General features: G+C 71.0%; 53 protein-coding genes, 4 tRNA genes and 3 pseudogenes. 31 read left to right on the forward strand and 29 right to left on the reverse strand.

The window, feature by feature from the left end:
- From HTZ82_RS31830 to HTZ82_RS15205, 10 genes and pseudogenes are all read left to right on the forward strand, one after another.
- A pseudogene (locus HTZ82_RS31830) lies at positions 1-222 on the forward strand (NADH-quinone oxidoreductase subunit C); the annotation flags it as partial.
- Positions 219-1,187, forward strand: a complete 969-nt coding sequence (locus HTZ82_RS15165) for a complex I subunit 1 family protein (protein ID WP_175409910.1) — start codon at positions 219-221, stop codon at positions 1,185-1,187. The pseudogene HTZ82_RS31830 and the gene HTZ82_RS15165, both read left to right, overlap by 4 nt.
- Positions 1,187-1,948 carry an NADH-quinone oxidoreductase subunit I gene (locus tag HTZ82_RS15170; protein ID WP_175409911.1) on the forward strand — a complete coding sequence of 254 codons (762 nt, stop codon included), beginning with the start codon at positions 1,187-1,189 and terminating at the stop codon, positions 1,946-1,948. Before HTZ82_RS15165 ends, HTZ82_RS15170 begins: the two co-directional genes overlap by 1 nt.
- Positions 1,945-2,532: an NADH-quinone oxidoreductase subunit J gene (locus HTZ82_RS15175; protein ID WP_309235489.1), complete on the forward strand. Its 588-nt coding sequence runs from the start codon at positions 1,945-1,947 to the stop codon at positions 2,530-2,532. Before HTZ82_RS15170 ends, HTZ82_RS15175 begins: the two co-directional genes overlap by 4 nt.
- Positions 2,532-2,915, forward strand: a complete 384-nt coding sequence (gene nuoK / locus HTZ82_RS15180) for an NADH-quinone oxidoreductase subunit NuoK (RefSeq protein WP_175409912.1) — start codon at positions 2,532-2,534, stop codon at positions 2,913-2,915. Before HTZ82_RS15175 ends, nuoK begins: the two co-directional genes overlap by 1 nt.
- A complete protein-coding gene (locus HTZ82_RS15185) occupies positions 2,912-4,903 on the forward strand; it encodes an NADH-quinone oxidoreductase subunit L (RefSeq protein WP_175409913.1) in 1,992 nt (663 codons plus the stop codon). Before nuoK ends, HTZ82_RS15185 begins: the two co-directional genes overlap by 4 nt.
- Positions 4,904-4,930: 27 nt before the next feature.
- Positions 4,931-6,484 carry a NuoM family protein gene (locus HTZ82_RS15190; RefSeq protein WP_175409955.1) on the forward strand — a complete coding sequence of 518 codons (1,554 nt, stop codon included), beginning with the start codon at positions 4,931-4,933 and terminating at the stop codon, positions 6,482-6,484.
- Between the two features lie 56 nt (positions 6,485-6,540).
- A complete protein-coding gene (locus HTZ82_RS15195) occupies positions 6,541-8,100 on the forward strand; it encodes an NADH-quinone oxidoreductase subunit N (RefSeq protein ID WP_175409956.1) in 1,560 nt (519 codons plus the stop codon).
- A gap of 181 nt (positions 8,101-8,281) precedes the next feature.
- Entirely contained in the window at positions 8,282-9,145 is an 864-nt protein-coding gene (htpX, locus tag HTZ82_RS15200; protein WP_175409914.1) for a zinc metalloprotease HtpX, read from the forward strand.
- Positions 9,142-9,537, forward strand: a complete 396-nt coding sequence (locus HTZ82_RS15205) for a YccF domain-containing protein (protein WP_175409915.1) — start codon at positions 9,142-9,144, stop codon at positions 9,535-9,537. The genes htpX and HTZ82_RS15205 overlap by 4 nt, the downstream gene beginning before the upstream one ends.
- Before the next feature lie 119 nt (positions 9,538-9,656).
- On the opposite strand, the pseudogene HTZ82_RS32265 reads toward HTZ82_RS15205, so the two are convergent.
- The 4 genes and pseudogenes from HTZ82_RS32265 to HTZ82_RS15220 form a co-directional block, all read right to left on the reverse strand.
- Positions 9,657-9,823 (reverse strand): annotated as a pseudogene (locus HTZ82_RS32265) (amino acid permease); the annotation flags it as partial.
- 78 nt (positions 9,824-9,901) lie between these two features.
- Positions 9,902-10,567, reverse strand: a complete 666-nt coding sequence (locus HTZ82_RS15210; RefSeq protein ID WP_309235490.1) for an alpha-ketoglutarate-dependent dioxygenase AlkB — start codon at positions 10,565-10,567, stop codon at positions 9,902-9,904.
- Entirely contained in the window at positions 10,564-11,067 is a 504-nt protein-coding gene (locus HTZ82_RS15215) for a methylated-DNA--[protein]-cysteine S-methyltransferase (RefSeq protein ID WP_175409916.1), read from the reverse strand. The genes HTZ82_RS15210 and HTZ82_RS15215 overlap by 4 nt, the downstream gene beginning before the upstream one ends.
- Positions 11,068-11,307: 240 nt before the next feature.
- Positions 11,308-11,796: a YajQ family cyclic di-GMP-binding protein gene (locus HTZ82_RS15220; RefSeq protein WP_175409917.1), complete on the reverse strand. Its 489-nt coding sequence runs from the start codon at positions 11,794-11,796 to the stop codon at positions 11,308-11,310.
- A gap of 197 nt (positions 11,797-11,993) precedes the next feature.
- Here HTZ82_RS15220 and HTZ82_RS15225 point away from each other — a divergent pair.
- Positions 11,994-12,075: transfer RNA gene (locus HTZ82_RS15225), tRNA-Tyr, on the forward strand.
- Between the two features lie 101 nt (positions 12,076-12,176).
- On the opposite strand, the gene HTZ82_RS15230 is transcribed toward HTZ82_RS15225, so the two are convergent.
- Positions 12,177-12,833 (reverse strand): SDR family oxidoreductase, encoded by a 657-nt coding sequence (locus HTZ82_RS15230; RefSeq protein ID WP_175409918.1) that lies wholly within the window; start codon positions 12,831-12,833, stop codon positions 12,177-12,179.
- A 34-nt stretch (positions 12,834-12,867) separates the two neighbouring features.
- Complete coding sequence (locus HTZ82_RS15235; protein ID WP_175409919.1) at positions 12,868-14,100, reverse strand: amidohydrolase family protein; 1,233 nt, start codon at positions 14,098-14,100, stop codon at positions 12,868-12,870.
- A gap of 286 nt (positions 14,101-14,386) precedes the next feature.
- Between HTZ82_RS15235 and HTZ82_RS15240 the strand changes: the two genes are divergently transcribed.
- From HTZ82_RS15240 to HTZ82_RS15265, 6 genes are all read left to right on the forward strand, one after another.
- Positions 14,387-14,459 (forward strand) — tRNA-Thr (locus HTZ82_RS15240).
- A 48-nt stretch (positions 14,460-14,507) separates the two neighbouring features.
- A tRNA-Met gene (locus HTZ82_RS15245) sits at positions 14,508-14,580 on the forward strand.
- 89 nt (positions 14,581-14,669) lie between these two features.
- Positions 14,670-14,834 carry a 50S ribosomal protein L33 gene (gene rpmG, locus HTZ82_RS15250; RefSeq protein WP_003948671.1) on the forward strand — a complete coding sequence of 55 codons (165 nt, stop codon included), beginning with the start codon at positions 14,670-14,672 and terminating at the stop codon, positions 14,832-14,834.
- A 107-nt stretch (positions 14,835-14,941) separates the two neighbouring features.
- The gene (locus tag HTZ82_RS15255) at positions 14,942-15,394 is read left to right on the forward strand and encodes a MaoC family dehydratase N-terminal domain-containing protein (RefSeq protein ID WP_175409920.1); all 453 of its coding nucleotides are present in this window, start codon (positions 14,942-14,944) and stop codon (positions 15,392-15,394) included.
- 8 nt (positions 15,395-15,402) lie between these two features.
- On the forward strand, positions 15,403-15,831 hold the full coding sequence (locus HTZ82_RS15260; RefSeq protein WP_175409921.1) for a MaoC family dehydratase: 429 nt from the start codon (positions 15,403-15,405) through the stop codon (positions 15,829-15,831).
- A 247-nt stretch (positions 15,832-16,078) separates the two neighbouring features.
- Complete coding sequence (locus HTZ82_RS15265; protein WP_309235493.1) at positions 16,079-17,155, forward strand: UDP-N-acetylmuramate dehydrogenase; 1,077 nt, start codon at positions 16,079-16,081, stop codon at positions 17,153-17,155.
- Here the strand turns inward: HTZ82_RS15265 and HTZ82_RS15270 are convergent.
- Both HTZ82_RS15270 and HTZ82_RS15275 read right to left on the reverse strand, forming a co-directional pair.
- Positions 17,145-18,206, reverse strand: a complete 1,062-nt coding sequence (locus HTZ82_RS15270) for an adenosine deaminase (protein WP_175409923.1) — start codon at positions 18,204-18,206, stop codon at positions 17,145-17,147. The two genes, HTZ82_RS15265 and HTZ82_RS15270, sit on opposite strands and share 11 nt — an antisense overlap.
- Before the next feature lie 143 nt (positions 18,207-18,349).
- The gene (locus HTZ82_RS15275) at positions 18,350-19,582 is read right to left on the reverse strand and encodes a pyridoxal phosphate-dependent aminotransferase (RefSeq protein ID WP_175409924.1); all 1,233 of its coding nucleotides are present in this window, start codon (positions 19,580-19,582) and stop codon (positions 18,350-18,352) included.
- A gap of 238 nt (positions 19,583-19,820) precedes the next feature.
- Here HTZ82_RS15275 and HTZ82_RS15280 point away from each other — a divergent pair.
- From HTZ82_RS15280 to HTZ82_RS15325, 10 genes are all read left to right on the forward strand, one after another.
- Positions 19,821-19,893, forward strand: a tRNA-Trp gene (locus tag HTZ82_RS15280).
- Positions 19,894-19,995: 102 nt separating this feature from the next.
- On the forward strand, positions 19,996-20,283 hold the full coding sequence (gene secE, locus HTZ82_RS15285) for a preprotein translocase subunit SecE (protein WP_175409925.1): 288 nt from the start codon (positions 19,996-19,998) through the stop codon (positions 20,281-20,283).
- Between the two features lie 78 nt (positions 20,284-20,361).
- Complete coding sequence (gene nusG, locus HTZ82_RS15290) at positions 20,362-21,252, forward strand: transcription termination/antitermination protein NusG (RefSeq protein ID WP_375540823.1); 891 nt, start codon at positions 20,362-20,364, stop codon at positions 21,250-21,252.
- A gap of 170 nt (positions 21,253-21,422) precedes the next feature.
- Complete coding sequence (rplK, locus tag HTZ82_RS15295; protein ID WP_023587070.1) at positions 21,423-21,857, forward strand: 50S ribosomal protein L11; 435 nt, start codon at positions 21,423-21,425, stop codon at positions 21,855-21,857.
- 81 nt (positions 21,858-21,938) lie between these two features.
- A complete protein-coding gene (rplA, locus tag HTZ82_RS15300) occupies positions 21,939-22,661 on the forward strand; it encodes a 50S ribosomal protein L1 (protein ID WP_175409927.1) in 723 nt (240 codons plus the stop codon).
- A gap of 139 nt (positions 22,662-22,800) precedes the next feature.
- Positions 22,801-23,772 (forward strand): hypothetical protein, encoded by a 972-nt coding sequence (locus HTZ82_RS15305; RefSeq protein WP_175409928.1) that lies wholly within the window; start codon positions 22,801-22,803, stop codon positions 23,770-23,772.
- A gap of 270 nt (positions 23,773-24,042) precedes the next feature.
- A complete protein-coding gene (gene rplJ / locus HTZ82_RS15310) occupies positions 24,043-24,573 on the forward strand; it encodes a 50S ribosomal protein L10 (RefSeq protein ID WP_175409929.1) in 531 nt (176 codons plus the stop codon).
- 115 nt (positions 24,574-24,688) lie between these two features.
- The gene (rplL, locus tag HTZ82_RS15315) at positions 24,689-25,075 is read left to right on the forward strand and encodes a 50S ribosomal protein L7/L12 (RefSeq protein ID WP_175409930.1); all 387 of its coding nucleotides are present in this window, start codon (positions 24,689-24,691) and stop codon (positions 25,073-25,075) included.
- A gap of 531 nt (positions 25,076-25,606) precedes the next feature.
- Positions 25,607-29,092, forward strand: a complete 3,486-nt coding sequence (gene rpoB, locus HTZ82_RS15320; protein ID WP_175409931.1) for a DNA-directed RNA polymerase subunit beta — start codon at positions 25,607-25,609, stop codon at positions 29,090-29,092.
- 97 nt (positions 29,093-29,189) lie between these two features.
- On the forward strand, positions 29,190-33,089 hold the full coding sequence (locus HTZ82_RS15325) for a DNA-directed RNA polymerase subunit beta' (protein ID WP_175409932.1): 3,900 nt from the start codon (positions 29,190-29,192) through the stop codon (positions 33,087-33,089).
- Positions 33,090-33,151: 62 nt separating this feature from the next.
- Here the strand turns inward: HTZ82_RS15325 and HTZ82_RS15330 are convergent, their stop codons facing one another.
- From HTZ82_RS15330 to HTZ82_RS15395, 14 genes are all read right to left on the reverse strand, one after another.
- Positions 33,152-33,412, reverse strand: a complete 261-nt coding sequence (locus tag HTZ82_RS15330; protein WP_175409933.1) for a hypothetical protein — start codon at positions 33,410-33,412, stop codon at positions 33,152-33,154.
- Positions 33,413-33,592: 180 nt separating this feature from the next.
- A complete protein-coding gene (locus HTZ82_RS15335) occupies positions 33,593-33,856 on the reverse strand; it encodes a hypothetical protein (RefSeq protein ID WP_175409934.1) in 264 nt (87 codons plus the stop codon).
- Positions 33,853-34,086, reverse strand: a complete 234-nt coding sequence (locus HTZ82_RS15340; RefSeq protein WP_175409958.1) for a hypothetical protein — start codon at positions 34,084-34,086, stop codon at positions 33,853-33,855. Before HTZ82_RS15340 ends, HTZ82_RS15335 begins: the two co-directional genes overlap by 4 nt.
- 37 nt (positions 34,087-34,123) lie before the next feature.
- Positions 34,124-35,062 carry a peptidoglycan-binding protein gene (locus HTZ82_RS15345; RefSeq protein ID WP_175409935.1) on the reverse strand — a complete coding sequence of 313 codons (939 nt, stop codon included), beginning with the start codon at positions 35,060-35,062 and terminating at the stop codon, positions 34,124-34,126.
- 564 nt (positions 35,063-35,626) lie between these two features.
- On the reverse strand, positions 35,627-36,340 hold the full coding sequence (locus HTZ82_RS15350) for a hypothetical protein (RefSeq protein ID WP_175409936.1): 714 nt from the start codon (positions 36,338-36,340) through the stop codon (positions 35,627-35,629).
- Positions 36,340-37,473, reverse strand: a complete 1,134-nt coding sequence (locus HTZ82_RS15355) for a hypothetical protein (protein WP_175409937.1) — start codon at positions 37,471-37,473, stop codon at positions 36,340-36,342. The genes HTZ82_RS15350 and HTZ82_RS15355 overlap by 1 nt, the downstream gene beginning before the upstream one ends.
- Complete coding sequence (locus HTZ82_RS15360) at positions 37,470-38,528, reverse strand: hypothetical protein (protein WP_175409938.1); 1,059 nt, start codon at positions 38,526-38,528, stop codon at positions 37,470-37,472. The genes HTZ82_RS15355 and HTZ82_RS15360 overlap by 4 nt, the downstream gene beginning before the upstream one ends.
- Positions 38,529-38,568: 40 nt before the next feature.
- Positions 38,569-39,735: an H-type lectin domain-containing protein gene (locus tag HTZ82_RS31835; RefSeq protein WP_217624191.1), complete on the reverse strand. Its 1,167-nt coding sequence runs from the start codon at positions 39,733-39,735 to the stop codon at positions 38,569-38,571.
- Between the two features lie 43 nt (positions 39,736-39,778).
- Complete coding sequence (locus HTZ82_RS15370; RefSeq protein WP_175409939.1) at positions 39,779-40,693, reverse strand: phage tail domain-containing protein; 915 nt, start codon at positions 40,691-40,693, stop codon at positions 39,779-39,781.
- A 25-nt stretch (positions 40,694-40,718) separates the two neighbouring features.
- Positions 40,719-41,903, reverse strand: a complete 1,185-nt coding sequence (locus HTZ82_RS15375) for a hypothetical protein (RefSeq protein ID WP_175409940.1) — start codon at positions 41,901-41,903, stop codon at positions 40,719-40,721.
- Positions 41,904-41,984: 81 nt separating this feature from the next.
- Positions 41,985-42,920, reverse strand: coding sequence for a phage tail domain-containing protein (locus tag HTZ82_RS15380; protein ID WP_175409941.1), 936 nt, complete (start codon positions 42,918-42,920; stop codon positions 41,985-41,987).
- A gap of 40 nt (positions 42,921-42,960) precedes the next feature.
- Positions 42,961-44,235: a tape-measure protein gene (locus HTZ82_RS15385; RefSeq protein WP_175409942.1), complete on the reverse strand. Its 1,275-nt coding sequence runs from the start codon at positions 44,233-44,235 to the stop codon at positions 42,961-42,963.
- On the reverse strand, positions 44,232-45,437 hold the full coding sequence (locus tag HTZ82_RS15390; RefSeq protein ID WP_175409943.1) for a phage tail protein: 1,206 nt from the start codon (positions 45,435-45,437) through the stop codon (positions 44,232-44,234). The genes HTZ82_RS15385 and HTZ82_RS15390 overlap by 4 nt, the downstream gene beginning before the upstream one ends.
- Positions 45,438-45,461: 24 nt before the next feature.
- Positions 45,462-46,151 (reverse strand): hypothetical protein, encoded by a 690-nt coding sequence (locus HTZ82_RS15395; RefSeq protein ID WP_175409944.1) that lies wholly within the window; start codon positions 46,149-46,151, stop codon positions 45,462-45,464.
- 40 nt (positions 46,152-46,191) lie between these two features.
- Between HTZ82_RS15395 and HTZ82_RS15400 the strand changes: the two genes are divergently transcribed.
- Positions 46,192-46,845, forward strand: a complete 654-nt coding sequence (locus HTZ82_RS15400) for a hypothetical protein (protein ID WP_175409945.1) — start codon at positions 46,192-46,194, stop codon at positions 46,843-46,845.
- Here HTZ82_RS15400 and HTZ82_RS15405 read toward each other — a convergent pair.
- From HTZ82_RS15405 to HTZ82_RS15420, 4 genes are all read right to left on the reverse strand, one after another.
- A complete protein-coding gene (locus HTZ82_RS15405) occupies positions 46,838-47,188 on the reverse strand; it encodes a hypothetical protein (protein ID WP_175409946.1) in 351 nt (116 codons plus the stop codon). The two genes, HTZ82_RS15400 and HTZ82_RS15405, sit on opposite strands and share 8 nt — an antisense overlap.
- A 65-nt stretch (positions 47,189-47,253) precedes the next feature.
- A complete protein-coding gene (locus HTZ82_RS15410) occupies positions 47,254-47,544 on the reverse strand; it encodes a hypothetical protein (RefSeq protein ID WP_175409947.1) in 291 nt (96 codons plus the stop codon).
- A 95-nt stretch (positions 47,545-47,639) separates the two neighbouring features.
- Positions 47,640-48,239 carry a phage tail protein gene (locus tag HTZ82_RS15415; protein ID WP_175409948.1) on the reverse strand — a complete coding sequence of 200 codons (600 nt, stop codon included), beginning with the start codon at positions 48,237-48,239 and terminating at the stop codon, positions 47,640-47,642.
- A gap of 143 nt (positions 48,240-48,382) precedes the next feature.
- Entirely contained in the window at positions 48,383-48,790 is a 408-nt protein-coding gene (locus HTZ82_RS15420) for a hypothetical protein (RefSeq protein ID WP_175409949.1), read from the reverse strand.
- Positions 48,791-49,039: 249 nt separating this feature from the next.
- Between HTZ82_RS15420 and HTZ82_RS15425 the strand changes: the two genes are divergently transcribed.
- On the forward strand, positions 49,040-49,357 hold the full coding sequence (locus HTZ82_RS15425) for a hypothetical protein (protein WP_175409950.1): 318 nt from the start codon (positions 49,040-49,042) through the stop codon (positions 49,355-49,357).
- 62 nt (positions 49,358-49,419) lie between these two features.
- Here the strand turns inward: HTZ82_RS15425 and HTZ82_RS15430 are convergent, their stop codons facing one another.
- Genes HTZ82_RS15430 through HTZ82_RS15440 form a run of 3 tightly spaced genes read right to left on the reverse strand, consistent with a single transcriptional unit; the run spans position 49,420 to position 50,563 of the window.
- Positions 49,420-49,605, reverse strand: a complete 186-nt coding sequence (locus HTZ82_RS15430) for a helix-turn-helix domain-containing protein (protein ID WP_175409951.1) — start codon at positions 49,603-49,605, stop codon at positions 49,420-49,422.
- Positions 49,602-50,234, reverse strand: a complete 633-nt coding sequence (locus HTZ82_RS15435; protein WP_375540824.1) for a hypothetical protein — start codon at positions 50,232-50,234, stop codon at positions 49,602-49,604. The genes HTZ82_RS15430 and HTZ82_RS15435 overlap by 4 nt, the downstream gene beginning before the upstream one ends.
- Positions 50,235-50,266: 32 nt before the next feature.
- Entirely contained in the window at positions 50,267-50,563 is a 297-nt protein-coding gene (locus HTZ82_RS15440; protein ID WP_175409952.1) for a WhiB family transcriptional regulator, read from the reverse strand.
- A gap of 206 nt (positions 50,564-50,769) precedes the next feature.
- Here HTZ82_RS15440 and HTZ82_RS15445 point away from each other — a divergent pair, with 206 nt between their 5' ends.
- Together HTZ82_RS15445 and HTZ82_RS15450 are read left to right on the forward strand one after the other, a co-directional pair.
- On the forward strand, positions 50,770-51,216 hold the full coding sequence (locus HTZ82_RS15445; RefSeq protein WP_175409953.1) for a helix-turn-helix domain-containing protein: 447 nt from the start codon (positions 50,770-50,772) through the stop codon (positions 51,214-51,216).
- 183 nt (positions 51,217-51,399) lie between these two features.
- Positions 51,400-51,765: pseudogene (locus tag HTZ82_RS15450) on the forward strand (hypothetical protein); the annotation flags it as partial.

A 51,765-nucleotide genomic window follows, 5' to 3' on the forward strand; every position in this document is an offset into this window, starting at 1 on the left:
ACGCCGTCCGCCCCGGCGGCCCCGGGCGAGGCCGACGACACCGCGCCCAAGACTCCGGAAGCGCCGCGCCCCGCGCGCACCCGCAGCACGGACGCCCCCTGGAACAACCCCCGCCCAGCCTTCGACGCACCCGAACCCGAAACCGAACCCGCACCGGCACCCGAAGCCGAGCCTGCCGCCGAGCCCGACCGACGACACCCCGAAGGAGAAGGAGACGCGTGAACGACGCACTCGACGTCGCCCTCCGCCTGGTCGTCGTCTTCGCCCTCTTCCTGACCCTGCCCCTGGTGATCGGTCAGACCGAGCACAAGGTCATGGCCCATATGCAGGGCCGCCTCGGACCCATGTACGCGGGCGGCTTCCACGGCTGGGCCCAGCTCGTGGCCGACGGCGTGAAGTTCGCGCAGAAGGAGGACGTGGTCCCGGCCGAGGCCGACCGCCGCATCTTCCAGCTCGCACCCGCCATAGCTCTCCTCCCGTACCTCCTCGTCCTGGTCGCCATCCCTGTCGGCCCCGGTGAGGGCGCGGTCGGCGTGGTCGTCGACGCGGGCATCTTCTTCGTGCTCGCCGTCATGGGCGTCGGCGTGCTCGGCTCCCTCATGGCGGGCTGGGCGTCGGCCAACAAGTTCTCCCTCCTCGGCGGTCTGCGCACCGCCGCCCAGCTCCTCGCCTACGAGCTGCCGATGCTGCTCGCCGCCGCCTCGGTCGCCATGGCCGCCGGTACGGTCTCGCTGATCGGCATCCTCGACGCGTTCCAGTGGTGGTGGCTGCCCTGGCAGATCGTCGGCGCGCTGGTGTTCTTCGTGGCGGGCCTGGCCGAGCTCCAGCGCCCGCCCTTCGACATGCCGATCGCCGACTCGGAGATCATCTTCGGCGCGTACACCGAGTACACGGGGCTGCGCTTCGCACTGTTCCTGCTCGCCGAGTACGCGGGCATCGTCATCCTGTGCGGTCTGACCACCGTCCTCTTCCTCGGCGGCTGGCACGGCCCGTTCGGCGCCGACGGTCTCGGCTGGGTCTGGACCCTCCTCAAGACGGCCGTGCTCGCCTTCATCGTGATCTGGCTGCGCGTGAGCTACCCGCGGCTCCGCGAGGACCAGCTGCAGAAGCTCGCCTGGACCACCCTCGTCCCTCTCGCGCTGGCCCAGATCGCCCTCACCGGCATCGTCAAGGTGGTGATCGCATAATGTCCCCCGTCCCAGGATCCGGCCTCGCCAAGGGCCTCGCCGTCACCCTCCGCACGATGACGAGGAAGAGCCACACCGCGCAGTACCCCGACGTGCAGCCCGAACTGCCGCCCCGCACCCGTGGCGTCATCGGCCTGTTCGAGGAGAACTGCACGGTCTGCATGCTCTGCGCCCGTGAGTGCCCCGACTGGTGCATCTACATCGACTCCCACAAGGAGACGGTCCCGCCCGCCGCCCCGGGCGGCCGCGAGCGCAGTCGTAACGTTCTCGACCGGTTCGCGATCGACTTCGCGCTGTGCATGTACTGCGGTATCTGCATCGAGGTGTGTCCTTTCGACGCGCTGTTCTGGTCGCCCGAGTTCGAGTACGCGGAGACGGACATCCGCGACCTCACCCACGAGCGGGACAAGCTCCGCGAGTGGATGTGGACCGTCCCGGAGCCCCCGGCACTGGACCCGGGCGCCGAGGAGCCGAAGGAGCTCGCCGCCGCCCGCAAGACGGCCGACAAACTCGCCGCCCAGCAGGCCGCCGCCCAGCAGGCCGCCGCGCAGGAAGCCGCCGCGCAGGAAGCCGCCGCGCAGGAAGCCGCCGCCCAGGAAGCCGCCGCCCAGCCGACCGCGGACGGCACCCCCGAACGCCCCACCGACGGCCCGCCCACCGACGGCACACCCGCCGACGGCCCGCCCGGCCCGGGCGCACCCGGCACGGGGACGTCCGGCACGGGCACGCCCGGCACCGCCCCCGAGGGAGGCCCCGCGTGACGCTGCTCGCCACGGCGCCCTCCCTCACCACGGCCACCAACGGGTTCCTGTCGCCCACCGGCGTCGAGATCGCCTTCCTCCTCGTCGGCGTCGTCACGCTCGGCGCGGCCGTCGTCACGGTCACCACCCGCCAGCTCGTCCACGCCGCCCTCTGGCTGGTCGTGGCGCTCGGCGGACTCGCCGTCGAGTACCTGCTGCTCACGGCCGAGTTCATCGCCTGGGTCCAGGTCCTCATCTACGTCGGTTCCGTCGTCGTCCTCCTCCTCTTCGGTCTCATGCTCACCAGGGCACCCATCGGCCGCTCACCGGACGCCGACTCGGGCAACCGCCCCGCCGCACTCGTCGTGGCCGTCGCCGCCGCGGCCGCCCTGGTCTGGGTGGTCGTCGACGCCTTCCGCACCACCTGGATCGACCTCGAAGGACCCGCCCAGGGCTCCACCCGCGTATCCGGCGAGATGCTCTTCCAGAACTGGGTCCTCCCCTTCGAGGCGCTCTCCGTCCTCCTCCTGGCCGCGCTCGTCGGCGCGATCGTCCTGTCGCGCCGCGGCGGCACGGACGGCACCGACCGGGAGGGGAAGCGCTGATGCACCTCGCCTACCCCGCCGTCCTCGCCGCGCTGCTGTTCTGCACCGGCCTCTACGGCGTCCTCGCCCGCCGCAACGCGATCCTGGTCCTGATGTCCGTCGAGCTCATGCTCAACGCCGTCAACCTCAACCTGGTCGCCTTCGACGTCTGGCTCCGAGACACCCTCCACGCGGGCCAGGCCCTGACCCTCTTCACCATCGCCATCGCCGCCGCCGAGATCGGCATCGGCCTGGCGATCGTCCTGATGGTCTACCGGAGCCGCGGCACCGCCGACATCGACAAACTCCGCGACAACGCCGAGCCCGCCGGCCCCGACGGGGCCCCCGGCGAGCACTCCGGCACCCCGGCGCAGACCGGCAAGAAGGCTGAGGCCACCGCGTGACCACCACGACTCTCGCCGTCCTCGTCCCCCTCCTTCCGTTCCTCGGCGCCGCCGCCGGTCTCCTCCTGGGACGCACCGCCCCCGGCTTCGTCCGCCCCCTGGCCGTCCTGCCGACGCTCGCCGCCCTCGTCCTGGCCGTCCTCGTCGCCGCCCGCCAAGGCGGCGGCAAGGCCGTCGACGCCGCCACCCAGCTCACCCCGACCGGCTCCGTCCCCGTCGAGCTGGCCCTGCACCTCGACGGGTTCGCCGTCCTCACGGCCGTCCTCGTCGCCGTCGTCGCGTCCTGCGTGCAGATTTACTCCACCGGCTATCTGCGCGACGACCCCCGCTACCCGTCCTACGCGGCGCTCGTCTCCCTCTTCACCTCCGCCATGCTGCTCGTCGTCTACTCAGGCGACCTGATGGTGCTGCTGGTCGGCTGGGAGATCATGGGCATCTGCTCGTACTTCCTCGTCGGCCACTACTGGGAGACCCCCGAGGCTCGGGCCGCCTCGCTGAAGGCGTTCCTCGTCACCAAGCTCGGCGACGTCCCGTTCCTCATCGGCCTGTTCGCCCTGGCCGCCGACGCCGGCACGTTCCGGATCACCGGCGTCCTCGGCGCCGTCGCCTCCGGAGCCATCGACCACCCCACCCTGGTGGCGCTGCTGCTCCTCGCCGGCGTCGCGGGCAAGTCCGCCCAGTTCCCGCTGCACACCTGGCTCCCCGACGCCATGGCCGGCCCCACACCGGTGTCCGCGCTCATCCACGCCGCGACCATGGTCGCCGCCGGTGTCTACTTCATCGCGCGTCTCCTCCCCCTCTTCGCGGCCTCCGCGGCCGCGATGACCGTCCTCGCCGTGATGGCCGCCGTGACCATGGTCGGCTCGGCCCTCGCCGCGCTCGCCCAGGACGACATCAAGCGCGTCCTCGCCTACTCGACGATCGGGCAGCTCGGCTACATGACGGGCGCCCTCGCCGTCGGCGACCGCGGCGCCGCCGTCTTCCACCTCCTTTCGCACGGCGCGTTCAAGGCCTTGCTGTTCCTCGCCGCCGGCGTGATCATCCACGCCGCCGGCACCAACTCGCTCGCCGCCATGTCCCGTATGAGCGGACTGGCCCGGCGCATCCCGGACGCGTACTGGACGATGACCGTCGCCCTCCTCGCGCTCGCCGCGATCCCGCCGTTCGCCGGCTTCTTCTCCAAGGAAGCCGTCCTCGTCGCCGCCGAGCACACCGCACTCGGCGACCGTGACATCGCCCCCGCCGGGGCCGGCTGGACCGTCCTCGTAGCCGGCCTGCTCACCGCCCTCCTCACCGCCGCCTACGCGACCCGCCTGTGGCTGCTCGCCTTCCGCGGCAGGGGAGCGGAGGCCCCCGACCACGGCAGGCAGCCCATCGCCATGACCACCGTCCTGTGGGTGCTCGCCGTCCCCTCACTCGCCTTCGGCCTGACCGTCACCTCCCTCGACGACTGGTTCGACGGCAACGCCCTCACCCCGACCACCGCCACCGCGGTCCTGAGCACCGGCATCGCCCTCACCGGCGGCCTGCTCACCTACGCCGCCTGGCGCCACACCTCCACCCGCGCCGCCCGCGTCCCCCTCGGCGCGGTGGCCGCCCACCCCGAGGCCGAGCCCGCCGTGTCCGAAGCCGAGGCCATCGCCACGCACACCCCCGCGTACGGCTCCATCGCCTCGGCACCCGACCCCGCGGACCCCGGACGCCTGCTCCTCGGCCCCCTGCACCGCCACGCCGCGGCCGGCTTCCACCTCGACGCCGTCTACAGCGCCCTGTTCGTACGGCCCGTGCAGGCGGCGGCCTCCCTGGTCCGCTTCCTCGACCGCGAGGTCGTCGAGACCTACGTCCGCGGGGCCGGGGCCACGACCGGCCTGCTCGGCGCCGCCGTCCGCCGCGCCCAGACCGGCAACGTGCAGACCTACCTCAGCGTGCTGCTCGCCGGCTCCGTCGTCCTGGCGATCGCCGCCGTCCTCGTCGCCGCGGGAGCGTGAGCCGTGTTCGATATCAGCGAGTCCGTGATGCAGTTCCTTCTCGCGTTCATCGTCGTCGCCCCCCTCCTCGGCGCCGGCGCGGCCCTCCTCCCGGCACCGCCCGGGCTGAAGGGCACGTCACCCGACCAGGCCGTACTCCGCCACGGTGTGACCGTCACCGGCGCGGTCCTCCTCGCGGCCGTCGTCCTCACGCTCGGCTTCGACCACGACCAGCCGTCGAGAATGCAGGCCACGACGGACATCAGCTGGATCAAGGCACTCGACGTGCGGATCCACCTCGGTGTCGACGGCATCTCCCTCCCCCTCCTGGTCATGACCGCGCTGCTGACCTTCCTCAGCGCGCTGTACAGCTACTACAAGATGCCTGCGGGGCCGTCCCCGAAGGCGTTCGTCGCGCTGCTCCTCGTCCTCGAGTCCGGCACGCTCGCGACCTTCGCCGTCCTCGACCTGATGCTGTTCTTCCTCGCGTTCGAGATGGTGCTCATCCCGATGTACTTCCTCATCGCCCGCTGGGGCGGCGAGGGACGGCAGGCCGCCGCCTGGAAGTTCATCCTCTTCACCCTCCTCGGCTCGGTCGTGATGCTGCTCGGCTTCCTCCTCGTCGGGCTGAAGGCGGGCACGTTCGACATGGTGGCACTCGCCACTGACAACGGCCGTGACCTCTCAACATCGCTGCAGGTCATCGCCGTTCTCGCGATCGGCGTCGGCCTCGCTGTCAAGACGCCGATGTGGCCGCTGCACAGCTGGCTGCCCGACGCCCACACCGCCGCGCCGACCGTCGGCTCCGTCCTCCTCGCCGGCGTCCTGCTGAAGATGGGCACGTACGGGTTCGTGCGCATCGTCCTGCCGGTCACCCCCGACGGCATGCAGGTGTTCGCCCCGTACCTCGCGGCCTTCGCCGTCGCCGGCGTCATCTACGGATCCCTCGCCTGCCTCGCCCTCGCCAGGCCCGGTGCCAAGGGCGACCTCAAGCGGCTCATCGCCTACTCGTCCGTCGGCCACATGGGCTTCGTACTCCTCGGCATCGCGACCATGACACCCACCGGCGTCAACGGCGCGCTGTTCGCCAACATCGCCCACGGCCTCATCACCGGTCTCCTGTTCTTCCTGGTCGGAGCCCTCAAGGACCGCACCGGCACCGCCGACCTCGACACGCTCTCCGGCGCCACCGGGGCCGCCCTCTACGGCCGCGCGCCCCGCCTCGGCGGCCTCCTCGCCTTCGGCGCCGTCGCCTCCCTCGGCCTGCCCGGACTCGCCGGGTTCTGGGGCGAGATGCTTGCCATGTTCGGCGCCTTCGAACCCGCCCCTGGCCTCAGCCGCCCCGCCTTCCTCACCTTCATGGCCATCGCCGGCCTCGGCACGCTGCTCACCGCCGCGTACCTCCTCGTCGTCGTACGCCGCGTCTGCATGGGCGCCGCGCCCACCGCCGACCAGCCGCGCCTCACCGACGTCCAGGCGTACGAGTTCGCCGCCTGGACCCCGCTGGCCGTCCTCACCGTCCTCGCCGGACTCTGGCCCGCGGCCCTCCTCGGCCTCACCGACCCGGCCGTGCAGCAGCTCCTCGCAGGAGGCAAGTCGTGACCCTCGCCGCCACGAGCACCGCCGTCGCCGCGGCGGCCGATGCCACGCCGCCGGCCCTGCCGCCCGCACCGACCGCCGGGCACACGGCCCTCGCCGCCCCCGCGGGCGGCGACCTCGTGCAGACCGTCGACTGGGTCGCCATCGCGCCCCCGACCATCGCCGCCGTCGTGGCCCTGGCGATCCTCGTCGCCGACCTGTTCCTCCCGCGCGCCCGCAAGCCCCTCCTGGCCTGGACGGCGACCGCAGGACTCGCCGCCGCGCTCCTCGCCCTGCTGCCGCTGCGCGCCGGCGACCGGGCCACTTTCTGCCTCGTCGCCGACCCCGGCGCGTGCAGCTACACCGCCGACCACTTCACGCTGGCCATCCAGTTCCTGGTGCTCGGCGGCGCCCTGCTGACCGCGCTCCTGTCCGTCACGGACACCAAGAAGAACCTCCCCGCCGGAGAGTTCTGGTTCCTGCTGCTCGCGTCCGCCGCGGGCGCCGCCCTCCTCCCCGCGTCCCGCGACCTGGCGACCCTCGTCGTCGCCCTGGAGGTCGCCTCGCTGCCCGCCTTCGCCCTCGTCGGCCTCAAGCGCGGCGACCGCATGTCCGGCGAGGCCGCGCTGAAGTTCTTCCTGTCCTCGGTCACCGCGACCGCGGTCACCCTGCTCGGCGTCAGCTTCGTGTACGCGTCGACCGGCACCCTCCACCTCACCGAGATCGCCCAGCAGCTCGACGACGTGCCCGCACAGCTCGGCACCCTCGCCAAGGCCGGTGTCGCCCTGACGCTGGTCGGCTTCGCCTTCAAGACCGCTGCGGCGCCCTTCCACTTCTGGGTCCCCGACACGTACGTCGGCGCGCCCCTGCCCGTCGCCGCCTACCTGTCCGTCGTCGGCAAGGCCGTCGGCTTCACCGGCCTCATCCTGGTGACCGTCGTCGCCTTCCCGTCGTACGCGGACGTGTGGGGCCCCGCCCTCGCCGTGCTGGCCGCGCTCACCATGACCGTCGGCAACGTCGCCGCCCTGCGGCAGGTCTCCACGCGCGCGTGGAGCGCGGTACGCCTCCTGGCCTGGTCGTCCGTCGGTCAGGCCGGCTACCTCCTGGTGCCGATCGCCGCCGCCGCGTACTCCCGCGACGACCAGATCGGCGCCACCGTCGCGTACGCCCTGATGTACGCCGTCGTGAACCTCGGCGCGTTCGCCGTCGCCGCGCTCGTCGCCCGTACGCACCCGGCCAACCGGATCGCCGACTACCGGGGCCTGTACGCGACGCGGCCCGTGACCGCGCTCGCCATGGGCTTCTTCCTGCTGTGCCTGGCGGGCCTGCCGCCCGGCATCATCGGCCTCTTCGCCAAGGTCGTGGTGTTCTCCGCCGCCGTGGACGCCGGCCTCGGCTGGCTGGCGGTGGTCATGGCCGTCAACGTGGTCGTCGCCCTGTACTACTACCTGCGCTGGACGGCCATCCTGTTCCGCGCCCCCGAAGCCGCCCCCGAGGCCGCCGAAGCGGTGGCGGTCCCCGTACGGCACCGGGCTCCCGCACCGCTCACCACGGCCATCGCCCTGACCGGCGTCGGCGGCGTCCTGCTGTCCGGCTACCCGCAGCTGGTCCTGCGCTTCGCCACCACCACCCTCTTCTGACCGTCCCGGCCGCCCGCACCGCGCCGGATCACCCGGTCGGCCGAGTCCGCCGGCGGCGCGCGCCCCGCGTGCACCAGGGAACCAGCCACTCCCGCCTGGCGTTGACCAGACGGGGAGGGTCCACTGGAGGGTGGAGCAAGACCAGCGAGGTTCCCCTGCCGCACCACATGGAGGGCGTACCGTGCACCGCCGGCACAACGGGCTCAGGACCGCCGTACTCCTCGGAGGACTGTCCGCACTCATCATCCTGATCGGCAGCTTCTTCGGGCGTACGGGCCTGATCGTCGCCGTCCTCATCGCGCTCGGCACCAACGCCTACGCGTACTGGAACAGCGACAAGCTGGCGCTGCGCGCCATGCGGGCCCGCCCCGTCAGCGAGTTCGAGGCGCCGCAGCTCTACCGGATGGTCCGCGAACTCTCCACACAGGCCAGGCAGCCGATGCCACGGCTGTACATCTCACCCACCCAGGCCCCCAACGCGTTCGCGACCGGGCGCAACCCGCGCAACGCCGCGGTGTGCTGCACCGAGGGCATCCTGCGCATCCTCGACGAGCGCGAGCTGCGCGGCGTCATCGGCCACGAGCTCAGCCACGTCTACAACCGGGACATCCTGATCGCGTCGGTCGCCGGCGCCCTCGCGTCCGTGATCGTGTTCCTCGTGAACTTCGCCTGGCTCATCCCGATCGGCCGCTCCGACGACGACGAGGGACCCGGCCTGCTCGGCATGCTGCTCATCATGATCCTCGGCCCGCTGGCGGCGTCGGTCATCCAGCTGGCCATCAGCCGCTCCCGGGAGTACGAGGCGGACGCGTCGGGCGCCCGGCTCACCGGAGACCCGCTGGCCCTCGCCAGCGCCCTGAGGAAGCTGGAGGCGGGCACCCGGCGCCTGCCGCTCCCGCCGGAGCCGAGGATCGAGACCGCCAGTCATATGATGATCGCCAACCCGTTCCGTCCCGGCCAGGGCATGGCCCGCATGTTCTCCACCCACCCGCCGATGGCGGAACGAATCGCCCGGCTCGAACAGATGGCAGGTCACCGTCCGTGAAGACCATCCTCAACATCATCTGGCTCGTCTTCAGCGGCTTCTGGCTGTTCCTCGGGTACATGGCCGCCGGGCTGCTGCTGTGCATCACGGTCATCGGCATCCCGTTCGGCCTGGCCGCCTTCCGCATCGGCGTCTACGCCCTCTGGCCCTTCGGCCACACCGTCGTCGACCGCCGCGACGCGGGCGCTCCCTCCTGCGTCGGCAACGTGCTGTGGCTGATCCTCGCGGGCTGGTGGCTGGCGCTCAGCCACATCGTCACCGGCATCGCCCTGTGCGTCACCATCATCGGGATCCCGCTCGGCATCGCGAACTTCAAGCTGGTCCCGGTCTCGCTGCTGCCCCTCGGCAAGGAGATCGTCCCGACGGACCAGGCCTTCGCCAACGGCTGGTAGCGCACGCACGGCCGGAATTGTCCACAGGCCGGGCGGGGTGTCAGTGGCGTGGTCCACCATGAACCCATGACTGATTACGCAGAGTCGCTGAACCGCATCGCGCCCGCCGCCGGCAACGCACACCCCTGGCGCGCCCACCGCCGGCTCCGCGTGGGTGCGGCACCCGGAAGCGCGGGTGGACGGCGGCGAGAGAACGGGGCAGATGACCGTCCCGGGCCATCGCCAGCGTCGTACGGGACACCCCGAGGATCAGCGCCAGCAGCGAACCGAGCGCCGCCCCTGCTGATCGCCTACCGGATCCTGTCCGGCCACTCACGATCGCGCTAGCCGCTCAGCCCGCCCCGGCCCGTCCGCTCAGCCCGGCCTACCCGCTCAGCCCGGTCTGCCGCAGGGTGAGGTTCAGCCGCCCCGAGCGCATGCCCACAGCCGGGTCGCCCGTACCCGGGTACACCTTCGGCACGCCGTGGTACGCGAACCGGGACGGCCCACCGAAGACGAACAGGTCGCCGGACGCCAGCTCCACATCGGTGTACGGACGCCCCCGGCTCTCGTTGTTGCCGAACCGGAAGACGCAGCTGTCGCCGATGCTCAGGGACACCACCGGGGCGCCGCAGCGCTCCTCCTTGTCCTGGTGCATGCCCATCCGCGCGTCGGCGTCGTAGAAGTTGATCAGCGCAGCGTCCGGCGCGTAGCCGCCGTCGTCCCCGTAGGCGTCGGCCACGGCCGCCCGCCCCAGCTCGGCCAGCCAGGCCGGGAACGGGGCGACGCGGGCACCGTTCACGTCGTCGGCGGTCCGGGTGTACCGGTACGGCTGCCAGTGCCATCCCAGGCACACGGTACGGACCGACATCACCCCGCCGCCGGGCAGCGCGGTGTGCCGGAGCGGCACCGGCCCCCGCGCCCACGCGCGGCACGCCTCGACCAGCTCACGCTGCCGCCCGGCCGACAGCCACCCCGGGACGTGCACCGCACCGGGAGCGATCTCCGCGCGCTCCCGGGGCAGCGGGAACAGCCCGAGCCCATCCGTCACCGTACGAGCGCGCCTTCCAGGCCGAGCAGCCGCTCCTTGCGCTCGGGCCCCGCCGCGTAGCCCCGCAGCGAACCGTCCGCGCCGATCACCCGGTGGCAGGGCCGCACCACGAGCAGCGGGTTGCGGCCGATCGCCGTCCCCACGGCCCGCACCCCCGCGCCGCTCACGCCGACCCGCGCGGCGATCTCGCCGTACGTCGTCGTGGTGCCGTACGGGACGTCGTCCAGCGCCCGCCACACGCGCCGCTGGAAGTCGGTGGCGCCGCCCTGCTCCGCGTATGGGACGTCGAACCGTGTCAGCCGTCCCGCGAAGTACGCGTCCAGCTGCCGGGCGAGCGCGACGAACGCCTCCGGCGCGTGCCGCCATCCATCGCGCACGGCGACCGCGCCCTTCTGCCCCGGCAGCGAGAGCGAGGCCAGCGCGGTGGCCCCGTCGGGCCGCTGCTCGCCCACGAGCAGCATCGTGCCCAGGGGCCCGTCGACATGCGCGTACACCGTCATGGTGGTCCGTCCTCCTCGTCCCTGCTCCCGCCAGTGTCGCCCGCCGGACCACCCGCCCGCTGGCGGAAATCCGACACGACGACCGCATGGACGCGACGACCGCACGGACGCGGCGACCGCGACCGCCCCGAGCCGCCGGAACCCCCGGCGAACGAGGCGGGGGCGGACCGGCCGTCGGCCATGTCCGCCCCCGTCCCGCCTGCGATCGTGCAGGACCGTGCAGAAACGTCTCGGGAGACGTCAGCGGTAGTTCACGAACTGCAGCGCGAAGTCGAAGTCCTTGCCCTTCAGCAGGGCGATCACGGCCTGAAGGTCGTCCCGGCTCTTCGAGGTGACCCGCAGCTCGTCGCCCTGCACCTGCGCCTTGACGCCCTTCGGGCCCTCATCGCGGATGATCTTCGCCACCTTCTTGGCGTTCTCCTGCGAGATGCCCTCCTCGATCGTGGCGAAGATCTTGTACTCCTTGCCGGACAGCTGCGGCTCGCCGGCGTCCAGCGACTTCAGCGAGATCCCGCGCTTGACCAGCTTGGACTGGAAGACGTCGAGGATCGCGTTGACCCGGTCCTCGGAGTTCGCCTGCATCAGGATCTTGTCGCCGGACCACGAGATCGACGCCCCGACGTTCTTGAAGTCGTAACGCTGGGAGATCTCCTTCGCCGCCTGGTTGAGGGCGTTGTCGACCTCCTGCCGCTCGACCTTCGAGACGATGTCGAAACTGGAGTCGGCCATGTCCTGTGGCTCCTTGTATCGGGTGCGTAGGGGGTGCGGCCGGACCGCGCCGACCGCAACCCCAAAGCCTAGCCACCCGCACGGGCCCCACGCGCTGATCAAATCCGGTGGCGGAGCACCCCCGGGGATCAGGTATTGTTTACGTCGTTGCCAGGGAGCACCGCCGCAAGGCCAGGTCTCCTGGGGCGACATCCCATGGCGGTGTGCCCGAGTGGCCAATGGGAGCGGACTGTAAATCCGTCGGCTTAGCCTACCCAGGTTCGAATCCTGGCGCCGCCACGCGATGAGAAGGGCCCGTGATCAGCGGAGACGCTGATCACGGGCCCTTCTGCTGTCGCGGCCTGTCGCTACCTGCCGTCGCCACACCCGCGCACCGGGGTTCAGTTGCCGGCGACCGCCTTCACCGCGACCGAGACCGGGACGGTGCCGCTGACGAGTTCCAGGGTGAGGCCGGCCGTCGCCGGGGTCTCCACCAGTTCGGCCAGGACGGCGGCCACGTCGTCGCGCGGGACCGGGCCGCGGCCGGTCGAGGCCTCCAGGCGGACCAGGCCCGTGCCCGCGTCGTCCGTGAGGATGCCGGGCCGCAGGATCGTCCAGTCCAGGGCGCTCTTGGACCGCACGTACGCGTCGGCCGCGCCCTTCGCGCGCAGGTACGCGTCGAACACCTCGCTGCCCGGGTGGTCCGGGTCGGCGCGCATCGAGGACACGATGAGGAAGCGCCGTACCCCCGCGCGCTCCGCCGCGTCCGCGAACAGGACCGCCGCGCCCCAGTCCACGGTCTCCTTGCGGGCGACACCGCTCCCCGGCCCCGCCCCGGCGGCGAACACCGCCGCGTCGGCGCCCTGCAGCACCGCGGCGATCATCTCCACCGACGCGGACTCCAGGTCCAGCACAACAGGCTCCGCGCCCGCGTCCCGAAGGTCGTCCGCCTGCTCGGGCCTCCGGATGATGCCCGCCACCTCATGCCCGCCCGCCGCCAGCAGCCGTTCGAGCCGCAGAGCGATCCGGCCGTGTCCTCCAGCAATGACAATGCGCATGCTCACGACCGTACGGCGAGAGCGGCGAAAGCGCTCACGGACGCGCGTCCGGCCGCCCCTGACGCGGCAGTTCGAGCGCCGCCGCCGAGTCGCAGTACTCCCGCACCGCACTCGTCCGCGCCACCACCCGCCCCCGGTGCACCACGATCCGGCTGTACGCCAGCGACAGCACCCCCGCCAGCCGCTCCCCGCGCACCGCCAGCAGCTCCGCGGGGAACCCCGCCTCCACCCGCACCGCCGGCAGCCCCATCGCCTCCCGCGCCGCCCCGCTCACCGCCCCGTACGCCTCCGCCGGCCGCAGCCCGCCCTGCGACACCAGCAGAAACGCCGCCTCCAGCGGGTCACCCCGCCCCACCGGGTTCGCCAGATCGCGCAACGCCCCGCTGCCCGCCGCGATCCGCACCCCCGCCGCCCGCAGCAGCCGCACCGGCGGCACCGCCCGCACCTCCGTACCCCCGCAACCGCCCTGCGGCAGGCACATCACCGTCACGCCGGCCGCGGCCAGCCGGTCCGCGACCCGCGCCTGCGCGTCCTCCGGCAGCCGCGTCAGCGCCCCGCACGGCCCGATCGCCACGCCCGGCCGCAGCCCGCCCGCCATCGCCGCCAGCCGCACCAGCCGCGCCGGATCGTCCCCGTCCGTGTGCAGGTCCACCGGGCAGCCGTGCTCCGCTGCCACCTCCAGCACCGCCTCCGCGTACCCCGCGGGGTCCGGGTCCACGTCCGGACAGCCGCCCACCACCGACGCGCCCATCTTCACCGCGTCCCGCAGCATCGCGAGCCCGTCCGCCCCGGCCACGCCCGTCAGCAGCCGCGGCACCGCCACCGCCGTCAGATCGGCGAGCCCGCGCAGCGACCGCCGCGCCTGGAGCACCGCCTCCAGCGACGCCAGCCCCTGCACGTCCCCGATCCGCACGTGCGCGCGCAGCGCCGTCGCCCCGTGGCCGAGCTGCAGCAGCGCCGCCTCCGTGGCGCGGCGCTGGACGTCCTCGGTCGCGTACGAGACGGGGCCCGGCGCGTCGGCGCTGAGCGCCGTGTCGGCGTGGGCGTGCGGCTCGGCGGGGGCCGGAAGCAGCAGGTACCCGGCGAGGTCCACGCGGGCGCCGTGGCCGCCGAGGCTGCCCGGCGTGCCCACGGCCTCGATGCGCCCGCCGCTGAGCCGTACGTCGACGGTCCTGCCGTCCATGAGCCGGGCGCCGCACAGCAGCAGGGCGGTGGTCTCGGTGGTGGCGCCCTCGGGCGGCCGCGGCTGCTGGCTGTCGGACGACATCGGGCTCCTGGCAGGGGCGGAGGGGCGGGCGGTGGCAGCAAGATCGCTCAGCGTGAGGTGAGCCTAGGCGCCGTCCGTCCGGGCTTCGAGGAGGAGCGCAATAGTCGTACCGGCGTGGGGCACGAGTGGCGTACGAGGCGACTCCAGCCGCGGGTACGGGGCGACTCCCGCCGGTCCCGGCCAGGGCGTCCGCGCCCGGCTGCGGGCGGGGCTCCGCGCGCGGCCGCAGGGGGCGGGAATCGGATTTGGGTGAACGGCCGCCGACCGTGTAATGTCTTCATCGCTCGCCCCAATAGCTCAGTCGGCAGAGCGTCTCCATGGTAAGGAGAAGGTCTACGGTTCGATTCCGTATTGGGGCTCTGGTGTCAGGGGATCCTCACCTTCGGGTGGGGTGATCCCGACATCTCAGCGGTGTAGCTCAGTCGGTAGAGCAAGCGGCTCATAATCGCTGTGTCACCGGTTCAAGTCCGGTCACCGCTACTCCCAGTAGCCGATTGTGGGGTCGGTCCTTCGATCGGCTACTCTTTTCTGCGTTCCATCCGTCCATCCGTCCGTCAAGGAGCACTCACGTGGCTGCCACCGACGTCCGCCCGAAGATCACGCTGGCCTGCGTGGAGTGCAAGGAGCGGAACTACATCACCAAGAAGAACCGGCGCAACAACCCGGACCGTCTTGAGATGAAGAAGCACTGCCCGCGTTGCAACGCGCACACCGCGCACCGCGAGACGCGCTGAATCAGGCTCGTACACGAGGCCGTCCCCACCGGGGGCGGCCTCGTGTCGTTTCCGCACACCCCAGCACTCCAGCACCCCAACGCACCACATCAGGAGGTACCGCGTCCATGGCGCTCGACCAGTCCTTCGTGGGGCGGACCTATCCGCCCACCGCGCCGTACGAGGTCGGCCGGGAAAAGATCCGCGAGTTCGCCGAGGCGATCGGTGACGGGAATCCGGCTTTCACCGACACGGAGGCCGCCAAGGCGCTCGGGCACCCCGAAGTGATCGCCCCGCCGACCTTTGTGTTCGCGATCACGTTCCAGGCCGCGGGACAGGTGATCTCCGACCCCCAGCTCGGTCTCGACTACAGCCGCGTCGTCCACGGCGACCAGAAATTCGCGTACACCCGTCCCGTACGCGCCGGGGACCGGCTCACGGTCACCTCGACCATCGAGGCGATCAAGTCCCTCGCCGGGAACGACATTCTCGATATCCGCGGTGAGGTGCACGACGAGGCGGGCGAGCACGTCGTGACCGCCTGGACCAAGCTCGTGGCGCGCGCGGCAGAGGAGGCGTGAGAAACACCATGACCGCCAAGATCGCATTCGACGACGTCGAGGTCGGCACCGAACTCCCGGCGCAGAGCTTTCCCGTGACGCGCGCCACGCTCGTGCGGTACGCGGGCGCCTCCGGCGACTTCAACCCGATCCACTGGAACGAGAAGTTCGCCAAGGAGGTCGGGCTCCCCGACGTCATCGCACACGGCATGTTCACGATGGCCGAGGCCATCCGTGTCGTGACCGACTGGGCCGGCGACCCGGCCGCCGTCGTCGAGTACGGGGTGCGCTTCACCAAGCCGGTCATCGTGCCGAACGACGACGAGGGCGCGCTGATCGAGGTCAGCGCCAAGGTCGCGGCCAAGCTCGACGACGGCCGGGTCCGCGTCGACCTGACCGCCACCAGCGCGGGCCAGAAGGTCCTCGGCATGTCCCGCGCCGTCGTCCAGCTCGCCTGACACGACGCCACCCCCTCCGGGCACGGGCCAGGGCACACCACCCAGGGCCCGGGCCCTCGGCCACCGGCCCTAGTCCGGCCCGGGCCCGGCCCCCGGCCCCAGTCCGGCCCCGGCCAGGCCCGGCAGCGGCCCCAGCCCGGCCCCGCCCAGGCCCGGCCCCAGGCCCGGCCCCAGGCCCAGCCTCCGTCCCCGGTGCGCCGCGCCCGGCCCCGCCCCGACCCCGTACCGGAGACCGGCGCCCCCACCCGTGCCCCGTACTCTTGGGCCCGTGCAGGAACTCCACGACGCCCCACTCGCCCCGTTGACCACCTTCCGGCTCGGCGGGCCCGCCGCACGGCTTGTCACCGCCACCACGGATGACGAAGTCGTCGCCGCCGTGCGCGAGGCCGACAGCACCGGGACGCCCCTGCTGCTCATCGGCGGCGGCTCCAACCTGGTCATCGGCGACAAGGGCTTCGACGGCACCGCCCTGCGCATCGCGACCCGAGGCCTCACCCTCGACGGCACCCGCCTGGAGCTGGCCGCCGGCGAGGTCTGGTCCGACGCGGTCGCCCGGACCGTCGAGGCGGGTCTGGCCGGCATCGAGTGCCTGGCCGGCATCCCCGGCTCGGCCGGCGCCACGCCCATCCAGAACGTCGGGGCGTACGGCCAGGAGGTCTCCGCCACGATCACAGAGGTCGTCGCGTACGACCGGCGCGCCGAGGAGACGGTGACGGTCCCCAACGCGGAGTGCCTGTTCTCGTACCGCCACAGCCGCTTCAAGGCGGACCCCGACCGGTACGTCGTCCTGCGCGTACGGTTCGCGCTGGAGGACGCGGACGGGATGAGCGCCCCGATCCGGTACGCGGAGACCGCGCGCGCCCTGGGCGTCGAGCCCGGCGACCGCGTCCCCGTCGGCGCCGCCCGCGAGACCGTCCTCGCCCTCCGCGCCGGCAAGGGCATGGTCCTGGACCCCGACGACCACGACACCTGGTCCGCCGGGTCCTTCTTCACCAACCCGATCCTCACCGACGCCGAGTACGCGGCTTTCCTCGACCGCGTCCGCGACCGCCTCGGCCCCGACACCGCCCCGCCCGCGTACCCGGCGGGCGACGGCCGGACCAAGACGTCAGCGGCCTGGCTGATCGACAAGGCGGGGTTCACCAAGGGCTACGGGGCCGGACCCGCCCGTATCTCCACCAAGCACACCCTCGCCCTCACCAACCGCGGCGAGGCCACCACCGAGGACCTCCTGGCCCTCGCCCGCGAGGTCGTCGCCGGCGTACGGGACGCCTTCGGCGTGACACTGGTCAACGAGCCGGTCACGGTCGGCGTCAGCCTGTAGGGGCGGCCAGCCAGTCGTCGATCCCCGACAGCAGCTTCCGGCGCACGTCCTCCGGAGCCACCGAAGCCCGCACCGACTGGCGCGCCAGCTCCGCCAGCTCCACGTCCGTGAAGCCGTGGTGGTGGCGGGCGATCTCGTACTGGTCCGCGAGCCGCGCGCCGAACAGCAGCGGGTCGTCCGCGCCCAGCGCCACCGGGACGCCCGCGTCGAAGAACGTCCGCAGCGGTACGTGCTCGGGCTTCTCGTACACGCCCAGCGCCACGTTCGACGCCGGGCACACCTCGCACGTCACGCCCTTCTCGGCGAGCCGGCGCAGCAGCCGCGGGTCCTCCGCCGCCCGCACCCCGTGCCCGATACGGGACGCCCGCAGGTCGTCCAGGCAGTCCCGTACGGACGCCGGGCCCGTCAGCTCACCGCCGTGCGGCGCCGCCAGCAGCCCGCCCTCCCGCGCGATCGCGAACGCCCGGTCGAAGTCGCGTGCCATCCCGCGCCGCTCGTCGTTCGAGAGCCCGAACCCCACCACACCCCGGTCCGCGTACCGCACCGCCAGCCGGGCCAGTGTGCGCGCGTCCAGCGGATGCTTCATCCGGTTCGCCGCTACCAGCACCCGCATCCCCAGCCCCGTCTCGCGCGAGGCCGACTCCACCGCGTCCAGGATGATCTCCAGCGCCGGGATCAGCCCGCCGAGCCGCGGCGCGTACGAGGTCGGGTCCACCTGGATCTCCAGCCACCCCGACCCGTCCCGTACGTCCTCCTCGGCCGCCTCCCGCACGAGCCGCCGGATGTCCTCCGGCTCGCGCAGACACGACCGGGCCATGTCGTACAGCCGCTGGAAGCGGAACCAGCCGCGCTCGTCCGTCGCCCGCAGCTTCGGCGGCTCCCCGCCGGTCAGCGCCTCGGGGAGATGGACGCCGTACTTGTCGGCCAGCTCCAGCAGGGTCGCCGGCCGCATGGACCCCGTGAAGTGCAGATGCAGATGGGCCTTCGGCAGCAGGGTGAGATCGCGGACGTACGGGGGGTTCGGGGGGTACCCCCCTGAAGAGCTCAGCATTCCGGGATCCTGCCGCAGACGGCCGCCGTACGGCAGCCCCTTTCTCCGAACGAGTATGTGCGGGAACGAAAAAACGGGCGCGGTACCTCACGTGAGGTACCGCGCCCGTCACCGCGTGCCTGCGCTCAGTCGCGTGCCTGCGCTCAGTCGCGCGCCTCCGCCAGCAGCTTCTGCATCCGCGACACACCCTCGGCCAGGTCCGCGTCACCCAGCGCGTACGAGAGACGCAGATACCCGGGCGTGCCGAACGCCTCGCCCGGGACGACCGCCACCTCGACCTCGTCCAGGATCAGCGCCGCCAGCTCGACGGAGGTCTGCGGGCGCTTCCCGCGGATCTCCTTGCCCAGCAGCCCCTTCACCGACGGGTACGCGTAGAACGCGCCCTCCGGCGTCGGGCAGACGATGCCGTCGATCTCGTTCAGCATCCGCACGATCGTCTGGCGCCGCCGGTCGAAGGCCGCACGCATCTGGGCGACCGCGTCCAGGTTCCCGGACACCGCGGCCAGCGCGGCGACCTGCGCCACGTTGGAGACGTTGGACGTGGCGTGCGACTGGAGGTTCGTCGCGGCCTTCACGACGTCCTTCGGGCCCACGATCCACCCCACGCGCCAGCCCGTCATGGCGTACGTCTTGGCCACGCCGTTGACGACGACGCACTTGTCGCGCAGCTCGGGCACCAGCGCGGGCAGCGACGTGAAGGTCGCGTCGCCGTACACCAGGTGCTCGTAGATCTCGTCCGTCAGCACCCACAGGCCGTGCTCCACGGCCCAGCGGCCGATCGCCTCGGCGTCCTCGCGCGCGTAGACGGCGCCGGTCGGGTTCGACGGCGAGACGAACAGCACGACCTTCGTACGCTCCGTACGGGCCGCCTCCAGCTGCTCCACCGACACGCGGTAGCCGGTCGTCTCGTCCGCGACGACCTCCACCGGAACACCGCCCGCGAGCCGGATCGACTCCGGGTACGTCGTCCAGTACGGGGCCGGGACGATGACCTCGTCGCCCGGGTCGAGGATCGCGGCGAAGGCCTCGTAGATGGCCTGCTTGCCGCCGTTGGTGACGAGGATCTCCGAGGGGTCGACCTCGTAGCCGGAGTCGCGCAGCGTCTTGGCGGCGATCGCGGACTTCAGCTCCGGCAGACCGCCGGCCGGCGTGTAGCGGTGGTACTTCGGGTTCCGGCAGGCCTCGACGGCCGCCTCCACGATGTAGTCGGGCGTCGGGAAGTCGGGCTCGCCCGCGCCGAAGCCGATCACCGGACGCCCGGCGGCCTTGAGGGCCTTGGCCTTGGCGTCGACGGCGAGGGTCGCGGACTCGGAGATCGCGCCGATACGGGCGGACACCCGGCGCTCGGTGGGAGAGGTCGGAGTTGCAGCGCTCATGCTGCCCATCGTCCCAGACCCCGCCGGAGCCCGGCACACAGGTTTCGCCTTACGGACACACCCGTGACATGCCCCGCGCGCGCCCTCGCCGACACGCCCCGCAGGCGCGGCGCGGAGCCGTCTCGGGCTATCTGTTCGACGCGGCGCCCCTGACCACGTACACTCTCTGCTCGTTGGCCCTCACCGACCACACCGCGGACCACCTCCACGGATGCGGTAGGTTGGGGGAGAACCACAAAGGGTCGTAGCTCAATTGGTAGAGCACTGGTCTCCAAAACCAGCGGTTGGGGGTTCAAGTCCCTCCGGCCCTGCTACACACACCGCCAGGATGTGTGCGCAGGTATGTACTTCATTGCACCGCCGTGCGGCTCCACCCGGGCGCGGCACGGCCGACCCGGAATCAGGTGAGAGACGTGACGGACGCCGTAGGCTCCATCGACATGCCTGATGCTGAGGACGAAGCGCCGGAGTCGAAGAAGAAGACCCGCAAGGGTGGCAAGCGGGCCAAGAAGGGCCCGCTCGGCCGGCTCGCGCTCTTCTACCGCCAGATCGTCGCCGAGCTGCGCAAGGTCGTCTGGCCGACTCGTAATCAGCTGACCACGTACACGACCGTCGTGATCATCTTCGTGGTCATCATGATCGGTCTGGTGACGGTGATCGACTTGGGCTTCACGGAAGCAGTCAAGTACGTCTTCGGCTGATTCCCCGCGGAGGGCGCCCACCCCGGCGCCCCTTTTCGCATGTTCCACCCCATCTGTATCCAGGAAGAAGCAGCCACCGTGTCTGACCCGAACCTGAACGAGTCCGCCCAGGACGAACTCGACATCGTCGAGGCGGCCGACGAGGACCAGGCGGAAGCTGCGGACGCCGCTGTCGACAAGGCGGCCGAGGACGCCGCGGTGCACGTCGAGACGGTCGAGGACGCCGACGAGGCCGAAGCCGCCGAGAGCGCCGACGAGCCCGCCGACGAGACCGCCGAGGCCACGGCCGAGGACGTCGAGCAGGCCGACGAGGAGCCCGCCGAGGCTGCCGAGGCCGAGCCCGCCGAGCCGGTCGACCCCGTCGCCGCGCTCCGCGACGAGCTGCGCGGCCTCCCCGGCGAGTGGTACGTGATCCACACCTACGCGGGCTACGAGAAGCGCGTGAAGGCGAACCTGGAGCAGCGTGCCGTCTCGCTGAACGTCGAGGACTTCATCTACCAGGCCGAGGTCCCCGAGGAAGAGATCGTCCAGATCAAGAACGGCGAGCGCAAGAACGTCCGGCAGAACAAGCTGCCCGGCTATGTGCTCGTCCGCATGGACCTGACGAACGAGTCCTGGGGCGTCGTCCGCAACACCCCCGGCGTCACCGGCTTCGTGGGCAACGCCTACGACCCGTACCCGCTGACGCTGGACGAGATCGTCAAGATGCTCGCCCCGGAGGCCGAGGAGAAGGCCGCCCGCGAGGCCGCCGAGGCCGAGGGCAAGCCGGCGCCCGCCCGCAAGGTCGAGGTCCAGGTCCTGGACTTCGAGGTCGGCGACTCGGTCACCGTCACGGACGGTCCGTTCGCCACGCTGCAGGCGACCATCAACGAGATCAACCCCGACTCGAAGAAGGTCAAGGGCCTCGTCGAGATCTTCGGTCGCGAGACCCCGGTCGAGCTCAGCTTCGACCAGATCCAGAAGAACTGACCCCTACGCGGTCGGCTTCAGCGTCCGGACAGGTCAGAGTGGCGGTCACCGCCCTCTGACCTGCTCGGTTTTTGGACGCGCACAGATACCCGTTATCGTTGTGCGGTATGCCTCCATCCGGATGATGCCGGTTGGTGGCCGAACACTCTCACTAGGACCCGGAGAGAGCAATGCCTCCCAAGAAGAAGAAGGTCACGGGGCTTATCAAGCTCCAGATCCAGGCCGGCGCCGCCAACCCGGCTCCGCCGGTCGGCCCCGCGCTGGGTCAGCACGGCGTCAACATCATGGAGTTCTGCAAGGCCTACAACGCCGCGACCGAGTCGCAGCGTGGCTGGGTGATCCCGGTGGAGATCACGGTCTACGAGGACCGCTCCTTCACCTTCATCACCAAGACCCCGCCGGCGTCGAGGATGATCCTCAAGGCCGCGGGTGTGGAGAAGGGCTCCGGCGAGCCGCACAAGACCAAGGTCGCCAAGCTCACGAGCGCCCAGGTCCGCGAGATCGCCACCACCAAGATGCCCGACCTGAACGCGAACGACCTGGACGCCGCCGAGAAGATCATCGCCGGCACCGCCCGTTCCATGGGCATCACGGTCGAGGGCTGATCAAGCTCCCGTAAGACCTCAGTGGCAGGGCCAGGCGCTGGCCCGGACCACGACTCCATACCTGAAAGCACAGGAGAAGAAGTGAAGCGCAGCAAGGCTCTCCGCGGCGCGGACGCCAAGATCGACCGGGAGCGCAACTACGCCCCCCTCGAGGCCGTCCGTCTCGCCAAGGAAACCGCCGCCACCAAGTTCGACGGCACCGTCGAGGTCGCCTTCCGCCTGGGTGTCGACCCGCGCAAGGCCGACCAGATGGTCCGTGGCACCGTGAACCTTCCGCACGGCACCGGCAAGACCGCCCGGGTCCTGGTCTTCGCGACCGGTGACCGTGCTGCGGCCGCGGAGGCCGCGGGCGCCGACATCGTCGGCTCCGACGAACTGATCGACGAGGTCGCGAAGGGCCGTCTGGACTTCGACGCCGTCGTCGCCACCCCGGACCTCATGGGCAAGGTCGGCCGCCTCGGCCGCGTCCTCGGCCCCCGTGGTCTGATGCCGAACCCGAAGACCGGCACCGTCACGATGGACGTCGCCAAGGCCGTCACCGACATCAAGGGCGGCAAGATCGAGTTCCGTGTCGACAAGCACGCGAACCTGCACTTCATCATCGGCAAGGTGTCCTTCGACGACACGAAGCTGGTCGAGAACTACGCCGCGGCGCTGGAGGAGATCCTCCGTCTGAAGCCGTCCGCCGCGAAGGGCCGCTACATCAAGAAGGCGACCCTGACCACCACCATGGGCCCCGGCATCCCGCTGGACGCCAACCGCACCCGCAACCTCCTCGTCGAGGAGGACCCGGCGGCGGTCTGAGTCTGACAACTCACCCACGGTTCCCGAACCGGTCCCCGTACCTCTCCGGAGGTGCGGGGGCCGGTTTTTTCGCCTGATCACTGTCGTACGCGTGCGTTACGGTTCAGTTGTTCGCACAACGGAGAACAAGGGGTGGGGCATGACCGTGTCCGCATGGAAGCGCGTGGGGGTCACCCTGACGGCCGCGGCCGTCGTCGCCGGGGCAGCCGGCTGCCAGAGCGGCGGCGAGCAGCAGGGCGCCGGGCAGGAGCGCCTGGAGTGGTCATCGGCCACGCAGGTCATCCGGACGGCGTACGAGAAGACGGCCGACGCGAAGTCGGCGAAGGTCCACCTGACCATGTCGATGCCCGCCGGGCTCGCGACCGGCGCGGACAGCGGCGAGCTGGAGATGTCCGGCGTCATGGGATGGAACCCGTCCCAGATGGACCTCACCATGAAGGGCGGCCCCTTCGAGGGCGCCGGCGCCGGCGCGCCCGGCCAGATGCGCCTGCTGATGGTCGACAACGTGCTGTACGTGAAGACGGCCGGTGGTGCGAAGTCCCCCGTCGACGAGCTCTTCGGCGACCGCTGGATAAAGATCGACTTCGCCGCGGCCGCCGAGAAGTCCGGCGACGCCGCGCTGCGGAAGGAGATGACCCGCGGCCTGGAGAACATGAACCAGGACCCGGCCAAGCAGCTCGCCATGCTCCTGGAGTCGCCCAACCTCAAGCACATCGGTCCCGAGAAGATCGACGGCGTCGAGGCGCAGCACTACAAGGGCACCCTCACGGTCGAGGAGATGGTCGCCGCGAACACCTCGCTCTCCGTGCTCAGCAAGGAGGAGAGGGACGAGCTCGTCGCGAACATGAAGAACGGCGGCCTGAAGGCGTACGACACCGAGGTCTGGGTCAACGAGGACGGCTACCCGGTCAAGATGGACGTCGGCATGGTGACCCCGCAGGGCACCATGAAGGTCACCGCGACGTACTCGGACTACGGCACGAAGGCCGGCGTGCAGGCCCCGCCGCCCGGTGAGACCGCCGACATCATGGAGATGCTGGGCGACCTCGTGAAGGGCGCCGAGGGCGGCGCCGACGGTACCGGCGAGGACGCCGGGGCCGGGGCCGCCTGAGTGACCGGTCGCCCGATTTGCTTGACGGCGACCGGTTCCCGTACTCTTCCACGGAAGCCAAAGACCGCTGGTCGCTGCTGTGTCCCAGGACGCGGCAGCCGAAGGATCCGCTAGCTACGGACGGCCTGCGCAGGTGACTGTGGATGTACTCCCGGATGTATGTGTCCGGTCGAGTCACGCCCCGTGCGCCTGCGCCGGGGCGTTTCGTTTTGCCCAGTCTCCTTCCTTCAGCCACTGCGGTCCGAATCACCCGGAAGGAGGCCGAGGCTCATGGCGAGGCCCGACAAGGCTGCCGCGGTTGCCGAGCTGACGGACAAGTTCCGCAGCTCCAACGCCGCTGTGCTGACCGAGTACCGCGGTCTCACCGTGGCGCAGATCAAGCAGCTGCGCCGTTCGCTCGGTGAGAACGCCCAGTACGCCGTGGTGAAGAACACGCTGACCAAGATTGCGGCCAACGAGGCCGGGATCACGACGCTGGACGACCAGTTCGCTGGTCCGACGGCCGTCGCCTTCGTCACCGGTGACCCGGTGGAGTCGGCGAAGAGTCTTCGTGACTTCGCCAAGGACAACCCGAACCTGATCATCAAGGGCGGTGTCCTTGATGGCAAGGCGCTGTCCGCCGATGAGATCAAGAAGCTTGCGGACCTCGAGTCCCGCGAGGTTCTGCTCGCCAAGCTGGCGGGCGCCATGAAGGGCAAGCAGTCCCAGGCTGCCGCGCTCTTCCAGGCGCTCCCGTCGAAGCTCGTCCGCACCGTGGACGCGCTGCGCGCCAAGCAGGCCGAGCAGGGCGGTGCCGAGTAATTCGGCTCGCGCATTGACCGCCGCCTGACACGGGCGACGGTCACAGCGGGCCCAACGTACGCCCGCCTCACATGTACATCCCGGCACCAGCCGAATTAGTGGAAGGACCGCCACCATGGCGAAGCTGTCTCAGGACGACCTGCTCGCGCAGTTCGAGGAGATGACCCTCATCGAGCTCGCCGAGTTCGTGAAGGCCTTCGAGGAGAAGTTCGACGTCACCGCCGCCGCCCCGGTCGCCGTTGCCGCCGCCGGCGCCCCGGGTGCCCCGGCTGCCGAGGCTGCCGAGGAGAAGGACGAGTTCGACGTCATCCTCACCGGCGCCGGCGACAAGAAGATCCAGGTCATCAAGGTCGTGCGTGAGCTGACCTCCCTGGGTCTGAAGGAGGCCAAGGACCTCGTCGACGGCACTCCGAAGCCGGTCCTCGAGAAGGTCAACAAGGAGGCCGCTGACAAGGCCGCCGAGGCCCTCAAGGGCGCCGGTGCCGCTGTCGAGGTCAAGTGACCTGACGCGGGTCTCCTGACTCGTGCGAACGCCCGCTGAGGGCGTTGTGAAGGGCGATCACCCATCCGGGTGGTCGCCCTTCTGCGCTGCCGTGACGTCCGCCTTGCACTGGGACTCCAGGGGAGTATGGTGATCTTCGCCGTGCGCCCCGCGGAGTCAGGGGCCTTGACGAACCGCACGGCGCGCGCAATTCTCAGGACGCGTCGCCACACGATCCAGGTTCCGAGGCATGGATCGGCGACCGAACGGGCAGTATCGAGGTGCGCCGACGGCGCGAGGTGCGCGAAGTTGAGAAGAACGAGGGTCGCGAAATACTCGCCCTGGACATCAGTGGGCCAAGTGGCTACACTGACCCTTTGCGCTGCCTGTTAGCTGCTCCCTGCCCGTCACCAGGGGCATCCCCTCGCAAGAGCACAGTTGACCGAATGCCCTGACCTGGCCAAACGGCTGAAATCAGGAACACTCTGTCGCTGTGACCCGCTTGGGACCGGTACGCGCGTAGTGAGTCCGAGCCCTCGGAAGGACCCCCTCTTGGCCGCCTCGCGCAACGCCTCGACCGCGAATACGAACAACGGCGCAAGCACCGCCCCGCTGCGCATCTCCTTTGCAAAGATCAAGGAGCCCCTCGAGGTTCCGAACCTCCTCGCGCTGCAGACCGAGAGCTTTGACTGGCTGCTCGGCAACGCCGCGTGGAAGGCTCGTGTCGAGTCGGCTCTGGAGTCCGGACAGGACGTTCCCACCAAGTCCGGTCTGGAGGAGATCTTCGAGGAGATCTCGCCGATCGAGGACTTCTCCGGGTCGATGTCGCTGACTTTCCGCGACCACCGCTTCGAGCCCCCCAAGAACTCGATCGACGAGTGCAAGGAGCGCGACTTCACGTACGCCGCGCCGCTCTTCGTCACGGCCGAGTTCACCAACAACGAGACCGGCGAGATCAAGTCCCAGACGGTCTTCATGGGCGACTTCCCGCTCATGACCAACAAGGGCACCTTCGTCATCAACGGCACCGAGCGTGTCGTGGTGTCGCAGCTCGTGCGCTCGCCGGGTGTCTACTTCGACTCCTCCATCGACAAGACGTCCGACAAGGACATCTACTCCGCCAAGATCATCCCGTCCCGGGGTGCCTGGCTGGAGATGGAGATCGACAAGCGCGACATGGTCGGTGTCCGTATCGACCGCAAGCGCAAGCAGTCCGTGACCGTCCTCCTCAAGGCGCTCGGCTGGACGACCGAGCAGATCCTGCAGGAGTTCGGCGAGTACGAGTCGATGCGCGCCACCCTGGAGAAGGACCACACCCAGGGCCAGGACGACGCGCTCCTCGACATCTACCGCAAGCTCCGTCCGGGCGAGCCCCCGACGCGTGAGGCCGCGCAGACGCTGCTCGAGAACTTGTACTTCAACCCGAAGCGCTACGACCTCGCGAAGGTCGGCCGCTACAAGGTCAACAAGAAGCTCGGTGCCGACGCGCCCCTCGACGCCGGTGTCCTGACCGTCGACGACATCATCGCGACGATCAAGTACCTGGTGCAGCTGCACGCCGGCGAGACCGAGACCGTCGGGTCGAACGGCTCCACGATCGTCGTCGAGACCGACGACATCGACCACTTCGGCAACCGCCGTCTGCGCAACGTCGGCGAACTCATCCAGAACCAGGTCCGCACGGGTCTGGCGCGGATGGAGCGCGTCGTGCGCGAGCGCATGACGACCCAGGACGTCGAGGCGATCACGCCGCAGACCCTGATCAACATCCGGCCGGTCGTCGCCTCCATCAAGGAGTTCTTCGGCACCAGCCAGCTGTCGCAGTTCATGGACCAGAACAACCCGCTGTCCGGGCTGACGCACAAGCGTCGTCTGTCCGCGCTCGGCCCGGGTGGTCTGTCCCGTGAGCGGGCCGGCTTCGAGGTCCGAGACGTGCACCCGTCCCACTACGGACGCATGTGCCCGATCGAGACCCCCGAAGGCCCGAACATCGGTCTGATCGGTTCGCTCGCCTCGTACGGCCGCGTCAACGCGTTCGGCTTCGTCGAGACGCCGTACCGCAAGGTCGTCGACGGCCAGGTCACCGACGAGGTGGACTACCTGACCGCCGACGAGGAGGACCGCTTCGTCATCGCGCAGGCCAACGCGCCGCTGACCGAGGACCTCCGGTTCGCCGAGGCCCGCGTCCTGGTCCGCCGCCGTGGCGGCGAGGTCGACTACATCGGCGGCGAGGACGTCGACTACATGGACGTCTCGCCGCGCCAGATGGTGTCGGTCGCGACCGCCATGATCCCGTTCCTCGAGCACGACGACGCCAACCGTGCCCTCATGGGCGCGAACATGATGCGCCAGGCCGTTCCGCTCATCCAGGCGGAGGCCCCGCTCGTCGGCACCGGCATGGAGTACCGCTCCGCCGTCGACGCCGGCGACGTCGTCAAGGCCGAGAAGGACGGTGTGGTCCAGGAGCTCTCCGCGGACTACATCACCGTCGCCAACGACGACGGCACGTACATCACGTACCGCCTGGCCAAGTTCGCCCGCTCCAACCAGGGCACCTCCGTCAACCAGAAGGTCATCGTCGCCGAGGGCGACCGGGTCGTCGAGGGCCAGGTCCTGGCCGACGGTCCGGCCACCCAGGAGGGCGAGATGGCCCTCGGCAAGAACCTCCTCGTGGCGTTCATGCCGTGGGAGGGCCACAACTACGAGGACGCGATCATCCTGTCGCAGCGCCTCGTCCAGGACGACGTCCTCTCCTCGATCCACATCGAGGAGCACGAGGTCGACGCCCGTGACACCAAGCTGGGCCCCGAGGAGATCACCCGGGACATCCCGAACGTCTCCGAGGAGGTCCTCGCCGACCTCGACGAGCGCGGCATCATCCGCATCGGTGCCGAGGTCGTCGCCGGCGACATCCTGGTCGGCAAGGTCACCCCGAAGGGTGAGACCGAGCTGACGCCGGAGGAGCGCCTGCTCCGCGCGATCTTCGGTGAGAAGGCCCGTGAGGTCCGCGACACCTCGCTGAAGGTGCCGCACGGTGAGACCGGCAAGGTCATCGGCGTGCGCGTCTTCGACCGCGAGGAGGGCGACGAGCTGCCCCCGGGCGTGAACCAGCTGGTCCGCGTCTACGTGGCGCAGAAGCGCAAGATCACCGACGGTGACAAGCTCGCCGGCCGCCACGGCAACAAGGGTGTCATCTCCAAGATCCTGCCGATCGAGGACATGCCGTTCCTGGAGGACGGCACCCCGGTCGACATCATCCTCAACCCGCTCGGCGTCCCGTCCCGAATGAACCCGGGACAGGTCCTGGAGATCCACCTCGGCTGGCTCGCCAGCCAGGGCTGGGACGTCTCCGGCCTCGCCGACGACTGGGCCAAGCGGCTCCAGAGCATCGGCGCCGACCAGGTCGAGCCCCGCACCAACGTCGCGACCCCGGTCTTCGACGGTGCCCGCGAGGACGAGTTGGCCGGTCTGCTGGAGAACACCCTCCCGAACCGCGACGGCGACCGTCTGATGCTGCCGTCCGGCAAGGCGCGTCTGTTCGACGGCCGCTCCGGCGAGCCGTTCCCGGACCCGATCTCCGTCGGGTACATGTACATCCTCAAGCTGCACCACCTGGTCGACGACAAGCTGCACGCCCGCTCGACCGGTCCGTACTCGATGATCACCCAGCAGCCGCTGGGTGGTAAGGCTCAGTTCGGTGGCCAGCGCTTCGGTGAGATGGAGGTGTGGGCGCTGGAGGCGTACGGCGCCGCTTACGCCCTCCAGGAGCTGCTGACCATCAAGTCCGACGATGTCACCGGCCGCGTGAAGGTCTACGAGGCCATCGTCAAGGGCGAGAACATCCCCGAGCCCGGCATCCCGGAGTCCTTCAAGGTGCTCATCAAGGAGATGCAGTCCCTGTGCCTCAACGTGGAGGTGCTGTCCTCGGACGGCATGTCCATCGAGATGCGCGACACCGACGAGGACGTCTTCCGCGCTGCGGAGGAGCTCGGCATCGACCTGTCCCGGCGCGAGCCGAGCAGCGTCGAAGAGGTCTGACGGGTCGGCCGGCCGGACCCCAGCGGTCCGGCCGGCCCCGCCCAGCGACCCGTACAGACCATTGATTGACACGAACCCTGAGAGGGATTGACGCATAGTGCTCGACGTCAACTTCTTCGACGAGCTGCGGATCGGCCTGGCCACCGCGGACGACATCCGGCAGTGGTCCCACGGCGAGGTAAAGAAGCCGGAGACCATCAACTACCGCACCCTGAAGCCCGAGAAGGACGGCCTCTTCTGCGAGAAGATCTTCGGCCCCACCCGGGACTGGGAGTGCTACTGCGGCAAGTACAAGCGTGTCCGCTTCAAGGGCATCATCTGTGAGCGGTGTGGCGTCGAGGTCACCCGCGCCAAGGTGCGCCGTGAGCGGATGGGCCACATCGAGCTGGCCGCACCCGTCACCCACATCTGGTACTTCAAGGGCGTCCCGTCCCGCCTCGGCTACCTGCTGGACCTCGCCCCGAAGGACCTGGAGAAGGTCATCTACTTCGCGGCGTACATGATCACGTACGTCGACGAGGAGCGCCGCACCCGCGACCTGCCCTCGCTGGAGGCCCATGTCTCCGTCGAGCGCCAGCAGATCGAGCAGCGCCGCGACGCCGACCTCGAAGCCCGCGCCAAGAAGCTCGAGACCGACCTGGCCGAGCTGGAGGCCGAGGGCGCCAAGGCCGACGTGCGCCGCAAGGTCCGCGAGGGCGCCGAGCGCGAGATGAAGCAGCTCCGCGACCGTGCCCAGCGCGAGATCGACCGCCTCGACGAGGTGTGGAGCCGGTTCAAGAACCTCAAGGTCCAGGACCTGGAGGGCGACGAGCTGCTCTACCGCGAGCTGCGCGACCGGTTCGGCACCTACTTCGACGGCTCGATGGGCGCCGCCGCGCTGCAGAAGCGCCTGGAGTCCTTCGACCTCGACGAGGAGGCCGAGAAGCTCCGCGAGATCATCCGCACCGGCAAGGGCCAGAAGAAGACCCGTGCGCTCAAGCGTCTGAAGGTCGTTTCCGCGTTCCTGCAGACCAGCAACAGCCCCAAGGGCATGGTCCTCGACTGCGTCCCGGTGATCCCGCCGGACCTGCGTCCCATGGTGCAGCTCGACGGTGGCCGCTTCGCGACCTCCGACCTGAACGACCTGTACCGCCGTGTCATCAACCGGAACAACCGCCTGAAGCGGCTTCTCGACCTCGGCGCGCCCGAGATCATCGTGAACAACGAGAAGCGCATGCTCCAGGAGGCCGTCGACGCGCTGTTCGACAACGGCCGCCGCGGCCGCCCGGTCACCGGTCCGGGTAACCGCCCGCTGAAGTCCCTCAGCGACATGCTGAAGGGCAAGCAGGGCCGCTTCCGTCAGAACCTGCTCGGTAAGCGAGTCGACTACTCGGCGCGTTCCGTCATCGTCGTCGGCCCGCAGCTCAAGCTGCACCAGTGCGGTCTGCCCAAGGCCATGGCCCTGGAGCTCTTCAAGCCGTTCGTGATGAAGCGCCTGGTCGACCTGAACCACGCGCAGAACATCAAGTCGGCGAAGCGCATGGTCGAGCGCGGCCGCACGGTCGTGTACGACGTGCTGGAAGAGGTCATCGCCGAGCACCCGGTGCTGCTGAACCGTGCGCCCACGCTGCACCGCCTCGGCATCCAGGCCTTCGAGCCGCAGCTCGTCGAGGGCAAGGCCATCCAGATCCACCCGCTCGTCTGCACCGCGTTCAACGCGGACTTCGACGGTGACCAGATGGCCGTCCACCTGCCGCTCTCCGCGGAGGCGCAGGCCGAGGCCCGCATCCTGATGCTGTCCTCGAACAACATCCTCAAGCCGGCCGACGGCCGTCCGGTGACGATGCCGACGCAGGACATGGTCCTGGGTCTGTTCTTCCTCACCACGGACGAGGAGGAGCGCGAGGTCAAGGGCGAGGGCCGGGCGTTCAACTCGACCGCCGAGGCGATCATGGCGTTCGACGCCCGGGAGCTCTCGCTCCAGGCGAAGATCGACATCCGCTTCCCGATCGGTTCCGTGCCGCCCCGCGGCTGGACCCCGCCGGTCGACGAGGACGGCGCGACCGACTGGCAGCAGGGCGACAGCTTCCGGTTGCGGACGACCCTGGGCCGTGCGCTCTTCAACGAGCTGCTGCCCGAGGACTACCCGTTCGTCGACTACACGGTCGGCAAGAAGCAGCTCTCCGAGATCGTCAACGACCTCGCCGAGCGCTACCCGAAGGTCATCGTGGCGGCGACGCTCGACAACCTGAAGGCGGCCGGCTTCTACTGGGCGACCCGCTCCGGCGTCACCGTCGCCATCTCCGACGTCGTCGTTCCCGAGGCGAAGAAGGAGATCGTCCGCGGCTACGAGGCGCAGGACGAGAAGGTCCAGAAGCAGTACGAGCGCGGTCTGATCACCAAGGACGAGCGCACGCAGGAGCTCATCGCGATCTGGACCAAGGCGACCAACGAGGTCGCCGAGGCCATGAACGAGAACTTCCCGAAGACCAACCCCATCTTCATGATGGTCAACTCGGGTGCTCGTGGAAACATGATGCAGATGCGTCAGATCGCCGGTATGCGTGGTCTGGTGTCGAACGCCAAGAACGAGACCATCCCGCGGCCCATCAAGGCCTCGTTCCGCGAGGGTCTCTCCGTGCTGGAGTACTTCATCTCCACGCACGGTGCCCGTAAGGGTCTGGCCGACACCGCCCTGCGTACCGCCGACTCGGGTTACCTGACCCGTCGTCTGGTGGACGTCTCGCAGGACGTGATCATCCGCGAGGAGGACTGCGGCACCGACCGCGGTCTGCGTCTCCGGATCGCGTCCAAGGACGAGACGGGTGTCCTGCGCAAGGCGGAGGACGTCGAGACCAGCGTGTACGCGCGCTGCCTCGCCGAGGACGTCGTCGTCGACGGCAAGGTGCTGGCCCCGGCCGGTGTCGACCTCGGTGACGTGCTCATCGACCAGCTGGTCGCGGCGGGCGTGGAGGAGGTCAAGACCCGCTCGGTCCTGACCTGTGAGTCCGCCGTCGGCACCTGCGCCATGTGCTATGGCCGCTCGCTGGCCACCGGCAAGCTGGTCGACATCGGTGAGGCGGTCGGCATCATCGCCGCCCAGTCCATCGGTGAGCCCGGTACCCAGCTGACGATGCGTACCTTCCACACCGGTGGTGTGGCCGGTGACGACATCACGCAGGGTCTGCCGCGTGTCGTCGAGCTCTTCGAGGCCCGTTCGCCCAAGGGCATGGCCCCGATCTCGGAGGCGGCCGGCCGCGTCCGGATCGAGGAGACCGAGAAGACCAAGAAGATCGTCATCACGCCGGACGACGGCAGCGACGAGACGGCGTTCCCGATCTCGAAGCGCGCCCGTGTCCTGGTGAGCGAGGGCGACCACGTCGAGGTGGGCCAGAAGCTCACCGTGGGTACCGAGAACCCGCACGACGTGCTGCGCATCCTCGGCCAGCGGGCCGTTCAGGTCCACCTGGTCGGCGAGGTGCAGAAGGTCTACAACTCGCAGGGTGTGTCGATCCACGACAAGCACATCGAGATCATCATCCGGCAGATGCTGCGCCGTGTGACGATCATCGAGTCCGGCGACGCGGAGCTGCTGCCGGGCGAGCTCGTGGAGCGCTCGCGCTTCGAGCAGGAGAACCGTCGTGTGGTCACCGAGGGCGGCCACCCCGCCTCCGGCCGTCCGCAGCTGATGGGTATCACCAAGGCGTCGCTGGCGACGGAGTCGTGGCTGTCCGCGGCCTCCTTCCAGGAGACGACCAGGGTCCTGACGGACGCGGCGATCAACGCCAAGTCCGACTCCCTGATCGGCCTCAAGGAGAACGTCATCATCGGTAAGCTCATCCCGGCCGGTACGGGTCTGTCCCGCTACCGCAACATCCGGGTCGAGCCGACCGAGGAGGCGAAGGCCGCGATGTACTCGGCCGTCGGCTACGACGACATCGACTACTCGCCGTTCGGCACCGGCTCCGGCCAGGCCGTTCCGCTGGAGGACTACGACTACGGTCCGTACAACCAGTAAGCGAGCAGCTGTCTGAAGGGCGGCACCCCGTCACATACGGGGTGCCGCCCTTCGGCGTGTGGTCAGCCAAGCAGGGCCCGGTGGACGCGGTGGAGGGCGTGGACGCCGACGGTCAGGACCGGGGGGACGTCGACGGGCGGGACGCGGCGGGCCAGGGCCAGGGCGTCCACGGCTATCGCGTAGTCCTCGACGACCGACCGGGGCGTGTCCGGGGCGGTCGCGGCTGTGGCGTAGTCGGCCAGGACGTCGCCGTACTCGATGACGGCCAGCCGGATGTCGGTCTCCGTGGCGTCGGTCGTGAGGTGCGGGACCTCGTGTGCCATGACGTACCCCCGTAAGTCGTTTTCGCTGTTCGCTGTTCGCTGTTCGTTCTTCGCTGCTTTGCTGATGAGTGCATTGTCCGCGCAGTGCGGACGGTGCGTCAGGTGGGCGTTGACGCTGTCTTGACGGGGAGTGGTTGCCGGGGTCCGGCAAACCGGTGCCGGACCCCGGCGGGCGGCCGGTCAGCGGAGGGCCAGTTCCCAGAAGGCCACCGCCACGCCCACGCACGCCGTGACCGCGCCGATGCTGGCGAGCGGCCAGCGGGCCCGTTCCAGGGAGTCGAGGCGGGCCTCGTGGTCGGCGAGCTGGCGGTCGGTCTGGTCGCTGCGCTGCACCAGCAGCGCGAGCGAACCGTCGACCCGGGCGAACCCGGCTTCGAGGGTGCCGCGCAGGCGCTCCAGCTCCAGGGCGACCCCGACCGGGTCGTTCGGGTCGGTCTCGGTCATGGGCGGCTCCCGTGGTCGCGGCTGTCGGTACGCAGCCAGCCGGGCAGCAGGGTCTGCACGGCCGGCACGGCCATCACCCGGGTCAGCGCACCGGCGACGGCGAGCGCTGCGGCGACCCACGGGAGACTGGCCGGCAGACCCGCCGCGTCGACCAGGGCCGGCAGGGCGACGGCGAGGCCCACCGCGGTCTGGAGGACGGTACGTGCGGTGCGCTTGGCGGCTTCGGACAGGGGCATGGGCCCTCCTTCGGGCGGGTGTGCGGGGCGGTCAGGCGGTGTACGGGACCTTGAGGGCGTTCCAGGAGGTGCGGCCCGGCCAGCCGTCGGCGTCGGCGCCGCGGAAGCCGAGCTTGCGCTGCCACGCCGCGTACGAGAGGCGGTCCGCCTCGCTCCAGCGCGGGCCCGGGCCGATCCGGTACGCCGAGCAGCCCTCGGCGACCAGCCGGCGGCCCATCGCGGTGACGATCGGGGAGCTGGGGCGGCTCTTGAAGAAGGCCGCGCCGGGGAACGGCTGGTAGCGGGGCTTGGGCTTGGGTTTGGCCGGCGTGGGGGTGGGGGTGGGCGTCGGCGTCGGCTTCGGCGGGGGTGTCGCCTTGTCCAGGCGGCCGGCGATCCGGGCGCGCAGGTCCGGCATGGCGAAGCCGCGCGGGTCGACCTTGTGGTCGGACCACTCGCGGTGCCCGATGACGCTCTTGGCGCCCCAGCCGTGGGCGCGGCAGAGCGCGGCGGACGCCCGTTCGACGGCCTCCAGCTGGGCGGCCGGCCAGGGGTCGATGCCGTCGCCGAGGTTCACGCACTCGAAGCCGTAGAAGCGGGCGTTGCCGTCGACCGCGCCCGCGCTGCCCTGGTGCTCGCGCGGGGCCGGGGGTTTCTCGCCGTACGACTCGTCGACGACGGCGCGCAGGACGTTCGGGTCGCCGCCGCCCGCGTGGTTGGCGCGGCCGCCGCCGACGAGGTGGACGGTGCCGTCCTTGGCGATCACGCCGTGGCAGAGCGGGCCGGGGAGCTGGGAGTAGCCGCGGTGGCAGAGGGAGACGGTGGAGCGGGTTCCGGTGCTGACGGTGTGGTGGATCATCACGCCGTTGACCGGGCCCCAGGCGCCGGTGTGGTTGCGGTGGTGGGTGCGCCAGCCGGGGTGCTCGACGACGGTCACGCCTTCGGCGCGGAGGGCGGCGAGGAGTTGGGCGGGGGTGAGTGGGGTGGCCATGGGCGGGCTCCTGACTTGGGCGGGGGTGGAACGGGGGCCGCCCCGCGCCGGGCGGGCCGTGGCGTGGGCGCGGGGCGGACGGGTGTGCGGGGCGTGGCGGTGCGGGGCGTGGCGGGAGGCGGGACACGTCGGCCGTCGGGGGCTGGTGTGGGTTGGGCGGCTGCACGCCGGTGGTTCCGCTGTGCCCACCCGTTCCGCCCTGGGGGTACCCCCTGCACGAAGTGCTTGGGGGAGGAACGCATGCCCACAGCGGAACGGGCGCGGGGCGGGCGCGGCGTCCGGTGGGAACGCGTACCCACAGCGGAACGCGCCCCGCGGCGGAATGCGGCCCTTGGCGGGACGTGCGCCCCGCGGCGGAGACGCGTGTCCGCAGCAGGACGGGGGCAGTGGGGCGCAGTCAGGGGGACGGGAAGGGGGAGGGGGCTGGGGGGAGGTGGAGTTCGCCGCCTGGTGGGGTGATGACTTCCTCCTCCGTGGGTGGCTGCTTCGGCTCCTCGGGCGTCGGCTCCGGTGGTGGCGCTTCTGTCGGTTCGGGCATCGGGGTCTGGTCCTCCGGTTGTGCGGTCATGACTGGCGGCCCTCCGCGAAGAGCGCGCCCACCGCCGCCGAGCCCGTGCCGGAGGTGCGGCGGCCCTCGATGTAGAGGTTGCTCCAGCTGAACGTGGGCTGGCCGTGCGGCGCGACGATCAGCTGCGTGAACGCCGAGCCGGTCGCCGTCGCCGTCTCGCCGAGCTGCAGCGTGCTCCCGTCCGCCGCCAGGTACCGCACCCGCGCCTCGACCGTCGTGTCGGCGTCCGCCTGGACCCACAGCCCGACCGCGAGCCGCGGGTGCTGGAGGTACATGCCGCCCTGGAGCACCCGCGTCCAGACGGTCGACGTGACGGGTGTGGGCGCCGGGTACAGCGGGATCGGGACGTAGGGGCGGGCGAGGCCGCCGGTCACGGTGTCGTCCGCGACGACGATCTTCCCGAAGCGGTCCCATATGGTCAGCGCCTGTGTGTCGCCTCCGTAGATGCCGAAGGCCAGGCTGCCGTCCTCGCGGCGGATCAGGACGCCCTGCTGCGGGCTGCCGTCGGTGTGCGGCGTGATGCCGCCGATGTGCATGAGCGTGTCCCCGGTCTCGTCCTTCACCATCAGCCGCCCGCCGTCGGTGATGGTGACGTCGCCGCCGGAGATGGTGTTCAGCGCGGGCCGGGTGACGGCGGCCGTGGACAGCCGGTGGACCCGGCGCTGGAGTTCGCGGATGAGGTCGAGCAGGTCCTCGGGCAGTGCGGGCATCAGCGGGCCTCCAGGAAGAGTTCGGCGGTCTCGGGGCGCCCGCGCTGGGGCGGGGTCACCTTGACCCCGATGACCCGGTAGCGGGCGTCGAGCCCCTCCGCGTACCACTCGTCGGTGATGCGCAGCCGTACCGTCCTGCCGAGCAGCATCGGCGGTACGGGGGCCCGGTCGTCGAGCCGGATCGTCACTGCGGGGATCACCACGGCCCCGCGGGCCTCGGCGAGTTCGGCGGCGGCCAGGGCGTCGAGCACGGGTACGGAGCTGACGGACGAGTGGTCGGACGACAGGTCGACGCGCGGCCAGCCGCCGTCGATCAGGTCCTGTGCCACGTGCTCGGCCGAGATGGCCGGGCGGCTCTCCTGGCTCTGGTCGCTGTTGGCGCTGGCGCCGCGCGCCCGCGAGGTGGTGCCGCCGCGGGTGGCGTCGCGCGGGAAGGAGTAGCTGAGCACCGGTCCCGGCCGGTCGAGTACGAGGTCGGTGCTGCCGGTGAACAGCTTGGGGTGGCCGAGGCGCAGCCGCTTCACACGCGCGCCGCTGACCGGGTCGCGGTAGACGGCGATGTGGTGCTCGAAGCCGTTGTCGACCTCCGAGAGCTGCTTGAGGGCCTCGTCGAGGGGTGTCTCGTCGCCGTCCCGCCACACCATGTCGCGCAGCACGCCGGACGTCTCGGTGCCGGTGGTGACCTGGATGTCGCCGCCGTCGGCGGTCTGGATGTGCTGCCACAGCCGCCGGGCGATCTCCAGCTGGTCGAGGCCGGTGTACGTCAGGTCGGCGCGGATACGGCGGCGCCCCGCGTACGAGTCGAACGTGGCCGCCTGGAGGGCGAGGGACAGCACGCCCTTGGCGTCGGCCTGGAGCGTGGACGTCCACAGGATGCCGCCCCACCACAGGTCGCCGCCGCGCTCCAGGTAGACGGCGGTCCTGCCCTCCTCGACGCGGCGGACCCGTTCGGCCATGGCCGCGTTGGGCACCGGGATCGTCCCGGACAGGGAGCCGGCCCGGCCGATGTAGTCGTCGAGCGAGACGTCGCGCAGCGGCAGCACGTCGATGGCCTGGTCGGTGCGCAGGTCGCAGAAGAGGACGCGGTACGGGCTGGTGGCGCCCGTCGTGGCCGTGGGGTTCGTCGGGCTCATGCGGCGGCCTCGTAGGTGGCGGTGCCGATGATCGAGTCGCCGGCCGACCACGTCCACGGCGTCTTCGCGTCGGTGAGCCCGGTGAAGTCGACCGCGGTGGCGTTGGGCTTGCCGGAGCTGAGCTCCAGCTCGAAGAAGCCGGTGCTGGTGAGGCGCAGCCGGGCGACCGCGCGGTTGTTGGTGTCGGCGTTCAGCTCGGCGAAGCCGATGGCCTGGAAGGTGGCGGCGGCCTGGACCGGCAGCGTGAAGCGCCAGTTGTCGGCCGTGCTCCCGTTGCCGAACACGGTCGTGGTGCCGAAGACGAACCGGAAGGTGAAGTGGACGGTCGGGCCGTGCTGCACATACCGGGCCTCGACGACGGCGTTCCCGAACGAGGGGGTCGCCGCCCCGGTGGCGGTGGTCCACACGGGGGTCCAGTCCCGCCACTGCGGCACGGGCGGGTAGGCGGTCCAGGCGGTGCCGTTCCAGCGTTCGAGGCGGCCGCCGGCGTCGCGGTACTGGCCGGCGTACAGGCCGTCGAAGCCGATGGCCGGCACGATGCCGCCGAGCGCGGCGGTCGGGTACCGCTTGTTGGCGACGGCGGTGGCCCAGTCGATGCCGCCGTTCCCGGCGGACGCGCCGGCCCGCACGGTGATGTCGTACAGCGGGATCGCGCTGTCCGGCTTCGGCGGCGCGACGGGCGCGGCGGCCGGGGTGCCCTGGACGAGGCGGACGGCGGCGCCGGTGGTGCCGCTCCCGTCGTACGGGTGGTCCTCGACGTCCAGGACGACGCTGTCGATCCGCGGGTACGAGGGGTCGCCGTCGGCGACGGTCAGCGTCTCGGGTTCGGTGACGGCGACCAGGTACGCGCCCTGGTGGGCGGCGCCCTGGACGACGGCGCGGCCGGTGCCGACGGCGCACTGCATGGCGGAGACGCCGGTGAGGGCGAAGCCGCCGGGGACGATGCCCTGGCGGGAGGTGAGTTCGCCGTTCGGGGTGAGCAGCGCGGAGGTGGCCAGGCGGGTGTCCTCGCGGGTCTGGCCCGAAGGCAGCAGCCAGGCGGTACGTACGGTCATGGGTGACTCCAGACTCCAGGGGAGAGCGGGCGGGCCGGGTTCAGGACGCGAACGCGGCCCAGGCGACCGGGACGTTGGACCAGGAGGAGGACGAGCCGAAGCCGAAGAGGGTGCACCCGGTCGTGCTGATGCTGATGACCCGGACGTTCCAGCCGGCGGTCGCCCCCGCGCCCGAGTTGATGTTGGCGAAGACCTTCGGTGCCGTCGCGAAGGGCGTGTTGAAGGAGAACGTCCAGGTGAACGAGGTCGAGTTGCTGAACGTGATCGGGACGACGCCGCTCTCGCCGTAGTGCGCCTTGTGCGTACGGACGATCAGGTCGTCGTCGGTCTTCAGGGTGTTGGGCGCGTCCCGGTAGAGCTTGGTGTCGGCGCCCTCGGTGCCGCCCGGGCCCCAGAAGATGGAGCCGTCGCCGTTGATGAACATGCGGGAGTTGGTCTCGCCGGGCGTGCGGACGGAGAAGGCGTTGGAGGTCGGCGCCCGGTACGCGCGGATGATCGCGTCCGTTGCCATCGTGGGTCCGGAGTGCCGGTACCAGGTGGCGTCGCCGAGCTGGAGCTGCCCGGTGTCGCCGAGCCGCAGGATCGGCTCCCACTCGGTGCCGCTCCAGCGCTGGAGGACGCCGTTGACGTCCCGGTACTGGCCGGTGTAGCCGCCGCTGAAGCCGCTCGCCCAGCCGGGCGGGACGATGCCGCCGAGCGCGGCGGTGTAGCGGCGGCGCTCGGCGACGGCGGTGCCCCAGTCGATGCCGCCGGTGCCCGCGCTCGCCCCGGCCGGCACGGTCACCTCGTACAGCTTCTCGCTGTTGGCGGGGGAGACCGGGGCGACCGGGTCCGCCGCGGGGGTGCCCTCGACGATCTCGACGCGGCCCTCCAGGAGCTGGGAGCCGTCGTACACGTCGTCGCGGACCCGCACCACGACGGCGTCGATGCGGGCGTAGGTGGCGTCGCCGTCCGAGAACGTCAGCAGCTCCTCGGCGTCGACGGTGACGGCGTACCCGCCCTGGGGTGCGGCGTTGGCGCCCTGGATCCACAGCCGGCCCGGCTGGAGCGTCGCCTGCATCGCGGAGGAGCCCGCCAGGTCGAGGCCGCCCGGTATGCAGCCGCCGCGGGTGGTCAGGGGACCGGTCGGCGCCATGCCGACCGATGCGGCGAGGCGGTGGTCCTCGGGGGTCATTCCATTGGTGAGTCGGCCTACGCGTACGGTCATGTGCCTGCTTCTCCTCGGTGCGGGAGTCGGATCTGACAGTGGGTCAGAGATATGCGGAGCGCCAGGTCAGCCGCGCGGACGCGGCCGGTGTGCCGTCGGCGGCGCGGAACTCCAGCCGGTTCTCGCCCGGCCGCAGGACGAACGCCTGCTCGGGGCTGCTGCCGGGCGCGGCCGTGTACAGCCGGGACGCGCGGTCGCCCAGCAGGACGGTGCCCTCCTGCGTGTCGACGGTCAGCCGGTCGCCGGCGGCGAGCGCCAGGTCGTACTCCAGGGCCCGCCCGGTGGCGTGGTTGACCAGCCGGGGGCGGGTCACCGGGCCGGTGAACACCACCTGGGGGCAGGTGGCGGCGCTGCCGCTGTTGACGGCGGCGGCCGAGCCGGTCGCGGCGGGCGTGCCGTAGTCGAGCGGGTAGCCGAGCGGGTACGTGAGCCCGGAGCCGTACTGCGGCAGGGACAGCGACAGGACCTCCTCACGCAGCGCGTAGCGGCGCGGGTCGGTGGCGACCCACTGGACGGTCGCCCGGGTGACGCCGCCGGTGGCGAACTGCCGGTCGGTCGGGACGGCCCGCTGGGTGACCCGGGCCCGTACGCCGGTGGTGCGGCCGTGCAGCCGGACCGCGAGCCACTGCTCGCCGTCCTCGACGGGCGTGGCGCGGACGAAGGCGTCGAGCAGCTCGTGCGCAGCGTCGGCGGACGCGCCCGGCAGCAGCCAGACACCGGCGGTGACGGTACGCGGCTGGGACCAGCGGGCGCCGGGCCAGGAGCCGTGGCCGGTGGGGCGGGCGGCGTCGCCCGAGTCGAGGCCCGGGAGGTCGGCCCAGCCGGTGAGGCCCTGCCGGTCGACGCCGTACGGGGTGCCGGGGCCGAGCAGCAGTCCGGCCCACTGGATCTGCCCGTCGCGGGTGATCAGTGAGCCGGGGGACGACACGAGGTCGTGGTCGGACACAGGGACGGTCATGGGCACCTCAGATCTCTCAGATCTCTCACAGGAGTGGGTCCACGCGGACGAAGCGGTTGTCGAACCAGGCGTTGACCGTGGTGGCGTCGGAGCGGTAGGCGAGCGTCGCGGTGTGTACGGCCCCTGCGGTGAGCCCGGTGACCCGGAACGTGGTGCTGCAGGAGGTGCTCCTGGGGCTGGTGTTGATCGCCGACCGGTCGTCGTGCGCCGGTGTGACCACCGTGCCGTCCCGCCGGATGACGGCGGTGATGAACCCGTACGTGTCGCTGGTGCCGCTCGTCAGCATGCGGGCGCCGACGGTCACCAGGACCGCGCCGGACGGCGGTGCGGTGAAGGTGACGGACAGCGGGCTGCCGGGGGTGTCCAGCAGCGACTCCACGAAGGTGGTGGAGGCGGTGTACCCGGCGTCGTTCGAGATCTGGAACGCCGGTCCCGGTACGGCCGGGCGCCACAGCGCGCCGTCCCAGCGCTCCAGCCGGGCCGGTGTGTCGCGGTACTGGCCGGTGTACTGGCCCTTGCCGAGCGCCCCGGACGGGGCGATGCCGCCGAGGCCGCGGGCGTAGCCGACCCACTGGGTGCCGTCCCAGCGCTCCAGGACCCCGGAGGCGTCCCGGTACTGGCCCGGGTACGCGCCCGCGTCCGAGTCGCCGCCGGGCACGGGCAGGATGCCGCCGAGCGCGACGGTGGCGGTACGCCGGTCGGTGAGCGCCGTCGTCCAGTCGATGCCGCCGGTGCCGGCCGCGGCCTCCGCGGGGACGCGCACCTCGTACAGCGGGAGCGCGGTCGCGGGCACGGCCGGCGCCTGCGGGCTCGGGTCCGGCGTGCCGGCCAGGACCTCCACGGAGGCCGCGGTGGTGCCCGTACCGTCGTACGCGTCGTCCTGCACGCGCAGGCAGACGAGGTCGATCCGGTCGTGCTGGGCGTCACCGTCCGCGAACGTCAGCGTGACGGGCTGGGTGAGCGCCAGCGGGTAGGCGCCCTGCCCGTCCATGCCCTGGACGACGGCGCGCCCGGGGAAGACGGTCGCCGTCATCGCGGCCGCGCCGGACACCGTGAACCCGGCGATCCGGAACTGCCCGTTCGCCGACCCGGGCAGGATCCCGGACCGTGTACGCACGGGCGACTCGGGCGTCAGAGCACCGAGCTGGGTGACCCGGGTGTCCTCCCGGGTCTGTCCGGACGGCGTCAGCCATCCACTCCGCAGATTCATGGGACACAGCTCCTTCGAAGGTCGGGAACGGGTGGTGCGGCGTCACCACTCGGCGGCACCGCTCGGCGGCACCGCTCGGCGTCACCACTCGGCGGTGCGCCAGCGGACCGTCATACGGGCGCCCGGCTCGGACGACTCCGGGCGGAAGGCGAGTTCGCCGCGGCCGGGCCCGAACGCGAAGAGCTCCTCGGGGCCGCTGTCCGGGGCGGCCGTGTGGCGGCGGGCCGCGGTGCCGTTGAGGGTGACCGTGCCGGCCGCGGTGTCGACGGTCAGTTCGTCTCCGGCCGCCAGGCTGATCAGATAGCGCAGCTTCCGGCCCCCGACCCGCTCCGTCACCGACGGCAGGGTGCACGGGCCGTGGAAGGTCAGCACCGGCTGGGTGGGCGCCGAGCCGTCGTTGCGCACCTCGACGTCGCCCGTGTCGGCGGGCTCGCCCCACTCCAGGGGCCAGGTCAACGGCCACGTCAGGCCCGTCTCGGGCTGCGGCGCGCCGGTCTCCGCGTACTGCTCGGCGATCGCGTACCGGCGCGGGTCGGTGGCGAGCCACTGCACGGACGCCTTCGCGACGCCCTGCGTGAGGAGCTGCCGGTCGGTCGGGATGACCCGCTGGGTGACCCGGGCCCGTACGGCGAGGGTCTCGCCGTTCACCCGGACCGCCAGCCACTGCTCGTGGTCCAGCAGGGCGGTGCCGTGCCGCAGCGCCCGAAGGGTACGCAGGGCGGCGCCGTCCTCGGCGTCCGGGAGCAGCCACACATGGGCGGCGACGCGGCGCGGCTTGGCGTAGCGGGCGCCCGGCCAGGCGCCGTGGCCCGTCGGGCGGTCGGCGTCGCCCGAGTCGGCCTCCGGGAGGTCCTCCCAGCCGGTCAGGCCCTGCCGGTCGACTCCGTACGCGGTGCCGGGGCCGAACAGCAGTCCGGCCCACTGGATCTGCCCGTCGCGGGTGATCAGTGAGCCGGGTGCGGTGTCGTCGGTCGCGGTGCTGGTCGTCGTGGCGGTCGTCGTGGCGGTCGGTGTCACGACCGTCACCTCCTCCTTCGTCGTACCTGCGGGCGGGGGTTCATGCCGCCCGGACCAGGAACAGCAGGTCCTCGGCGATGCCGTACGGGCTGCTCCCGGAGGGCTCGTGGAAGGCGTCCAGGGTGACGCGGCGCGGCTCGGGCTCCGCGGCCGGGCGGCTCGTGCGCTCGGCGGCGCGCAGCCCCGGCACGCCGGACAGCGGCAGGACGGCTCCGGGCCGGCTGCCGTGCGGCGGGGTCACCACGCCGCCGTCGGCGAGCATGGGGATCTTGGGGATGTTCACCCCGAACTTCTTGCCGAGGATGCTGAAACTGAGGCTGTTCAGCCCGTCGATGACCCAGTTCGCGAAGCCGATCAGCCCTTCGAGCGGCGCCTTGAGCACGCCGACGATCGCTTCGAGCCCGGTCCTGATGAAGTCGCCGATGCCGCGCAGCGTGCCGGCGGTGGCGTCCTTGACGCGGCGGAACGCCTCCGGGATCTTCTTGGTGATCCAGTCGGTGACCGGCCGCACCGCGTTCTTCAGCCCGTTCCAGGCGCCCCGGACGATCCCGGTGAGGGCCCGGGTGGCCCCGGAGACGGCTCCGCTGACGCGGCGGATCCCGTTGACGGCGGCGCCGATGCCCTTCACCACGCCGGTGATGACGGCGAGTACGGCCTTGAAGTACGTCGAGACGATGGTCACGTACAGCTTCACGACCGGCCCGAGGAACGCCCAGATGCCCTGGAGCACCTTCAGCACCTGCTGGAAGACCTGCTTCATGAACTTCTGACCGGTCTCGGAGCTGAGCGCCAGCTCGATGAGGTAGCCGGCGATCGGCACGATCAGCCCGATGAGGAAGCCGATCGGGTTGGCGCGCATGGCGACGTTGACGGCCGTCATGGCGCCGGCGGCGACGGTGAAGGCGCCGCCGAGGAACCCCATGAGCTTGCCGACCGTGCCGCCCGCTGCGCCGAGCAGCCCGGCCACGGAGACGAACCCGCCGGCGCCGGCGCCGAGCCTCGCGGCGCTCATCCGCGCCCCCCGCACCTTCCCCTTGCCGCTCGCGACCTGTGTGGCGGTCCGCCCCGCGGTGGTCCCGGCCCTGGCCAGGGAGCGCGAGGACCCGTCCGCGCGGGCCTTGAACTGCCGGAGCTGCCCGCCCGCCGCGTCCGCTCCGCTCTTGACCCGGCCGACGGCGGCGGAGGCCTGCGACGCGGACCGGGCGCTTGCCCGGATGCCGCCGGAGACCTGGTTCACACGCGTACGGAACGAGCCGAGCGCCTGCGCGACCCCGGCGAGCGGATCCCGTACGGGGAGTGCGGCGGCGGCGCTCATCCGCGGGCCTTCGCCAGGAACATCAGCGCGTTGGCGGTGTCCTGGACGTCACTGGAGGGCGCGGCGTAGTAGTGCTCGATGTGGAACCCGGCGGCGGCGGTACCGGCCGGGCGGGCGCGCCTGGCCTCGGCGCGGGCGCGGGCGGCGGTGTGCCGGAGCAGCCGGTGCAGCTTGGACAGCGGCAGCACGGCCTCGGCCTCGCCGGCCTCGGCGACGATCGCCGGGACGCCGCCGTAGCGCGGCATGACGACGCCGCCCTCGGCGAGCCGGGGGATCCGGGGGAGGCTGACCCCGAACGTCTTCCCGCCGACGAGCGGCACCCAGCCGGGGATCGACACCTTGATGCCGTTGAGCTTGCCGATCGCGGAGTTGATCAGGTCGATGACGGCGTTGATCGGGCCGCGGACGGCGCTCTTGATCGCGTTGAAGGCGCGCGAGGCGATGCCCTTGAGCCCGCCCCAGATGCTGGACAGCTTGCTCTTGACCGCGCTGAACGCGCGCGGGACGACGTTCTTGATCCAGTTGATGACGGGGGTGATGACCCGCTTGATGCCGTTCCAGACGGTCGATACGACCTTCTTGACGGCGTTCATGACGGTGGTGATGACCTTCTTCCAGGCGTTGAAGTAGGTCTTGATCACCTTGGCGACGGCCTTGACGACCACCGAGATGGCCTTCTTGATGCCGTTCCAGACCTTCTTGATGAGGGCGCCGGCCTTCTTCATGATCGGCCCGATCACCTTCATGACCGAGCTGATGACCTTCTTGATGGCTCCGAAGGCCTTCTTCATGATCTTCTGCATGGTCTTCGAGCGGGTCGCCATGTCGACGACCTTCTCGATGAGCGGGGCGAGCAGCGAGAGCAGGGTGCCGATGATGTTGCCCTTCATCGACTTGTTCAGGCCCTTCATGCCCTTGGAGGCCTTGTCGGCCCCGGACTTGAACTTCCCGACCTGCGTCCCGCTCTTCTGCCCGGTCCGCCCGGCCTTGGCCATCGACCGCTCGGCCTTGTCGGCGGCGCGCTGCAACTGCTGCAGCTCGCGGGCGGAGCCTTGGGCGGAGGTCTTGATCTTGTTGACGTTCCGGTCGGCGGTCGTGGCCTGACGGCCCAGGCCGGACGCGGCTCGGCCGGAGGCGTCGGCCTGGGTCTTGAACTGTTTCAGCGAGCCCGAGGCCCGTGCCGCCGCAGAGGCGAGGGACATGGCGACTCCTTCGATGGTGTGCGGCTAGGCGAAGGCGGTGGCGAGTTCGTTGACGGCGCTGCGCAGGACGCGGACCTCGGCGGCTACGCCGCGCGCCGTGGGTCCCAAGGGGTTCGTGGTGTCGACGCCGCGCGGTGTGGGGCCCGGACGTCTCGCTTCCGCGTCGCGCTGGCTCTGCATCGACTGGCCCGCAGTGCGCAGCACGCTCTTGATGCGGTCCACGTCGCGTTGGGTGTCCTTCAGGTTCTTGATGTAGTCGTGGTTGTCGTCGACGAGCTTGTCTCGCTTCTCCTTCTTCTCGCGATCCTCCTTCTGCGCCGCCGATTCGATCTTTTTTTGCAGCGTATCGATTTTCTTTTTCCAGCCGAACTCTCGGGTGGCGCCCAGGATGGTAATCCCTTTTTCGTCCACCTTGAATACCGAGATGCCGACTGTGAGTGCCGTGAGGCTGAGGGCCAGGCCGGTCAGGCCGCCGGTCAGGCCGGCGACGGTGTTGCTTATTCCGGCGAACGTGTTGGATATCCCGCTCTGGGTCGTCCGCAGAGCCTTGAACGTCGTCCGCAGGCCCTCGATGTCGGTGGAGTGGGTCCGGAGCTTCTCCGAGTGGCGGCTGGAGGTGTCAGTCAGCGAAGAGATCGCCGGAGTGACATGGTCCTTGAAATCATCCTCAAGCTTTGCCAGGTCCCGGTCTACTTGCCCAAGTTTTCGAGCCATTTTCGCCTCGCGTAAGCTCTGTCGATGGTAAGGTCGCCCGGTGAATATCACCGGATTTCGTGTGGCTCTGGCTGTTCCGACCTCCTGGGAGTGGTATTTTGAACCCCGACGCAAGTGGTCTATCGCCTGGTATGTGGAAAGGTCGCTGCGGATCGCCGGAGAAATATCCTCGGAATGCGCCGTTGACGTCTTCCTGTATGGAGAGTCCGCCCGCACGGGAGCGACCGATGTCGTCCGGACGCGTGTGGATCCCGACTCCCTGGCGGGTTGGCTGTCGGACTGGGCGGTCCGACCGAACCTGAACCGGCCGATATTCGAGGACCGGCTGCCGCCGAACCTGGCCGAAGAGACATTCGGCAGGGGCGAGCAACCCTGGTACGGCAGGCCCCTGCCCGTGGTCCGGGCCGTAAGTGACTGGGCCGACACGTCCGACATCCCGGCTTTCGTGCTCTTCTGGTTGGACCGGAAGACCCAAAGTGAGGAGATCGTGCGGTTCATCGGTACGGACGGCGCCGCGCGCACTTACTGGCAGTTCTTCGGGGATCCCGATGACGTCGACTATCGCTTCTGGAAGCGGGACGGCCTGAGCCGGGGAGAGGTGTTGCCCAGCGTGAGGTTCCGCTTCGACAAGAGCTGGCGCCTCCGACCCGTCCTGCGCGAGTTCGCTCGTTGGCGGGCGACGTCCCTCAGCTGAAGAAGCGCATCAGATCACTGCGTGACGGGCTCTCCGCGGCCACGCGCTCTTCGCCGGCCGCAACGGAGGCGGCGCCGTCCTCCGCGCCGGTGTCGCCCGGCCTCCGCACCGGAACCGGGGGCTCCGGGGGGTCGGCGTCCTCGTCTGTGTTGACCGACGCGAACATCCAGTTGGCGGCCGCCAGGTGGTCCACCGCTGCGGCGAGCAGATAGTCCGTGACCGTCCACTCCGCGGCCTCGCCCTCCAGTTCGCGCGTCACCGCGCTGTCCCGTGGCATGTGCTTGACCAGCACCGCGAGCCGGCGGGACGAGAGCCGGCCGCGGTGCCAGTCGAGCAGGTCCACGCCGTAGTGCCGGAGCAGGTCGGCTTCGAGAGCCTCGGCGTGTTCGTCGACGAACGCGTCGAGGCTCAGCCTTCCCCCAGGCCGAGCCCGGTCTCCTTGCCGTACGCCTCCAGCAGCGCGGCGATGTCCTGCATCGTGACCTCGTGCCGCTCGAAGCGGGCGAACTGCTGCTCGCCCATGAGCAGCTTCAGCAGCCCGTCCACGTCGTTGTCGTCCAGCTCGCGCAGCGCCCGCGCCGTCGCGCGCGTCAGCTCTGTCGGCAGCTCGTACGTCTCGTCGTCCAGCTGGAACGTCCACGTACGGCCGAGCGCCTCCAGGCGCTGGGCGCGGGCAGCGTTCAGGTCGAAAGAGGCCATGCGTCTTCTCCTTGAGTGAGGGAGGTACGGGGGAGAGAAGGGGTGCCGGGCGGGGAAGGGGCCCGTCGGGGCGCCCCCTCCCCGCCCGGCGGGGATCACGCGGTGGCGTACGCCGCGTCCTTCATGACGAAGGTCGCCAGCGCCTTGCCCTCACCCGGCGACAGCGCCGTGAAGGTGACGCCGAGCATCGCCGCCGCCTTGCGGGCGAGCTTGACGTCGTCGGTGGCCGTCACCTGGCCGCGCGGGATGACGAAGCGGTACGTGACGTTCGTGCCGTCCGTGAACTCCAGGCCCAGCGCCCGCTCGTCGAAGGTCGGGCCGTCCGGCACGTCGAACTCGTACACGCCCGGGTTGGCGACATCGTCGTTCCGGAAGTCCGACTTCTTGCCGCCCAGGAAGAACGGCAGCGTGTCCTCGTTGAACTGGAGCATCGAGAACTTCAGCGTCAGGTCGCGGTCCGCGTACACGAACCGGGCCGGGCTGATGGACTGCCAGGTCTCCACCGGGTCCAGCTTGTCCTTCTTCGAGAAGGTGACGCCGTCGGTGGAGGTGTAGCCCAGGTCCGTCCACGCGGCACCCCAGTCGGTGCCGGGGGTGCTGGAGAAGGTGGTCGGAAGCGGGGCGTTGTCGACCGAGGCCACCAGGACGCGGCCGGTGCCGGCGACGCGGATCTCGGACGAGTTGTTTCCTGCCATGGAAGGCTCCTTGAGAAAGGGTGTCGTTGACGTGGTGGTGCGGTGGTGCGGTGGTGCGGTGGTGCGGTCGCCGTGGGTACGGCGAAGGCCCCGCCGGGCGTGGCCGGCAGGGCCTTGTCTGTGGGGCGTACGGGGAGTGGAGCTCAGTCCGTACGCAGGGAGAGGCGCAGCACGCAGAGGTAGCGGTTGGCCGCCGTGTACACGTAGTCCGGCAGCCAGCGCGGGCCGTCGGCCTCGCTGACGTCGGTGATCGTCGTCGTGCCGTACACCGTGCCGGTGGCGGCCAGCAGCTCCGCGCGGGCCGCGTTCGCCAGCAGGTGCGCGGTCGGCTTGTCGGGGCCGTAGCACTCGAGCTCGATCAGTGGCTGGTCCAGGTGCAGATCGTCGATCCAGGCACCGCCGCGCCGGGAGACGATCACGGCCTTGGCCGTGCCGTCGAAGCCGGCCGGCGGTGTCTCGTCGACGATGGCGTCCGCCAGTTCCGCGCGGTCGGAGAGGAGGTCCACGACGATGGCCTCCACATCGGGGAAGGTGCTCGGGGGAGAGCTCATGACGGGGCATCACTCCTGTGGTCGCACCGGTGAGTACGGGAAAGGCGACGGCGGAGCTGCCCCCCGGAGGGAGGTGGGCACAGCTCCGCCGCTGCATCCATTGTGAACGAAGTCGTGCGAGCGCGCAACTAACTTGCTCGCGCTCGCAATTCTCGCCTGGGGTACATGCCGTGTGCGTTACTCTCTGGGGTATCGAACACTCATTCGAGAAGGTGGCGTGAGCGGCGGACCGAGGACGGGAGCACGAAGGTGATCAGCGCCCAGGAGCGACTGGCGGACGTGGTGGCCGCCGCAGTGGAGGTGGCCGCCGAGGCGGCCGAGGCGGGGACGTACACGGCGGACCTCGCCAGGACACTGACCGCGGTCGTCGGCAAGGTCGGCGCGCGCATCGCCATCGACGCGGAGACACGCGGGTTCAGCAGCGGCTGGAGCGAGGCCGTCGCCCTGACCCGCGCCACCCCTGCCCCAGCCCCTGCCCCTGTCCCGGCCTCTGGCCCTGCCCCTGGCCCTGCCTCTGGCCCTGGTCCTGCCTCTGGCCCTGCGCCCGCGCCCGTGCCCCGTACGTGACGGCGTGAAAAGAGGAGAGGGGCCGCCCCATCAGGGCGGCCCCTCTCCTCTCTTCGCTTCTTCTACTCGCCGCGCGGTCTGCGGCGCGTGGCCCGTTCCGCGGCGAACACGTCCTCCAGCCGGAACAGATGCGTACGGCCCTGCCGGCCCGCCGGCGCCAGATGCCCCTGCTGGACCCATTTGCGGATCGTCGCGGGCGTCACCTCCACCTCGCGCGCGGCCAGGGCCCCGGTGATCAGCGTCGTCATCGCGTCCACTCCTCCTCCGGCCAGAAGTGCCGGTACGCGGGGTCGGTACGGCAGTCGCACAGGACGTCGTCGCAGTGGCAGGCCGGGTTGACGCACAGCACCTGGCGCCGCGCCGGGAACGCGCGCAGCGACACCGAGTCGCACCACGGGCACCGGCCCTGCACCCGCACCACCGGCTCCGCCTCGCCCAGCTCCCGGGCGCAGCGCCGAGCCATCCGCCGCGCCTCGTCCCGTACATGAGCCAGGAGTACGGGGTCGTCGCCGGCCCGCTCCAGCAGCTCGGCCACCCGGGCGAGCCGCTGCGGCACCTGGGCGCGGCGCGGGCGCGGGAGCCGCAGCCGGTCGTGGACCGCCTCGTCCAGCTCCACCACGCCGTCGGTGATGTCACGCACCGCGTCCGACACGTGCAGGCGCAGCGGCGCGGCGCCCCCGGAGGTACGGGCGGCGGGGGCGCCGCGGTGCGGGTTCGGGGCGGAGGGCGAGCGGCCGCCGGGTGCCAGCTCGGTGAGCAGCTCCGGGAACTGGCGGGCGAGCGTCTCGATCCAGAACGCGGCGTCCCGGGCCTCGCGGGCCGCGTCCTCGCCGGACGGTGCGGGCTCGCCGGACGGTGCGGATCCTCCGGACGGCACGGACCCCCCGGACCCTCCGGACGGTGCGACGGTCACCGGCGCCCCTTCCGGTTCCCGCGGGCCGCGGACGTGCGGCGCACCGCCACCGGGCGGCCGTTGCGCCAGAGGATCCCGGCGCTGACCCCGTCGAACCAGCTCTCCGCCGGGGCGACGGTCTCCTCGCAGCGGCGCCGCACCAGGCAGCGGCCGCACGCGCGCAGCGCCGGTTCGGCTACGTCCCGCCTGCGGGCGAAGACGACATGGGGCGGCAGACCCGCGCACGCGGCGGACGCTCGCCAGTCCAGCCGCTGGGACGGGGTGGGTGGTGGGGCTGCTGCTGCGCTGCGCATGGTGGTCCTCCCGTTACTCACTACTCACTTCGAACGCTAGTTGCGTGCTCGCACACTAAAATGTTGCGAGTGGGCACGCAACCGCGAAAGGGCTCCAGTGGTACGGAACTTGACTACACAACCCTCACAATAAGGTCGCGGAACCGGTAATTCCTTGCGCGCAAGCGCGATATCCTGTGGCCCGCTTCGGAGGGAGGCGACCACCCATGACGACCAGCGACCTGGAGCAGTTCGCGGCCTGGCTCGAAGAGCTGATCCGTCGGCGCGGCTTCGACATCGACAGCCCGCGCGGTGGCGGCAAATCACGCCTCGCCGACGAGGCCGGCGTCCACCGGGCCGCCATCACGCGGCTCCTGCAGCGCCAGAGCATGCCCGACCTGGAGACCACCCGGCGGCTCGCCCATGTGCTCCAGGTCCCGGTGCGCGAGATGCTCATCCGCTCCGGCCGCCTCACCGAGGAGGACCTGCCGCTGCCGAGCCCGGCCGAGGGCGCACGCCCGGCCGGCGCGGACGGTACGCGGCACCTCACGCTGGAGGAGGCCGCGGCGGGCCTGGGCGTCCCGCCGGAGCAGCGGGAGATGTTCATGCGGGTCGCGGGGCAGTTCCTGCCCGACACGGCCGTCGAGCGCAGGCGCCCGCTCGCCTCCGACTGAGCCCCGAGTCGCTCCGTACGACCAGCAGTTGTTCCACAACCGCTGAACGGGTGACATCGAACCGCCGAGTAAGCTGTCGTGGCTTGTCCCCCCACGACAGTGCACAGTTGTACGCCCCCCTACACGTACGGCGGTACGCCCTGCGTGGGCGGGCGGCGCCGGGACGCGAGAGAGAGTCGTGTGATGGCCGAGCGCGGAAAGCGGGCCGGGCGCGACCGGGAGCACCAGCGGTCCGACGACTATCCGCGGCAGGAGAACGAACGGGCGGAGGACCCCGAAAGACCGAGGGGCCACGAGCGGCGCGGCAGCAGCGGCGGCCCGCCGCCGCCCCCGCACGACGACCTCCCGGGGCTGCTCGCCACCCTGGGGCGGTACCTGGAGGGCCACGCCCCCGAGGACATCGTCGTCCTGCTGCGCCAGGAGATCGAACGCCGCGAGTTCCGCGCGTACGCCGACGGCTGGCGCGACGCCGCCGACGCGTACGAGACCGCCCTCCGGGAGGCCCGCGCCGCCGCCGGCGCCCGCACCCTCCGGCTCGTCGGGCGCGGG

The organism is Streptomyces sp. TRM64462, from assembly GCF_013362995.1.
Lineage (GTDB): Bacteria > Actinomycetota > Actinomycetes > Streptomycetales > Streptomycetaceae > Streptomyces.

Bases quoted from the DNA above. Each gene is read 5' to 3' on its own strand.
- HTZ82_RS15170 (WP_175409911.1), top strand. From the start codon at position 1,187: ATGTCCCCCGTCCCAGGATCCGGCCTCGCCAAGGGCCTCGCCGTCACC.
- nuoK (WP_175409912.1), top strand. From the start codon at position 2,532: ATGCACCTCGCCTACCCCGCCGTCCTCGCCGCGCTGCTGTTCTGCACC.
- HTZ82_RS15190 (WP_175409955.1), top strand. From the start codon at position 4,931: ATGCAGTTCCTTCTCGCGTTCATCGTCGTCGCCCCCCTCCTCGGCGCC.
- HTZ82_RS15215 (WP_175409916.1), bottom strand. From the start codon at position 11,067: ATGACGGTGTACGCGCATGTCGACGGGCCCCTGGGCACGATGCTGCTC.
- HTZ82_RS15220 (WP_175409917.1), bottom strand. From the start codon at position 11,796: ATGGCCGACTCCAGTTTCGACATCGTCTCGAAGGTCGAGCGGCAGGAG.
- HTZ82_RS15230 (WP_175409918.1), bottom strand. From the start codon at position 12,833: ATGCGCATTGTCATTGCTGGAGGACACGGCCGGATCGCTCTGCGGCTC.
- HTZ82_RS15235 (WP_175409919.1), bottom strand. From the start codon at position 14,100: ATGTCGTCCGACAGCCAGCAGCCGCGGCCGCCCGAGGGCGCCACCACC.
- HTZ82_RS15255 (WP_175409920.1), top strand. From the start codon at position 14,942: ATGGCGCTCGACCAGTCCTTCGTGGGGCGGACCTATCCGCCCACCGCG.
- HTZ82_RS15260 (WP_175409921.1), top strand. From the start codon at position 15,403: ATGACCGCCAAGATCGCATTCGACGACGTCGAGGTCGGCACCGAACTC.
- HTZ82_RS15270 (WP_175409923.1), bottom strand. From the start codon at position 18,206: ATGCTGAGCTCTTCAGGGGGGTACCCCCCGAACCCCCCGTACGTCCGC.
- HTZ82_RS15275 (WP_175409924.1), bottom strand. From the start codon at position 19,582: ATGAGCGCTGCAACTCCGACCTCTCCCACCGAGCGCCGGGTGTCCGCC.
- rplK (WP_023587070.1), top strand. From the start codon at position 21,423: ATGCCTCCCAAGAAGAAGAAGGTCACGGGGCTTATCAAGCTCCAGATC.
- HTZ82_RS15305 (WP_175409928.1), top strand. From the start codon at position 22,801: ATGACCGTGTCCGCATGGAAGCGCGTGGGGGTCACCCTGACGGCCGCG.
- rplJ (WP_175409929.1), top strand. From the start codon at position 24,043: ATGGCGAGGCCCGACAAGGCTGCCGCGGTTGCCGAGCTGACGGACAAG.
- rplL (WP_175409930.1), top strand. From the start codon at position 24,689: ATGGCGAAGCTGTCTCAGGACGACCTGCTCGCGCAGTTCGAGGAGATG.
- HTZ82_RS15330 (WP_175409933.1), bottom strand. From the start codon at position 33,412: ATGGCACACGAGGTCCCGCACCTCACGACCGACGCCACGGAGACCGAC.
- HTZ82_RS15335 (WP_175409934.1), bottom strand. From the start codon at position 33,856: ATGACCGAGACCGACCCGAACGACCCGGTCGGGGTCGCCCTGGAGCTG.
- HTZ82_RS15345 (WP_175409935.1), bottom strand. From the start codon at position 35,062: ATGGCCACCCCACTCACCCCCGCCCAACTCCTCGCCGCCCTCCGCGCC.
- HTZ82_RS15350 (WP_175409936.1), bottom strand. From the start codon at position 36,340: ATGCCCGCACTGCCCGAGGACCTGCTCGACCTCATCCGCGAACTCCAG.
- HTZ82_RS15355 (WP_175409937.1), bottom strand. From the start codon at position 37,473: ATGAGCCCGACGAACCCCACGGCCACGACGGGCGCCACCAGCCCGTAC.
- HTZ82_RS15360 (WP_175409938.1), bottom strand. From the start codon at position 38,528: ATGACCGTACGTACCGCCTGGCTGCTGCCTTCGGGCCAGACCCGCGAG.
- HTZ82_RS31835 (WP_217624191.1), bottom strand. From the start codon at position 39,735: ATGACCGTACGCGTAGGCCGACTCACCAATGGAATGACCCCCGAGGAC.
- HTZ82_RS15370 (WP_175409939.1), bottom strand. From the start codon at position 40,693: ATGACCGTCCCTGTGTCCGACCACGACCTCGTGTCGTCCCCCGGCTCA.
- HTZ82_RS15375 (WP_175409940.1), bottom strand. From the start codon at position 41,903: ATGAATCTGCGGAGTGGATGGCTGACGCCGTCCGGACAGACCCGGGAG.
- HTZ82_RS15385 (WP_175409942.1), bottom strand. From the start codon at position 44,235: ATGAGCGCCGCCGCCGCACTCCCCGTACGGGATCCGCTCGCCGGGGTC.
- HTZ82_RS15390 (WP_175409943.1), bottom strand. From the start codon at position 45,437: ATGTCCCTCGCCTCTGCGGCGGCACGGGCCTCGGGCTCGCTGAAACAG.
- HTZ82_RS15395 (WP_175409944.1), bottom strand. From the start codon at position 46,151: ATGGCTCGAAAACTTGGGCAAGTAGACCGGGACCTGGCAAAGCTTGAG.
- HTZ82_RS15410 (WP_175409947.1), bottom strand. From the start codon at position 47,544: ATGGCCTCTTTCGACCTGAACGCTGCCCGCGCCCAGCGCCTGGAGGCG.
- HTZ82_RS15415 (WP_175409948.1), bottom strand. From the start codon at position 48,239: ATGGCAGGAAACAACTCGTCCGAGATCCGCGTCGCCGGCACCGGCCGC.
- HTZ82_RS15420 (WP_175409949.1), bottom strand. From the start codon at position 48,790: ATGAGCTCTCCCCCGAGCACCTTCCCCGATGTGGAGGCCATCGTCGTG.
- HTZ82_RS15430 (WP_175409951.1), bottom strand. From the start codon at position 49,605: ATGACGACGCTGATCACCGGGGCCCTGGCCGCGCGCGAGGTGGAGGTG.
- HTZ82_RS15440 (WP_175409952.1), bottom strand. From the start codon at position 50,563: ATGCGCAGCGCAGCAGCAGCCCCACCACCCACCCCGTCCCAGCGGCTG.
- HTZ82_RS15445 (WP_175409953.1), top strand. From the start codon at position 50,770: ATGACGACCAGCGACCTGGAGCAGTTCGCGGCCTGGCTCGAAGAGCTG.